Annotated in this window: 56 protein-coding genes (1 of these 56 only partly in view); 22 read left to right on the plus strand and 34 right to left on the minus strand. The window is 70.4% G+C overall.

Going from position 1 to position 55881, the window contains the following annotated elements:
- Positions 1–608: 608 nt before the first annotated feature.
- Complete coding sequence (locus ACIP6N_RS03880; protein ID WP_401812658.1) at positions 609–1250, minus strand: DNA-3-methyladenine glycosylase; 642 nt, start codon at positions 1248–1250, stop codon at positions 609–611.
- 74 nt (positions 1251–1324) lie between these two features.
- Between ACIP6N_RS03880 and ACIP6N_RS03885 the strand changes: the two genes are divergently transcribed.
- The 3 genes from ACIP6N_RS03885 (at position 1325) to ACIP6N_RS03895 (ending at position 3402) form a co-directional block, all read left to right on the plus strand.
- Positions 1325–2107: a sporulation protein gene (locus ACIP6N_RS03885; RefSeq protein ID WP_401812659.1), complete on the plus strand. Its 783-nt coding sequence runs from the start codon at positions 1325–1327 to the stop codon at positions 2105–2107.
- 90 nt (positions 2108–2197) lie between these two features.
- Positions 2198–2737: a YbhB/YbcL family Raf kinase inhibitor-like protein gene (locus ACIP6N_RS03890; RefSeq protein WP_401812660.1), complete on the plus strand. Its 540-nt coding sequence runs from the start codon at positions 2198–2200 to the stop codon at positions 2735–2737.
- Between the two features lie 152 nt (positions 2738–2889).
- Positions 2890–3402: an HNH endonuclease gene (locus ACIP6N_RS03895; RefSeq protein WP_401812662.1), complete on the plus strand. Its 513-nt coding sequence runs from the start codon at positions 2890–2892 to the stop codon at positions 3400–3402.
- Positions 3403–3468: 66 nt separating this feature from the next.
- Here the strand turns inward: ACIP6N_RS03895 and ACIP6N_RS03900 are convergent, their stop codons facing one another.
- The 4 genes from ACIP6N_RS03900 to ACIP6N_RS03915 all read right to left on the minus strand — a co-directional run bounded on the left by ACIP6N_RS03900 (position 3469) and on the right by ACIP6N_RS03915 (position 6663).
- Positions 3469–4236: a sulfite exporter TauE/SafE family protein gene (locus tag ACIP6N_RS03900; RefSeq protein ID WP_401812663.1), complete on the minus strand. Its 768-nt coding sequence runs from the start codon at positions 4234–4236 to the stop codon at positions 3469–3471.
- A 65-nt stretch (positions 4237–4301) separates the two neighbouring features.
- Positions 4302–5231, minus strand: coding sequence for an SPFH domain-containing protein (locus tag ACIP6N_RS03905; RefSeq protein ID WP_401812664.1), 930 nt, complete (start codon positions 5229–5231; stop codon positions 4302–4304).
- 91 nt (positions 5232–5322) lie between these two features.
- Positions 5323–5754 carry an NfeD family protein gene (locus ACIP6N_RS03910; protein WP_401812665.1) on the minus strand — a complete coding sequence of 144 codons (432 nt, stop codon included), beginning with the start codon at positions 5752–5754 and terminating at the stop codon, positions 5323–5325.
- A gap of 117 nt (positions 5755–5871) precedes the next feature.
- Complete coding sequence (locus ACIP6N_RS03915; RefSeq protein ID WP_401812667.1) at positions 5872–6663, minus strand: ABC transporter ATP-binding protein; 792 nt, start codon at positions 6661–6663, stop codon at positions 5872–5874.
- 125 nt (positions 6664–6788) lie between these two features.
- Between ACIP6N_RS03915 and ACIP6N_RS03920 the strand changes: the two genes are divergently transcribed.
- Positions 6789–7577 (plus strand): hypothetical protein, encoded by a 789-nt coding sequence (locus ACIP6N_RS03920; protein ID WP_401812668.1) that lies wholly within the window; start codon positions 6789–6791, stop codon positions 7575–7577.
- A gap of 478 nt (positions 7578–8055) precedes the next feature.
- Here the strand turns inward: ACIP6N_RS03920 and ACIP6N_RS03925 are convergent, their stop codons facing one another.
- From ACIP6N_RS03925 to ACIP6N_RS03935, 3 genes are all read right to left on the minus strand, one after another.
- Positions 8056–8307 carry a chaplin gene (locus tag ACIP6N_RS03925; RefSeq protein WP_401812670.1) on the minus strand — a complete coding sequence of 84 codons (252 nt, stop codon included), beginning with the start codon at positions 8305–8307 and terminating at the stop codon, positions 8056–8058.
- A 204-nt stretch (positions 8308–8511) separates the two neighbouring features.
- Entirely contained in the window at positions 8512–9156 is a 645-nt protein-coding gene (locus tag ACIP6N_RS03930; protein ID WP_401812672.1) for a response regulator, read from the minus strand.
- Positions 9149–10306 (minus strand): GAF domain-containing sensor histidine kinase, encoded by a 1158-nt coding sequence (locus ACIP6N_RS03935; protein ID WP_401812673.1) that lies wholly within the window; start codon positions 10304–10306, stop codon positions 9149–9151. The genes ACIP6N_RS03930 and ACIP6N_RS03935 overlap by 8 nt, the downstream gene beginning before the upstream one ends.
- 527 nt (positions 10307–10833) lie before the next feature.
- On the opposite strand from ACIP6N_RS03935, the gene ACIP6N_RS03940 reads away from it, so the two are divergent.
- Positions 10834–11649: a lytic transglycosylase gene (locus ACIP6N_RS03940; protein WP_401812674.1), complete on the plus strand. Its 816-nt coding sequence runs from the start codon at positions 10834–10836 to the stop codon at positions 11647–11649.
- Positions 11650–11724: 75 nt separating this feature from the next.
- Here ACIP6N_RS03940 and ACIP6N_RS03945 read toward each other — a convergent pair whose 3' ends face one another.
- A complete protein-coding gene (locus ACIP6N_RS03945; RefSeq protein WP_401812676.1) occupies positions 11725–14331 on the minus strand; it encodes an FHA domain-containing protein in 2607 nt (868 codons plus the stop codon).
- A gap of 221 nt (positions 14332–14552) precedes the next feature.
- Between ACIP6N_RS03945 and serB the strand changes: the two genes are divergently transcribed.
- Positions 14553–15815, plus strand: coding sequence for a phosphoserine phosphatase SerB (gene serB, locus ACIP6N_RS03950; RefSeq protein WP_401812678.1), 1263 nt, complete (start codon positions 14553–14555; stop codon positions 15813–15815).
- Positions 15816–15959: 144 nt separating this feature from the next.
- On the opposite strand, the gene ACIP6N_RS03955 is transcribed toward serB, so the two are convergent.
- The 4 genes from ACIP6N_RS03955 to ACIP6N_RS03970 form a co-directional block, all read right to left on the minus strand.
- Positions 15960–16478, minus strand: coding sequence for a SixA phosphatase family protein (locus ACIP6N_RS03955; protein WP_401812679.1), 519 nt, complete (start codon positions 16476–16478; stop codon positions 15960–15962).
- 112 nt (positions 16479–16590) lie between these two features.
- A complete protein-coding gene (locus ACIP6N_RS03960; RefSeq protein ID WP_401812680.1) occupies positions 16591–16797 on the minus strand; it encodes a hypothetical protein in 207 nt (68 codons plus the stop codon).
- Positions 16798–17098: 301 nt separating this feature from the next.
- Positions 17099–17215 carry an SGM_5486 family transporter-associated protein gene (locus ACIP6N_RS03965; protein ID WP_401812682.1) on the minus strand — a complete coding sequence of 39 codons (117 nt, stop codon included), beginning with the start codon at positions 17213–17215 and terminating at the stop codon, positions 17099–17101.
- 4 nt (positions 17216–17219) lie between these two features.
- Positions 17220–18518, minus strand: coding sequence for a CynX/NimT family MFS transporter (locus ACIP6N_RS03970; RefSeq protein ID WP_401812684.1), 1299 nt, complete (start codon positions 18516–18518; stop codon positions 17220–17222).
- 132 nt (positions 18519–18650) lie between these two features.
- Here ACIP6N_RS03970 and ACIP6N_RS03975 point away from each other — a divergent pair, with 132 nt between their 5' ends.
- A complete protein-coding gene (locus tag ACIP6N_RS03975; protein ID WP_401812685.1) occupies positions 18651–19325 on the plus strand; it encodes a FadR/GntR family transcriptional regulator in 675 nt (224 codons plus the stop codon).
- On the opposite strand, the gene ACIP6N_RS03980 is transcribed toward ACIP6N_RS03975, so the two are convergent.
- The 3 genes from ACIP6N_RS03980 to fabG all read right to left on the minus strand — a co-directional run bounded on the left by ACIP6N_RS03980 (position 19300) and on the right by fabG (position 21379).
- Positions 19300–19701 carry a hypothetical protein gene (locus ACIP6N_RS03980; protein WP_401812686.1) on the minus strand — a complete coding sequence of 134 codons (402 nt, stop codon included), beginning with the start codon at positions 19699–19701 and terminating at the stop codon, positions 19300–19302. The two genes, ACIP6N_RS03975 and ACIP6N_RS03980, sit on opposite strands and share 26 nt — an antisense overlap.
- 186 nt (positions 19702–19887) lie before the next feature.
- Complete coding sequence (gene fabI, locus ACIP6N_RS03985; protein ID WP_401812687.1) at positions 19888–20655, minus strand: enoyl-ACP reductase FabI; 768 nt, start codon at positions 20653–20655, stop codon at positions 19888–19890.
- A 4-nt stretch (positions 20656–20659) separates the two neighbouring features.
- Positions 20660–21379: a 3-oxoacyl-[acyl-carrier-protein] reductase gene (gene fabG / locus ACIP6N_RS03990; RefSeq protein ID WP_401812689.1), complete on the minus strand. Its 720-nt coding sequence runs from the start codon at positions 21377–21379 to the stop codon at positions 20660–20662.
- A 250-nt stretch (positions 21380–21629) separates the two neighbouring features.
- On the opposite strand from fabG, the gene ACIP6N_RS03995 reads away from it, so the two are divergent.
- From ACIP6N_RS03995 to tyrS, 3 genes are read left to right on the plus strand one after another with little or no spacing between them, the layout of a single operon-like run.
- Positions 21630–23153: a TldD/PmbA family protein gene (locus ACIP6N_RS03995; protein ID WP_401812691.1), complete on the plus strand. Its 1524-nt coding sequence runs from the start codon at positions 21630–21632 to the stop codon at positions 23151–23153.
- Complete coding sequence (locus tag ACIP6N_RS04000; RefSeq protein ID WP_401812693.1) at positions 23150–24556, plus strand: metallopeptidase TldD-related protein; 1407 nt, start codon at positions 23150–23152, stop codon at positions 24554–24556. The genes ACIP6N_RS03995 and ACIP6N_RS04000 overlap by 4 nt, the downstream gene beginning before the upstream one ends.
- Positions 24557–24609: 53 nt before the next feature.
- Positions 24610–25878 (plus strand): tyrosine--tRNA ligase, encoded by a 1269-nt coding sequence (tyrS, locus tag ACIP6N_RS04005; RefSeq protein WP_401812695.1) that lies wholly within the window; start codon positions 24610–24612, stop codon positions 25876–25878.
- Between the two features lie 185 nt (positions 25879–26063).
- On the opposite strand, the gene ACIP6N_RS04010 is transcribed toward tyrS, so the two are convergent.
- Positions 26064–26345 carry a GlsB/YeaQ/YmgE family stress response membrane protein gene (locus ACIP6N_RS04010; RefSeq protein ID WP_401812696.1) on the minus strand — a complete coding sequence of 94 codons (282 nt, stop codon included), beginning with the start codon at positions 26343–26345 and terminating at the stop codon, positions 26064–26066.
- 223 nt (positions 26346–26568) lie between these two features.
- Here ACIP6N_RS04010 and ACIP6N_RS04015 point away from each other — a divergent pair, with 223 nt between their 5' ends.
- A complete protein-coding gene (locus tag ACIP6N_RS04015; RefSeq protein WP_401812698.1) occupies positions 26569–26946 on the plus strand; it encodes a DUF3099 domain-containing protein in 378 nt (125 codons plus the stop codon).
- 373 nt (positions 26947–27319) lie between these two features.
- On the plus strand, positions 27320–27583 hold the full coding sequence (locus ACIP6N_RS04020; RefSeq protein ID WP_401812700.1) for a hypothetical protein: 264 nt from the start codon (positions 27320–27322) through the stop codon (positions 27581–27583).
- Here the strand turns inward: ACIP6N_RS04020 and moaA are convergent.
- From moaA to ACIP6N_RS04035, 3 genes are all read right to left on the minus strand, one after another.
- Entirely contained in the window at positions 27566–28555 is a 990-nt protein-coding gene (gene moaA, locus ACIP6N_RS04025; RefSeq protein WP_401812701.1) for a GTP 3',8-cyclase MoaA, read from the minus strand. The genes ACIP6N_RS04020 and moaA overlap by 18 nt on opposite strands.
- Before the next feature lie 216 nt (positions 28556–28771).
- Positions 28772–30412, minus strand: a complete 1641-nt coding sequence (locus tag ACIP6N_RS04030; protein WP_401812703.1) for a cation acetate symporter — start codon at positions 30410–30412, stop codon at positions 28772–28774.
- Complete coding sequence (locus ACIP6N_RS04035; protein ID WP_401812704.1) at positions 30409–30774, minus strand: DUF485 domain-containing protein; 366 nt, start codon at positions 30772–30774, stop codon at positions 30409–30411. Before ACIP6N_RS04035 ends, ACIP6N_RS04030 begins: the two co-directional genes overlap by 4 nt.
- A gap of 232 nt (positions 30775–31006) precedes the next feature.
- On the opposite strand from ACIP6N_RS04035, the gene ACIP6N_RS04040 reads away from it, so the two are divergent.
- Positions 31007–32542 (plus strand): S8 family serine peptidase, encoded by a 1536-nt coding sequence (locus ACIP6N_RS04040; RefSeq protein ID WP_401812705.1) that lies wholly within the window; start codon positions 31007–31009, stop codon positions 32540–32542.
- A gap of 86 nt (positions 32543–32628) precedes the next feature.
- On the opposite strand, the gene ACIP6N_RS04045 is transcribed toward ACIP6N_RS04040, so the two are convergent.
- From ACIP6N_RS04045 to ACIP6N_RS04055, 3 genes are all read right to left on the minus strand, one after another.
- The gene (locus ACIP6N_RS04045; protein WP_401812707.1) at positions 32629–33678 is read right to left on the minus strand and encodes a zinc-dependent alcohol dehydrogenase family protein; all 1050 of its coding nucleotides are present in this window, start codon (positions 33676–33678) and stop codon (positions 32629–32631) included.
- 136 nt (positions 33679–33814) lie between these two features.
- Entirely contained in the window at positions 33815–34648 is an 834-nt protein-coding gene (locus ACIP6N_RS04050; RefSeq protein ID WP_401812709.1) for a sterol desaturase family protein, read from the minus strand.
- 157 nt (positions 34649–34805) lie between these two features.
- Positions 34806–35528, minus strand: coding sequence for a VIT family protein (locus ACIP6N_RS04055; RefSeq protein WP_401812710.1), 723 nt, complete (start codon positions 35526–35528; stop codon positions 34806–34808).
- Between the two features lie 114 nt (positions 35529–35642).
- Between ACIP6N_RS04055 and ACIP6N_RS04060 the strand changes: the two genes are divergently transcribed.
- The 7 genes from ACIP6N_RS04060 to ACIP6N_RS04090 all read left to right on the plus strand — a co-directional run bounded on the left by ACIP6N_RS04060 (position 35643) and on the right by ACIP6N_RS04090 (position 44902).
- The gene (locus ACIP6N_RS04060) at positions 35643–36758 is read left to right on the plus strand and encodes a DEDDh family exonuclease (protein WP_401812711.1); all 1116 of its coding nucleotides are present in this window, start codon (positions 35643–35645) and stop codon (positions 36756–36758) included.
- Between the two features lie 223 nt (positions 36759–36981).
- Positions 36982–37782, plus strand: a complete 801-nt coding sequence (locus tag ACIP6N_RS04065; protein WP_401812712.1) for an SURF1 family protein — start codon at positions 36982–36984, stop codon at positions 37780–37782.
- Positions 37783–37812: 30 nt separating this feature from the next.
- Complete coding sequence (locus tag ACIP6N_RS04070; protein WP_401812713.1) at positions 37813–39651, plus strand: glycoside hydrolase family 15 protein; 1839 nt, start codon at positions 37813–37815, stop codon at positions 39649–39651.
- A gap of 47 nt (positions 39652–39698) precedes the next feature.
- Complete coding sequence (locus tag ACIP6N_RS04075) at positions 39699–40454, plus strand: SDR family oxidoreductase (RefSeq protein WP_401812714.1); 756 nt, start codon at positions 39699–39701, stop codon at positions 40452–40454.
- 580 nt (positions 40455–41034) lie between these two features.
- Positions 41035–41796 (plus strand): DeoR/GlpR family DNA-binding transcription regulator, encoded by a 762-nt coding sequence (locus ACIP6N_RS04080; RefSeq protein ID WP_401812716.1) that lies wholly within the window; start codon positions 41035–41037, stop codon positions 41794–41796.
- 42 nt (positions 41797–41838) lie between these two features.
- A complete protein-coding gene (gene pfkB / locus ACIP6N_RS04085; RefSeq protein ID WP_401812718.1) occupies positions 41839–42798 on the plus strand; it encodes a 1-phosphofructokinase in 960 nt (319 codons plus the stop codon).
- An 82-nt stretch (positions 42799–42880) separates the two neighbouring features.
- Positions 42881–44902, plus strand: coding sequence for a fructose-specific PTS transporter subunit EIIC (locus ACIP6N_RS04090; protein WP_401812719.1), 2022 nt, complete (start codon positions 42881–42883; stop codon positions 44900–44902).
- Positions 44903–45008: 106 nt separating this feature from the next.
- Here ACIP6N_RS04090 and amaP read toward each other — a convergent pair whose 3' ends face one another.
- The 5 genes from amaP to ACIP6N_RS04115 are packed head-to-tail and all read right to left on the minus strand — an operon-like array spanning position 45009 to position 47306.
- Positions 45009–45587 (minus strand): alkaline shock response membrane anchor protein AmaP, encoded by a 579-nt coding sequence (amaP, locus tag ACIP6N_RS04095; protein ID WP_401812720.1) that lies wholly within the window; start codon positions 45585–45587, stop codon positions 45009–45011.
- Positions 45588–45591: 4 nt separating this feature from the next.
- Complete coding sequence (locus ACIP6N_RS04100; protein ID WP_401812722.1) at positions 45592–46230, minus strand: DUF6286 domain-containing protein; 639 nt, start codon at positions 46228–46230, stop codon at positions 45592–45594.
- On the minus strand, positions 46227–46559 hold the full coding sequence (locus ACIP6N_RS04105) for a hypothetical protein (RefSeq protein WP_401812723.1): 333 nt from the start codon (positions 46557–46559) through the stop codon (positions 46227–46229). The genes ACIP6N_RS04100 and ACIP6N_RS04105 overlap by 4 nt, the downstream gene beginning before the upstream one ends.
- Positions 46560–46580: 21 nt before the next feature.
- Complete coding sequence (locus ACIP6N_RS04110; RefSeq protein ID WP_401812724.1) at positions 46581–46790, minus strand: hypothetical protein; 210 nt, start codon at positions 46788–46790, stop codon at positions 46581–46583.
- 27 nt (positions 46791–46817) lie between these two features.
- The gene (locus tag ACIP6N_RS04115; RefSeq protein ID WP_401812726.1) at positions 46818–47306 is read right to left on the minus strand and encodes an Asp23/Gls24 family envelope stress response protein; all 489 of its coding nucleotides are present in this window, start codon (positions 47304–47306) and stop codon (positions 46818–46820) included.
- Between the two features lie 91 nt (positions 47307–47397).
- On the opposite strand from ACIP6N_RS04115, the gene ACIP6N_RS04120 reads away from it, so the two are divergent.
- Positions 47398–48195: a hypothetical protein gene (locus ACIP6N_RS04120; protein WP_401812728.1), complete on the plus strand. Its 798-nt coding sequence runs from the start codon at positions 47398–47400 to the stop codon at positions 48193–48195.
- A 43-nt stretch (positions 48196–48238) separates the two neighbouring features.
- Here the strand turns inward: ACIP6N_RS04120 and ACIP6N_RS04125 are convergent, their stop codons facing one another.
- From ACIP6N_RS04125 to ACIP6N_RS04150, 6 genes are all read right to left on the minus strand, one after another.
- A complete protein-coding gene (locus ACIP6N_RS04125) occupies positions 48239–49054 on the minus strand; it encodes an enoyl-CoA hydratase/isomerase family protein (RefSeq protein ID WP_401812730.1) in 816 nt (271 codons plus the stop codon).
- A gap of 133 nt (positions 49055–49187) precedes the next feature.
- Entirely contained in the window at positions 49188–49409 is a 222-nt protein-coding gene (locus tag ACIP6N_RS04130; protein ID WP_043439149.1) for a helix-turn-helix domain-containing protein, read from the minus strand.
- Between the two features lie 517 nt (positions 49410–49926).
- Positions 49927–51525 carry an ABC-F family ATP-binding cassette domain-containing protein gene (locus ACIP6N_RS04135; RefSeq protein WP_401812731.1) on the minus strand — a complete coding sequence of 533 codons (1599 nt, stop codon included), beginning with the start codon at positions 51523–51525 and terminating at the stop codon, positions 49927–49929.
- Between the two features lie 377 nt (positions 51526–51902).
- Positions 51903–53300: a hypothetical protein gene (locus ACIP6N_RS04140; protein WP_401812733.1), complete on the minus strand. Its 1398-nt coding sequence runs from the start codon at positions 53298–53300 to the stop codon at positions 51903–51905.
- A gap of 143 nt (positions 53301–53443) precedes the next feature.
- Complete coding sequence (locus ACIP6N_RS04145; RefSeq protein WP_401812734.1) at positions 53444–54571, minus strand: alpha/beta hydrolase; 1128 nt, start codon at positions 54569–54571, stop codon at positions 53444–53446.
- A 67-nt stretch (positions 54572–54638) separates the two neighbouring features.
- The gene (locus tag ACIP6N_RS04150; protein WP_401812736.1) at positions 54639–55301 is read right to left on the minus strand and encodes a class II aldolase/adducin family protein; all 663 of its coding nucleotides are present in this window, start codon (positions 55299–55301) and stop codon (positions 54639–54641) included.
- A gap of 180 nt (positions 55302–55481) precedes the next feature.
- Between ACIP6N_RS04150 and ACIP6N_RS04155 the strand changes: the two genes are divergently transcribed.
- A protein-coding gene (locus ACIP6N_RS04155; RefSeq protein ID WP_401812737.1) for an anion permease crosses the window boundary here: on the plus strand, positions 55482–55881 show its 5' end (the start). 815 nt of this gene lie beyond the right edge of the window; only the first 400 of its 1215 coding nucleotides appear in the window; its start codon is at positions 55482–55484; the stop codon falls past the right edge of the window.

Consider the following 55881-nt stretch of genomic DNA (forward strand, 5'->3'; position numbering starts at 1 on the left):
CAGACACATCACAAGAGCGGAACCACCGATCGGAATAAGACCGGTGATTCACAGCGTCCTCGCTGTGTTTACTACAAAGGAACCTCAACCCACCCATGCGGGTAGGTCGGGGTATCAACATATCTGGCGTTGATTTTTGGCACGCTGTTGAGTTCTCAAGGAACGGACGCTTCCTTCGGTTCCCTCTCGGGCCCCTCCGGGCTTTCCCTTCGGTACTTCTTTGTGTTTTTCGCTGTGCTGTACTTCGTGTTCCCGACTCTATCAGATGCTTTCCGTATCCGATCCCCAGTCAGCGGGGCTTGCTTTCCAGGTCCTCGCTTTCGCGTTTCCCTTTCCGGCGTTTCCGACTCTATCAGATTCCGTTGGGCTGTTCTGCCCGGTGAAATCCGATGGCCTTTGGATTGGCCTTTCGCCTTTCGGCTGTTCACTACTTTAACCGATTTCCCACCCGGCTCATAATTGAGTCGTCGGGCTTATATTCCGGCATGCCGAAATACGCACCCGTTGGGGTTCGTCGTCAAGGTAGTGGATGGCCGCTTCGGAAGCTGCTGAACAGCAGGACCCGTGTCAAGCGGCTCGGGCTACGTTAGGCGGATGAACGGTATGAGTCAAGTTCGTCGACGCCGGGGAACGTGGGCACGGTAAGGACTCACCGACGGATCGCCGTCGATCCAGAACCGCCAGGGGTGCAGCGCGCCGTCGCCGCCCACTCCCGTACGCGGACCGCTGCGGATCCGGCCGGCCGGTACCGGCGTCCCCGTCAGTACGGACAGCGGTTCGCCGGGACCCGCGCACACATCCGCACCGTCCAGGGCCCGGTCGACGCCCAGGGCCGTCGCCAGCCGTGCCGGACCCCTGGCCAGTTCCCTGTCGTGGCGGGCCGAGTGCCGGCGCTTCCTGGCGTGTTCCACACCTGCCCCGATCTCGCCTCCCCGCAGCAGGACCCCGCTCGGACGGCCTTCCGGGCCGCACACCAGGTTCAAGCAGTGCCACATGCCATACGTGAAGTAGACGTAGGCGTGTCCGGGCGGACCGAACATCACACCGTTGCGGGCCGTGCGTCCGCGGAAGGCGTGGGAGGCGGGGTCGGTCTCGCCCGCGTACGCCTCGACTTCGGTGAGGCGCAGCTCGATCGGACCCTCGTCAGTGGTGCGTACCAGCGTGCGGCCCAGGAGATCCGGGGCGACGTCGAGGACGGGCCGGTCGAAGAACTCCCGGGGCAGCGGCACGTGGTCGGGGTTCTCGGTCATGGCGTCCGAGCGTAGCGGGGAACCGACTACGGTCGTGGCGCGTATGTAGAGGTCAGGACCTAGGAGGAGTGAACATGGGCTTCAAGAGACTGCTCGCGAGCATGGGCGCCGGTGGTGCGACTGTGGAGACCGAGCTGACCGAGTCGAATGTCGTACCGGGCGGGGTCGTTCAGGGCGAGGTGCGGATCCAGGGCGGATCCGTGAGCCAGCAGATCGAGGGGCTGACCGTCGGCCTCCAGGCCCGCGTCGAGGTCGAGACCACCGACCAGGAACTGAAGCAGACCATCAATTTCGGCCAGCAGCAGCTCGGCGGCGCCTTCGAGGTGCAGCCCGGCGCGGTGCATGTGGTGCCGTTCGGTCTGGAGATCCCGTGGGAGACGCCCGTCACGGCCATCGACGGGCAGCAACTGCGCGGGATGGACATCGGTCTGACGACGGAGCTGGGCATCGCGAGGGCGCTGGACTCCGGTGACCTGGACCCGGTCAACGTCCACCCGCTGCCGGCCCAGCAGGCGATCCTCGACGCGTTCATCCACCTGGGTTTCCGCTTCAAGTCCGCGGACATGGAGCGCGGGCACATCCGCGGGACGCGTCAGCAGCTGCCGTTCTACCAGGAGATCGAGTTCTTCGCGCCGCCGCAGTACCGCGGCCTCAACCAGGTCGAGCTGAGCTTCATCGCGGACGACCGCGAGATGGACGTCATCCTGGAGATGGACAAGAAGCCGGGCATCTTCAGCGAGGGCAGCGACTCCTTCAGGTCCTTCGCGGTGGGCCTCAACGACTTCCACGCCACGGACTGGCCCGGATTCCTCAACGAGTGGCTCGCCAAAGAAGGCGGCCGCCGCAACTGGTTCTAGCCCGAAGATCCATTCCACCCTCCCGCCAGTAGGCTCGGTCCGGCAAGCACGACAGCCGGACAGCAAGACAGCCGATCGGAAGGTTCAGACGTGACCGACGGAAAGAGGGCTCCGCTCCCTCATGACTTCCATCCGCAGGTGCCCTCGTTCACCGTGGTGAGCGAAGACGTCGCGCCGGGTGCGGTACTGAAGGACGCCCAGGTCTACGCCGCCGGGAACACCTCGCCGCAGCTGCGGTGGGAGGGTTTTCCCCCGGAGACCAAGAGCTTCGCCGTGACGTGCTTCGACCCCGACGCGCCCACCGGCAGCGGTTTCTGGCACTGGGTGCTCTTCGACATCCCGGCGTCGGTCACGGAGCTTCCCGTGGCCGCGGGCACCGGGGCGTTCGACGGACTGCCCACGGGCGCCGTTCAGGCACGTAACGACTACGGGACGAAGGACTTCGGCGGCGCCGCGCCGCCCGCCGGGGACCCCGCGCACCGCTACGTGTTCACCGTGTACGCGGTGGACACGGAACAGCTGGGCCCCGACAGCGAAGCGACGCCCGCTTTCGTCGGCTTCAACCTGCGGTTCCACACACTGGCGCGCGCACAGCTCATCGGGGAGTACGCGGCTCCCGCGGAGAGCTGAGCGTTCGCCGGTTGTTTGCCCTGCCCTGGTCTTGGAGAGATCAGAGCAGGGCATTTTTTATTGTGTTGTCCCTCTCGGCGCGCCCGGCCACAGTTGATCCAAGCCCAGAGCCCGCCGTGAGGACCTGGGCCGGCACACGGGAGGTGGGCGGGATGCGGGACACACTGGTGCTGAATGCGAGCTTCGAGCCGCTGTCGACGGTGACTCTCAACCGCGCGGTGGTGCTGGTGCTGCAGGCCAAGGCCGTCGTCGAGCAGGCTCATCCCGATCTCCGTGTCCGCGCGGCCGCGGTGGAGTTGCCGGTGCCCCGGGTGATCAGGCTCTGCCGGTTCGTCAGGGTTCCGTTCCGAAGACAAGCGCCGTGGTCGAGGCGGGGCGTTCTGATACGGGACCAGTACAGGTGCGCCTACTGCGGCAGGCGGGCGACGACGGTGGACCATGTGGTGCCCAGGTCGCGCGGAGGTGCCGACAGTTGGCTGAATACCGTCGCTTCCTGCGCGGAGGACAACCACCGCAAGGCGGACCGTACGCCGGAGCAGGCGGGAATGCCGCTGTTGAGCGAGCCGTACGTACCGTCCCCCGCGGACGCCATGCTGCTCGCGCTGCGGTCGGACGAGCGGTCGGATCTGCCTCCGTGGCTGGCGGGCGTGCAGCCGGCCGCGTGAGCGGACGTCCGCAGTAGGTCCGTGCGGTGACGTCCGTACCGCCGGCCGCCGCCGTCGGCGTGCGGCTCAGCGGAGCAGCAGCTGCACGATGGCAGCCGTGCCGACCACCACGATCAGGACGCGCAGCGCCTTCGGCGGGAGGCGGCGGCCGGCCCTGGCCCCGATCTGGCCGCCGAGCGCGGAGCCGACGGCGATGAGCAGGACGACGGTCCAGTCGAAGTCGGCGACGAAGAGGAAGAAGAGCGCCGCGATGCTGTTCACGATGGCGGCGAGGACGTTCTTGACGGCGTTGAGGCGCTGCATCGAGTCGTCGAGCAGCATGCCCATCAGGGAGAGGTAGATGATCCCCTGGGCCGCGGTGAAGTAGCCGCCGTAGACGCTGGCGAGCAGCAGTCCGGTGAACAGGAGCGGACCGCCGTCGGGGCGGCTCCGGGTGCCTTTCTTCTCGCGCCTGGCCTGGACGACCCTGGCGAGTCTCGGCTGCAGGATCACGAGGACGAGCGCGAGGCCGACCAGGATCGGGACGATCGTCTCGAACGCCGTCGAGGGCAGGGTGAGCAGCAGTACCGCTCCGCTGAGACCTCCGACGACGGCCGCACCGCCCAGGCGCAGGATGCGGCGGCGCTGACCCGCGAGTTCCGCGCGGTAGCCGATGGCTCCGCTGACGGCGCCCGGTATCAGGCCGAGCGCGTTGGAGACGGTGGCGGTGACGGGTGGGAGGCCCGTCGCCAGCAGCACCGGGAAGGTGATCAGCGTGCCGGAACCGACGATGGTGTTGATCGTGCCGGCGCTGACACCCGCCGCGAAGACGGCGAGCATCTCCCAGATGGTCACGGTGAGCCCTTCGTGCGTGGATCGGTGCCGTAGACGCCTCGATCATGCACGAAGGGCCCGGTGTGTCAGTCGAGCGGGGTGTCCTGGCGCTGTTCCTTGGCGGTGTTGAATCCCGGTACTCCGGTGCCGAGGTTGTCGAAGGCCCCGCTGAGACCCTTGAGGGCGTCGCCGATCTCGCTGGGCACGATCCAGAGCTTGTTGGCGTCGCCTTCGGCGATCTTGGGGAGCATCTGGAGGTACTGGTAGGCGAGGAGCTTCTGGTCCGGGTCGCCCGCGTGGATCGACTCGAAGACCGTACGGATCGCCTGGGCCTCGCCCTCCGCGCGCAGCGCCGCGGCCTTGGACTCACCTTCGGCGCGGAGGATCGCGGACTGCTTCTCGCCCTCCGCGGTGAGGATCTGTGACTGCCGGATGCCTTCCGCGGTGAGGATCGCGGCGCGCTTGTCACGGTCGGCGCGCATCTGCTTCTCCATCGAGTCCTGGATGGAGGTGGGCGGCTCGATGGCCTTCAGCTCGACGCGGTTGACGCGGATGCCCCACTTGCCGGTGGCCTCGTCGAGGACGCCGCGCAGGGCCGCGTTGATCTCCTCGCGGGAGGTGAGGGTCCGCTCCAGGTCCATGCCGCCGATGATGTTGCGCAGGGTGGTGACGGTCAGCTGCTCGATCGCCTGGATGTAGCTGGCGACCTCGTAGGTGGCCGCCCTGGCGTCGGTCACCTGGTAGTAGATGACGGTGTCGATGTTGACGACCAGGTTGTCCTGCGTGATCACCGGCTGGGGCGGGAACGGGACGACCTGTTCTCGCAGGTCGATGCGGTTGCGGATGGAGTCTATGAACGGGACCACGATGTTCAGGCCCGCGTTGAGCGTGCGGGTGTAGCGGCCGAACCGTTCGACGATGGCGGCACTTGCCTGCGGGATCACCTGGATCGTTTTGATCAGGGCGATGAATACAAGCACCACCAGAATGACCAGGACGATGATGATTGATGGCATCGCGTTCCTTCGGGCCCTTCGCTGCCGGATGTTGTGATGATCGAGTTTCCCAGAACTGAGGTGTGTTCGGGGGCCGTTCGCCGAGGTTGGCTCACATGACGACAGCCGTCGCGCCGTCGATCTCCACGACGTCGACCTCCTGGCCGGGCTCGAACGCCTGATCCGCGTCGTACGAGCGGGCGGACCAGATCTCTCCGGCCAGCTTGATCCGGCCGTCGCCGCTTCGGTCGACTCGCTCCAGGACGACGGCCTGGCGGCCTCTGAGCGCGTCAATTCCCGTGGTGGCACCGGGGGTTTTGCTTCTCTGCCGCGCCGCTATGGGACGCACGACGGCGATGAGTGCGACGGACACCACGGCGAAGACGAGGACTTGGGCCACGACTCCGCCGCCGAGCGCCGCGACGACGGCTCCCGCGACCGCCCCGACGGCGAACATCCCGAACTCGGGCATCGCCGTCACGACGAGCGGGATACCAAGACCGACCGCGCCGATCAGCCACCACACCCATGCGTCGATTTCCACACGGTCATGGTAGGTCCGGCGGTCCCGGTCGGGACAGGGGCGAGATCAGGACACTTGTGGTTCGGGGCACTTGGGGACGTGAGGGTTTGAACGGCGGGACACCGGTGAGGGATCAGCTCACTTGAGAGGCAGGCCCTGCGCGGTCCAGCGCTGGCCGGTGCGTTCGACGACGAGCGGGAGGCCGAAGCAGAGGGAGAGGTTGCGTGAGGTCAGTTCCGTCTCCATCGGTCCTGCGGCGAGCACCTTGCCCTGGCGGATCATCAGGACGTGGGTGAAGCCGGGAGCGATCTCCTCGACGTGGTGCGTGACCATGATCATGGACGGGGCGTACTCGTCACGGGCGAGACGGCCGAGGCGGCGTACGAGGTCCTCGCGGCCGCCGAGGTCGAGTCCCGCGGCGGGCTCGTCCAGGAGCAGCAGCTCGGGGTCGGTCATCATCGCGCGGGCGATCAGGGTGCGCTTGCGCTCACCCTCGGAGAGCGTGCCGAACTTGCGGTCGAGGAACTCGGTCATGCCGAGCCGGTCGAGGAACGCGCGGGCGCGCTGCTCGTCGACCTCGTCGTAGTCCTCGTTCCAGGTCGCGGTCATGCCGTACGCGGCCGTGAGCACGGTCTGGAAGACCGTCTGGCGCTTGGGCAGCTTCTCGGACATGGCGACGCCCGCCACGCCGATACGGGGGCGGAGGTCGAAGACGTCCACCTTGCCCAGCTGCTCGCCGAGGATGCTCACCTTGCCGGTGGTCGGGTAGAGGTAGCTGGACGCGAGATTGAGGAGAGTGGTCTTGCCGGCGCCGTTGGGGCCGAGGATCACCCAGCGTTCCCCCTCCTTGACCGACCAGGAGACATCGTCCACCAGAGCACGTCCGTCGCGGACCACGGATACGTCCACCAGCTCCAGTACATCGCTCATGAGCGCGTTGTCTCCCCATGCAATCGGCTTGAGTTTCGGGAGCGCCTGTAGGCGCGGGTCCCGGATAAAACCTACGCCACCGGCGGAGTGGTCCGGCCCTGAGGTCCGTTCCCTAGGCTGGTGCCATGCTTTCGCAACCACGTTCAGGACTGTTGGCCGCTTGGGGAAATGCCCTGTTGGCCGGGTTTGTATCGCCGGACGACGCCGTGATCGCCATAGTCGGTGACGACGCGGTGCACCGGGTGGAGGGGCTGCCGGGCGAGGCGGGGCCCGTGGGGCTCACGCTGGCGCTGGGGCGGCTGCGGACGCTCGGGGTGACCGGCTACCGGATCGCGCTGCCCGCACCCGGCCATCCGCTGGGCCTCAGCGGTCCTCCTGAGTTCAACGCCAGGGCGCTGGAGGCCGAGGAGGCCGTGGTCGCCGCGGGGGCGCCGTACGGCCTGGTCCCTGAGGTGTCGGAGGTGGGCCCGGACGGCGATCTGCACGTCGAGGTGGTCTGGCACTGCCTGCCGGTACGGGAGGCGCCGCCGGCCGACGTGCCGTCACTCGGGGAGGCCGAACGGGAACTCGCCGAGGCACTGCGGGACGCGACGGAAGTGCTGTCGAGGCTGGACGTCGCGGGTTCGGGCCCGGTGGCCGCGGCGGCGCTGGACGCGTACCGGGCGAGGTCGGAGCGCGGGCGCGAGGTGCTGGCGCCGGGCTATCCGCCCCGGGCGGTACGGGTGCTGGAACTGGCGCAGCGCGTGGGGCTGCTGATCTCACTGGCGTACGAGCACGGGCACGGCGGCGCGGTGAGCGCGTCGGAGATGGCGGCTCGGGGCGAGGCGCTGCGGCCGGTGGAGCGCGTGGCACGGCGTGCGCAGGTGGCGTCGTACAACGCGTACGTGGAGGAACGCGAGCGCGGGCTCCGGTAGGGCGGGTCCGACGTGGCGCACCTCACGCCCCCGGCGAATGAGCCGTGGCGCGTGAGGTGGCACACCGGCCGGCGGCTGCGTGTCGTACAACACGTAGCCGCCGGCCGGGGCTCCGCCAGAACCGGCCCCGCCTCACACTCCTCGGCGAGTGAGCCGACGGGCGTGAGGCGGCGCGGCAGGTGCGGGCCGGAGCGCACAACGCGTACGTGGAGGGACGCGAGCGCGGTCACCGACAGAGTCCTCCGGAGCGCCCCGGACGACTCGACGCGGGCCGCCCCACGCCCCCGGCGAGTGAACCGAAGGGGCGCGTCGGCGCCGAAAAGGAGAGCGCGCGGAGGCCGCGAGGAACGAGCGGCCGAGCACGGTCGGCTGTCGGCGCCGACACAAAGCGCTCCGGAGACGAACCGAGCCCCAAGAAAAGGGGCGGCTGTGGCGCCGGCCACAAAGCACCCCGGAGGCGAACCGAGCCTCTAAAAAATCAGTGGTTCACGGAGTGGTTGCCGAAGGCCGGGTTCAGCAGGCCGATCACGTTCACCGTGTTGCCGGTCACGTTGACCGGGACGTGGACCGGGGCCTGGATCGTGTTGCCGGAGACGATGCCCGGGGAGTGGACGGCCTGGCCCTCGGCCAGGGCGCTCGGGCCGGTGGTGGCGGACGCGGCGCCGGCTCCGGCGGCGACGATGCCACCGGCGATCATCGTGAGGGCAGCGGCCTTCTTAAGGTTGTTCATTTCTCATCCTCTTCACAAGGGCCTTGGCGGTGCGCCGCAGCTCGCCCTGAAGAACGCCCGGGCAGCGTTCAGGATGCGCCGTGTGGGTGACATACACCCGACGGTATGAATCTCAGACCGGAAGACGACGTTCCGTTTCCACCTGCCCAGTCGGGCGCCTTCCGTCGGGTCCGGCCGGTTCGGGCAGGTCAGCCGGTCAGCAGGTCAGTCCGCGATCCCGTGCCGTACGGCCCACAGCGCGGCCTGCGTGCGGTCCGCGAGGTCCAGTTTCATCAGGATGTTCGAGACGTGTGTCTTGACCGTCTTCTCGGAGAGGACCAGGGCCCGGGCGATCTCCCGGTTGGAGCGCCCGTCGGCGATCAGGCTGAGCACTTCCCGCTCCCGCTCGGTGAGCGACGTACCGCCGCTCCTGCCGGAGGTGGGGACGTCCTGGGCCAGCAGGGCGCCCGCGACCTCCGGCTGGAGGAGAACGTGCCCGGCGTGGACGGAGCGGATGGCACCGGCCAGCGCCTCGGGGTCGATGTCCTTGTATACGTATCCGGACGCGCCGGCGCGCAGCGCGGGCACCACTGTGCGCTGTTCCGTGAAGCTGGTCACGATCAGCACCTTCGCCGGGTTGGCGAGTTCACGGAGCCTGCGCAGCGCCTCGATGCCGTCGGTGCCCGGCATCTTGATGTCCATCAGGACGACGTCGGGGCGCAGCTCCTCGGCGCGGGCCACGCCCTCTTCCCCGTCGGACGCCTCTCCCACGACCTCGATGTCGCCCTGGACCTCCAGGAACGTCCGCAGGCCGCGCCTCACCACCTGGTGATCGTCCACCAACAGCACACGGATGGTCTTGTCAGCCACCGGGCACCTCCATCTCGATCGTGGTGCCCGCTCCGGGCGCCGAGGTGACGTCGAGGCTGCCGCCGACGCCGTTCGCGCGGTCGCGCATGGAGACCAGGCCGAGGTGGCGGCCGGCGCGGCGGACCGTGCGGGGTTCGAAGCCCTTGCCGTTGTCAGTGACGCTGAGGACCGCGCCCTGGCCGCGGCGGGCGAGTGTGACGTCGACGCGGTCGCCGCCGGAGTGGCGGAGCGCGTTGTGCAGCGCCTCCTGGGCCACGCGCAGCAGCGCTTCCTCCTGGGCGGCGGGGAGGGCCCGTATCCCGCAGCTGTCGAAGGTGACGCGCGCGGTGTGCGCGCGGTCGAGGACCTGGAGGTGGGTGCGGAGCGTGTTGACGAGGCCGTCCTCGTCGAGGGCGGCGGGGCGCAGCTCCACCACCGCGGCGCGCAGCTCGTCCGCGGCCTCGGCCGCCAGCTCGGCGACCTGCTGGAGTTCGTCCTTGGCGCGGACCGGGTCGCGGTCGACGAGGGCGGCCGCCGCCTGGGCCGTCAGCCGCAGGGAGAAGAGCTTCTGGCTGACGGAGTCGTGCAGCTCATGGGCGAGGCGTGAGCGTTCCTCGGCGATGGTGAGTTCCCGGCTGCGTTCGTACAGCCGGGCGTTGGTGAGGGCGATCGCGGCGTGCTGGGCGAGGATCGAGAGGAGTTCTTCGTCCTCCTCACTGAAGCCGCAGCCGGCTCCGCGCGCGGACGGCGGCCCGGGGCAGCGTTTGTTCGCGAGGAAGAGCGTGGCGATGGTCTCGTCGCCGTCTCGGACGGGCACGCCCAGGAAGTCGGACATCTCGGGGTGGGCGGACGGCCAGCCCCCGAAGCGCGGGTCCTCGCGTACGTCCGCGAGGCGCTGGGGCTTCTCGTCGTGGAGCATCGCGGCGAGGATGCCGTGCTGGCGGGGCAGCGGACCGATGGCCTTCCACTGTTCGTCGCTGACGCCGTCCACGACGAACTGGGCGAAGCCGCCGTGGTCGTCCGGGACGCCGAGCGCCGCGTACTCGGCGTCGAGCAGCTCGCGGGCCGAGGCGACGATCGTCTTGAGGACGTCGCGCACCTCCAGTCGCCTGCTCATCGCGAGCAGCGCGGTGCTCACGGCCGCGAGGCCGGAACTCGGTCGGTGGCTCATGAGCGCCACCGTACCGGCGGGCGCGGTGCGCGGTATCGGCCCAGGGATGGCCACGACCAGGACCGATGGGCCTAGGCCCAAGGCGTCGTACGGCGTCCACCCTCACGCGCCCGGCGGCGATCCCCGAGCCACGCGGCGGTTCGGAACCTCGCGTCCGTCGGCAGGTGCGCTGACCTGCGACAACAGGTTCAGATCAACCTAAACCACCCATCAGCCATCAAACGCAATAATTCGGTCACCCTATGCATTGCACAAGCAACACATGGTGAGTCTGTTACCTCCCCGATGTGAGCCCGGGCATAGGACCTTCGTCATCTACGAAGGCGCCTAGTCGATCGGACACAACGGTGTGATCACCGCATAAGGGGGTGGCAAAGTGCCCATATCGCTCCCCGCGCCACTACCTGAGGTCGTACGTCACACCTTTGCCTCAGGATTTTGCGAGAGCTAAGAATTGCGATGTCGCCGCCGAGAGGCACCCGCCACCCGGCACTCGCGACTCCCGCTATTCGAAGAGGTACGTCTCTATGTTCGCGTCACGCACCCCTGGTTTCCGTCTGAACAAGACTCACAAGGTTTCGATCATCGGCGCCACCGCCGCAGTCGCCACCGCGTCCCTCGCGTTCTCCCTGACTCCGGGCAGCAGCGCGTCCGCCGAAGCAAAGCCGCACACCACCGCCGCGACCGCCCCGGTTGCTTTCACCACCGCCGCGGGCAGCCCGGCGCAGGCCGCTCACAAGAGCGTCGCCAAGCAGTTCACCACCGCTGAGGTCTCCTCCAAGGCGCACTCCGCCGCCGTCGCGAAGGCCGCCAAGGCCAGCGTCGCCGCGAAGGCCGCCAAGAAGGCCGAGACGGCCGCCGAGGCCAAGGCCAAGGCCGCCTCCGCCGCCACCGCGCAGGCCAAGGCGAAGGCCGCCGAGAAGGCCCAGGCCGTCGCGAAGGCCAAGGCCGCCGCTGCCGCGAAGGAGCGCGCGAAGGCCAAGGCCACCGTGAGCCGCGCCGCCCACCGCGCGCCGGTATACGCGAACAACCTCGACGGCTGGATCCGCGAGTCCCTCAGCATCATGAAGAAGCACGGCATCCCGGGTTCCTACGAGGGCCTGCACCGCAACATCATCCGCGAGTCCTCCGGCAACCCGAACGCCATCAACAACTGGGACATCAACGCCAAGAACGGCATCCCGTCGAAGGGCCTGCTCCAGGTCATACCGCCGACGTTCGCCACGTACCACGTTGCCGGAACGTCGCACAACATCTACGACCCGGTCGCCAACATCGTCGCCGCGTGCAACTACGCCGCCGACAAGTACGGCTCCATGGACAACGTCAACAGCGCCTACTGAGCCGGCACGTCCGAACGCCGGAGGGCGGCACCCCACTCGGGGTGCCGCCCTCCGGCGTTCGCGCCTGTCGTGCCGTTACTTGCGCATGACCTCGGGCTCGTGGCGGCGCAGCAGCCGGGCCACGACGAAGCCGCAGAGCACGCCGATCACGATCAGTACGAGCATGTCCACGCCCCACTGGCCCGCGGTGTGCGTCCAGAGCGGGTCGAGCGTGTCCGGCTTCTCCTGGTCCCACGGCGGCATGAGGTGCGCCAGGTCGAGTGTCGCGCCCGTCGCGCCGAGGGCCCAGCGGGACGGCATCAGCCAGGCGAACTGCTCAAGGCCGGGCTTGCCGAAGACCTGGAAGAGCGTGCCGGTGAACACCAGCTGGATGATCGCGAACATCACGAGGAGCGGCATGGTCTTCTCGGCGGTCCTGACCAGCGAGGAGATGATCAGGCCGAACATCATCGCCGTGAAGCCCATGGCGATGACCGCCAGGCACAGCTCGACGGCCGGCTGGGTGATCAGCCCCTCTTCCGGCAGCTCGCGGACGGAGAAGGCGATGGCGCAGATGATGACCGACTGGAAGGCCGTGATCACGGCGAGCACGATCACCTTGGACATCAGGTACGCGGTGCGGGAGAGGCCGGTGGCCCGTTCCCGTTCGTAGATCACCCGCTCCTTGATCAGCTCACGTACGGAGTTGGCCGAGCCGGCGAAGCAGATGCCGACCACCAGGACCATCATGATCATTCCGGCGCTGCTGTTGAAGCGGTTGGGCGGGTCCGGCTCGACGAGTCCGAACTTCGCCGGGATGACCGCGCTGACACCGCCGAGGATCGCGGGCAGCAGCAGCATGAGGCCGAGGAAACCCTTGTCGGAGGCGATCACCGAGACGTAGCGGCGGATCAGCGTCAGCAGCTGGTTGCCCCAGCTCTGCGGCTTCGTCCGCATCTGCCGGGGGGTCGGCATCGTGACGGACTGCGGCGCGACGGAGTCGATGTCCGCGGCGTACATCTGGTAGTGCTGCGAGCCGCGCCAGCGGCCCGCCCAGTCGTAGTCGCGGTAGTTCTCGAAGGCCGAGAAGACATCCGCCCAGCTGGTGTAGCCGAAGAAGTTCAGCGCCTCCCCCGGCGGGCCGAAGTACGCCACGGAGCCGCCGGGGGCCATCACGAGCAGCTTGTCGCAGATCGCCAGCTCCGCCACGGAGTGGGTGACGACCAGGACGGTGCGTCCGTCGTCGGCCAGGACGCGCAGCAGCTGCATGACATCGCGGTCCATCCCGGGGTCGAGGCCGGAGGTCGGCTCGTCCAGGAAGATCAGCGACGGCTTGGTCAGCAGCTCCAGGGCCACGGAGACGCGTTTGCGCTGGCCGCCGGAGAGGGAGGAGACCTTCTTGTCCTTGTGGACGTCGAGCTTCAGCTCGCGCAGCACCTCGTCGATCCGTGACTCGCGCTCGGTCTCCGCGGTGTCGCCGGGGAAGCGGAGTTTGGCCGCGTACCTGAGCGCTTTCCTGACGGTCAGCTCCTTGTGCAGGATGTCGTCCTGCGGAACCAGACCGATGCGCTGGCGCAGCTCGGCGAACTGCTTGTACAGATTCCTGTTGTCGTAGAGGACATCGCCCTGGTCGGCGGGACGGTATCCGGTGAGCGCCTTGAGCAGCGTCGACTTCCCGGATCCCGACGGGCCGATGACACCTATCAGCGACTTCTCCGGGACGCCGAAGGAGACGTCCTTGAGGATCTGCTTGCCGCCGTCGACCGTCACCGTGAGGTGGCGGGCGGAGAACGTGACCTCGCCGGTGTCGACGAACTCTTCGAGCCGGTCGCCGACGAGGCGGAAGGTCGAGTGGCCGACGCCGACGATGTCGCCGGGGCCGATGAGCGCGGTGCCCGACTTGGCGATCGCCTGGCCGTTGACGTACGTGCCGTTGTGGGATCCGAGGTCCCGGATCTCGAAGCGGCCGTCGGGCGTGGCCGTGAACTCGGCGTGGTTGCGCGAGACCTGGAGATCGGAGACCACCAGCTCGTTCTCGAGCGCGCGGCCGATGCGCATCATGCGGCCGAGGGACATCTGATGGAACGTGGTAGGACTGCGGTCGCTGTACACGGACGGAGCACCGGCAGCCCCCGCGCCGCCCGCGCCCGGACCACCCGCACCCGCACCGCCCGCGCCCTGGTCGACGAAGCCGGGACCCGCCTGCTGGTGAGGTACGTACGGCTGCTGGTGCGGCTCCTGTACGTACGGCCGGTGCGGCTCCTGTACCTGCTGCGGCCAGTCCTGCCGTGGAGGGGCGGACGCCTGCCGGTCCTGGGCGGCCGCCTGGTACGAGGCGGCCTGCTGCTGGACAGTGCCCTGCTGCGGCCCGGCGCCCTGCGCGCTGTACGCGCCGGTGCTCGCGCCCGAGAAGCTCAAACGGGGACCGTCGGTCGCGTTGCCCAGATACACCGCGGTGCCGGCGGCGATGTCCGTCCGCTGGACCCGCTGGCCCCGCACATAGGTGCCGTTGGTGCTGCCGTGGTCCTCGATGATCCAACTACCGCCGCTCCAGGTGACGGTGGCGTGACGCCACGACACCCGGGCGTCGTCGATCACCAGATCGCCCTGCGGATCGCGTCCCAGGCTGTACGACCTGGACGGATCGAGCGCCCAGGTTCTTCCGTTCAATTCCAGTACGAATTCCGGCACTTCGCGCCCCACTAGTTTTCCCCCGAGGTACCCCCGGCGAAGGGAGTCTAGGGATGGCGAACATCGGGGGGCACTATTTCAGGCCCGCCCCCTCCACGGAAAATCGAACCCGGCTCCGATAACGGCCGAAGCGGGACACGGCCGACAGGGCCGGCTGAGGACACCGGACGACGCGTCCGGTACGCGGTACGGGCGACCTGTCGACGGGCGCCGCCCGATACGGTGGAATCACCATGAGCGCATCGCAGCCCCCTCAGCCCCCTGAGTCCCCTCAGAGCGCGGCCGTCCCCACTCTCCTCGTCAAGATCTTCGGTAAGGACCGTCCCGGGATCACCGCCGGGCTCTTCGACACTCTCGCCGCCTACTCCGTCGATGTGATCGACATCGAGCAGGTCGTCACCCGTGGCCGTATTGTCCTGTGCGTGCTCGTGACCGCGCCGACCGCGGACGGTGCCGGCGAGGGCGCGCTGCGGGCGACCGTGCACAGCTGGACCGAATCGCTCAAGCTCCAGGCCGAGATCATCTCGGGCACGGGCGACAACCGGCCGCGCGGCAGCGGGCGTTCGCATGTCACCGTGCTGGGAAACCCGCTGACGGCGGAGTCGACGGCGACCATAGCGGCGAGCATCACCTCGACCGGCGGGAACATCGACCGGATCTTCCGGCTCGCGAAGTACCCCGTCACGGCGGTGGAGTTCGCGGTGTCCGGCGTGGAGACCGAACCGCTGCGCACCGCGCTGGCGACCACCGCCGCCGAGATCGCGGTGGACGTGGCGGTCGTCTCCGCCGGGCTCCAGCGCAGGGCCAGGCGGCTGGTCGTCATGGACGTCGACTCGACGCTGATCCAGGACGAGGTCATCGAACTCTTCGCGGCCCACGCGGGCTGTGAGGCGGAGGTCGCCGAGGTGACGTCCCGGGCGATGCGCGGCGAGCTGGACTTCGAGCAGTCGCTGCACGCGCGGGTGGCGCTGCTCGCCGGACTCGACGCGTCCGTTGTGGACAAGGTGCGCGCGGACGTACGGCTCACTCCCGGCGCCCGCACGCTGATCCGTACGCTCAAGCGGCTCGGCTATCAAGTGGGCGTCGTCTCCGGCGGGTTCACTCAGGTCACCGATGCCCTGCGGGAGCAGCTGGGGCTCGACTTCGCCGCCGCCAACACCCTGGAGGTCGTGGACGGCAAGCTCACCGGGCGGGTGGTGGGCGAGATCGTGGACCGCGCGGGCAAGGCCAGGCTGCTGCGCAGGTTCGCCGCGGAGGCCGGGGTGCCGCTGGCGCAGACCGTCGCGATCGGCGACGGCGCGAACGACCTCGACATGCTGAACGCGGCGGGCCTCGGCGTGGCCTTCAACGCCAAGCCGGTCGTGCGCGAGGCCGCGCACACGGCGGTGAACGTGCCGTTCCTCGACACCGTTCTCTATCTGCTGGGCATCACGCGCGACGAGGTCGAGGCGGCGGACACCGAGGACGACGGTTACGAGGAGTCCGACGACCACTGACCGGGCCGACGGCGATCGGTTCGGAGATCGCTCGGGGGATCGCTCGGAGATCGCTGGGCGTGACGCGAGCCGATCCCGGCACACGAAGAGGTCCCGGCACAACACGGTGCCGGGACCTTCCTCATGTCTCATGAACGTTGCGGGTCAGTCGTGCGGCGCCCAGTAGTCGACGAGCCTGCCCACCTTGTGCTCCACCGACTTCCAGCCGCCTTCGAAGCCGACGATCGCGAACGCGGCGGTGGGGAATCCGCCCTGCGTCATGCGGGCCAGCGCGTCACCTTCCGCCGCACCGGAGAGGGCGTCGGCGAGCGTGTGCATACCGGGGTTGTGGCCGATGAGGAGAAGATCGTTCACCTCGTCGGGCGTCTCGTTGATCAGCGCGAGAAGGTCGCCGAGGGAGGCGTCGTAAAGCCGCTCCTCGTAGACGGTCCTGGGGCGGGTCGGCAGCTCGTGCACGGCCAGTTTCCAGGTTTCGCGGGTTCTGGCCGAGGTGGAGCAGAGAGCCAGGTCAAAGGCGATACCGGTCTCGGCGAGCCGGCGGCCGGCCACGGGGGCATCCATACGGCCTCGATCGGCGAGCGGCCGCTCGTGGTCGGACACCTCGGGCCAGTCGGCCTTCGCATGCCGGAGTAGGGCGATCCTGCGGGGTGTATCGACGCTCATACGTTCCAGCTTCGCATGAAACGCGGCATCGGGCGCAGGGGGTTGGCGGTCTTCTCCGACGTCCGGCCCCGGCAAAGCCGCCGGTCGCGGCGCTGGTCCGGAAGGAGGGCCCTCACCTGGCCAGAGTCCGCTGAACCTGCTCGGCTATCCGGCCGACGCCGGGGCCTCCCGTCGCGGCGTGAGCGCGGGAAGGATGTACGACGAGCAGGAGCAGCGCGGCGAAGGCGAGTGAGGGCAGCACGACGGCCCACCACGGCAACCGGACCTCGGCACGGCCGCTGGACTGCGGGTGGAACCGGGTACGCGCTGGGGCCGCCATGGCCGCCTCCGTGGGTCTGAGGTTCGGTGTGCCTCAAACTTAGTGATCTCCGTTCGCCGTTCCCATCCGGTAACCCACCCACGTAACCCTGAGGTGAACCCCCTAAGGGCAGGGACGGACCGTCCCCACAATCACGCGTGAGTCACCGCCCTCCACCTCCGCACCCCCCGGCGAGTGAGCCGAAGGGGCGCGTCGGCGCCGAAAAGGAGAGCGCGCGGAGGCCGTGAGGAACGAGCGGCCGAGCACGGTCGGCTGTCGGCGCCGGCACGAAGCGCCCCGGAGGCGAACCGAGCCCCAAGAATTACGGACTGGCGAGGGAGGCGATGATGCTGATGATCACCAGGATGCCGATGATCGTGCCGAACACGATGAGCAGCTTCTGCTGGCCGTTCTGGGGATTCGGTTCAAGGACTGGCATGCGCTCAGTTTCGCATCTCCGGCGCGTCCTCGATCGTCCGGTCCCGTCCCGCGATGATGCCCGCGACCGTCTGCGGCACCAGCAGCGCGGCCATGAACGCGAGCGGCAGTCCCCAGCCGCCGCTGTGCTGGTAGAGCACGCCGACCAGCAGGGGTCCCGGGATCGAGATCAGGTAGCCGGTGCTCTGGGCGAAGGCGGAGAGGCGTGCGACGCCCGCGCCGGTGCTCGACCGCAGGCTGATCATGGTGAGGGCCAGCGGGAACGCGCAGTTGGAGATGCCGAGCAGGACGGCCCAGATCCAGGCGCCGCCGGCGGGTGCGGCGTACAGGCCGCCGATGGCGACCAGTCCGCACAGCGCGAGCACGAGGGCGATCGGCCCCTGCGTCTTCATGCGGGTGGCGACCCGCGGGATGACGAAGGCCAGCGGTACGCCCATCACCATGGTCACGGCGAGCAGCAGTCCCGCGGTGCCGGCGGAGATCCCCGCGTCACGGAACCTCTGGGGCATCCAGCCCATGGTGATGTAGGCGCCGGTGGCCTGGAGGCCGAAGAAACAGGCGAGTGCCCAGGCGGTGCCGTTGCGGATGAGACCACGCGCGGGGGCCGCGGAGACGGCCGGGGCCGCGGTGACGGCGGACGTCTGCGGCGTCCGTTCGTCCGCTCCGCTGCGGTCGCGTACGAGTCCGAGCCACGGAAGTACGGCGACGGCGGCGAGCACCGCCCAGACGCCGAGGCCCGTCCGCCAACTGCCGCCCAGCGCCTCGGTCATGGGGACGGTCACCGCGGCCGCGGCGGCGGTGCCGAGGGCCAGAGCCATGGAGTAGAGGCCGGTCATGGTGCCGACGCGGTCGGGGAAGTAACGCTTGACGATCACCGGCATCAGTACGTTGCTGACGGCGATGCCCGCGAGCGCGAGCGCGCTCGCGGCCAGGAAGCCGACGGTGCCGTTCATGAAGGGCCGGATCAGCAGCCCGGCCGTGATGGCGAGCATGCCCGCGAAGACGATGGCGCCGGGGCCGAAGCGCCGGGCCAGCCGGGGCGCCGCGTAGCCGAAGAGGGCGAAGCAGAACGGCGGGACGGAGGTGAGGACCCCGGCGACGCTGCCGCTCATGTGGAGGCCGCCGCGTACCTCTTCGAGCAGGGCGCCGAGGCTGGTGATGGCGGGGCGGAGGTTGAGGGCGGCGAGGACGAGCCCCGCGACGAGGAACCGGGTGAGCCACACCGAGCGGCGCGGCGCCGGAGAATCGGCGGGTATCGGCTCGGTGTCGGCGGCCTGGCTCAGGATCTGGGTCTCGTCGGACATAGCATCATCATAGAATCATGGGATGATTGGTTGTCCAATCGTCGTCGGTTCTTTCCGTTCCACACCCTCTTCCGCCCCGCTCTTCTCTGTTCTCGCCCTCCCTCGCCCCTTTCTGTTCTTCCAGGAGCCATCATGGCGCTGTCCTCACCCCGGCGTTCCGCGCTCTCCGATCAGGTGATCACCGAGCTGCGGAACCAGATCACGTCCGGCGAATGGGCGGTCGGTTCGCGTATCCCCACGGAACCCGAGCTGGTCGAGCAGCTGGGCGTGGCCCGGAACACCGTGCGCGAGGCGGTGCGCGCGCTCGCACACAACGGGCTGCTGGACATCCGGCAGGGATCGGGCACGTACGTCGTCGCGACGAGCGAGCTGGCCGGCGTGATGCACCGCAGGTTCGCGGGCGCCGCCGACCGGGACATCGCGGAGGTGCGCTCCACGCTGGAGTCCTCGGCGGCCAGGATGGCGGCGGAGCGCCGTACGGAGCGGGATCTGCGGCAGCTGGAAGCGCTGCTCGCGCGGCGTGAGGAGGCGTGGGCCACCGGCAGCGCGGACCTGTTCGTCGCGGCGGACGCGGCCCTGCATCTCGCGGTGGTGTCGGCCTCGCACAACGACGTCCTGACCGCGCTCTACGCGGACCTCGGCGGTCTGCTGATCGACAGGCTCCGCGACGACGTCGGCCATGAGCTGCGGCCCGAGGACCACATGGACCACGCGAGGCTGGTGGCGGCGATCCGGGAGGGCGACGCCGGAACCGCGGGGGCCGAGGCCGCGGGCCATGCCCTCAATTGCCTGGTCGAACGGGCCTGAGCGGATCGTGGCCGACCCACGCGGAGTGGATCTCCATCCAGCACCGGTCGGTGAGTTCGACGTATCCGGCGGGCGGGACCTCGACGGGCGCGGTGTCGGCGTCGACGTCCCACCAGCGCGCGCACTCGATGTGCAGCGCGACCCGGTCGGTCACGGGATACGGGTTGTGGCAGAAGGCGGTGGCGTGCGAGCGCTTGATCTTCACGCGGCAGGAGGCCAGGAAGCGGCGGTCGGTGTGATCGCTGTTGTCGTCGCCCACCGCGCGCCCCGACGCGGACGCCGGAGTGGTGGACCGTACCTCCCAGGTGGCCGCGAGGCTCGTCGTGATCAGCGCGGTCGCCAGGAGCGCTGCCGCACGGCGGCGCAGCGTGCGCATACCCACACCTCCTCCCCCGTGGTGACCGGAATGCTCCGGTGAGTTCAGTGTGCGGGGGATCGCCGCGCTTTTCGACTCGGACGAACACGTACGGTGACGTCGCCGGGCACGGTGACGTCCGCGGGAACGAAAAAGCCGCGCCATCGTCCAGGAGACGATGACGCGGCTTCTCCGCGTACGCGGGGTTCAGGCGCCCATCATGTGCACGCCGCCGTCGACGTGCACGATCTCGCCGGTGGTCTTCGGGAAGAAGTCCGAGAGAAGCGCGACGACACCGAGGCCGGCCGGCTCCGGGTCGGCCATGTCCCACTCCAGCGGGGAGCGGTTGTCCCACACCTGGGCCAGGTCCGAGAAGCCGGGGATGGACTTGGCGGCCATCGAGCCGATCGGTCCTGCCGAGATCAGGTTGCAGCGGATGTTCTGCTTGCCCAGGTCACGGGCGAGGTAGCGGGACGTGGCCTCCAGCGCGGCCTTGGCCGGGCCCATCCAGTCGTACTGCGGCCAGGCGAACTGCGCGTCGAAGGTGAGGCCGACGACCGAGCCGCCCTCGCTCATCAGCGGCAGGCAGGCCATGGTGAGCGACTTCAGCGAGAACGCCGACACGTGCATCGCCGTGGCGACCGACTCGAACGGGGTGTTGAGGAAGTTCCCGCCGAGCGCGTCCTGCGGCGCGAAGCCGATGGAGTGGACGACGCCGTCGAGGCTGCCCAGCTCCTCACGTACCAGTTCTTCGAGCCGGTTCAGGTGCTCGGTGCTGGTCACGTCCAGCTCGATGACCTTGGCGGGCTTGGGCAGCTTCTTGGCGATGCGCTCGGTCAGCGTGGGGCGGGGGAAGGCGGTCAGGATGACTTCGGCACCCTGCTCCTGGGCCACCTTGGCGGCCTGGAACGCGATGGAGGACTCCATCAGCACACCCGTGATGAGGATGCGCTTGCCCTCGAGAATTCCGCTCATGTGATCAGTGACCCATGCCCAATCCGCCGTCAACGGGAATGACGGCTCCAGTGATGTATGAGGCGTCCTCGGAGGCGAGGAACCGCACCGTCGCGGCGATCTCCTCCGGCTTCGCGTAGCGGCCGAGCGGCACCTGCGAGACGATCCCCGCGCGCTGCTCGTCGCTGAGCACCTTGGTCATGTCGGTGTCGACAAAGCCGGGTGCGACAACGTTGAAGGTGAGGTTGCGTGAACCCAGCTCACGGGCGAGGGAGCGCGCGAACCCGACGAGTCCGGCCTTCGACGCGGCGTAGTTCGCCTGCCCCGCGGAGCCGAGCAGCCCGACGACGGACGAGATGAGGACGACGCGGCCCTTCCTGGCGCGCAGCATGCCGCGGTTGGCACGCTTGACCACACGGAAGGTGCCGGTGAGGTTGGTGTCGAGGACGGACGTGAAGTCCTCTTCCGACATCCGCATCAGCAACTGGTCCTTGGTGACGCCGGCGTTGGCCACCAGCACCTCCACGGGACCGTGCTTCTCCTCGATCTCCTTGTAGGCCTGCTCCACCTGTTCGCTGTCGGTGATGTCGCAGCGGACCGCCAGGCAGCCCAGCTTGGCGAGTTCCTCCGGCGGCTCCCCCGAGCGGTAGGTGACGGCGACCTTGTCGCCGTCCTCGGCGAACGCGCGGGCGATGGCGAGGCCGATGCCCCGGTTTCCTCCGGTGACGAGAACCGAGCGGCTCAACGGATCACCCTTTCCTCAGCGGTCTGGCACCTCTGGATACCTCCGGAGGCCTCTGAAAACCTATAGGTACGGCCGCGTTCGTGGGGAATCGGCCTCTGACAGCGCCTCGGTACGGTCCCTGTCGGGTCCCTACAGAACCGTTCGGGGCGTCGACGGTAAATCATGACGCCCCCGGGGCGTCCACCGCGCATGATTCACTGCGATCGCATGTGCAGGCAGGGTGAACAGGGTGTGAGAAGGGGAGGCCGACGTGCCCCATGAGGTGGATCAGTCATTTCTGGCACTGCCGCTGCGGGCGCTCGCCGACGCGGCGCTCGCCAGGGCCCGCGCGCTCGGCGCCGACCACGCCGACTTCCGGCTGGAGCGGGTGCGCGACGCGTCCCTGCGGCTGCGGGACGCCAAGCCCGCGGGCTCTTCGGACAGTACGGATCTCGGGTACGCGGTCCGGGTCGTGCACGGCGGGTCGTGGGGGTTCGCGTCCGGTGTCGATCTGACGATGGACGCGGCGGCGCGGGTGGCGGGCCAGGCGGTGGCCATGGCCAGGCTGTCCGCGAAGGTCATCGCGGCGGCCGGGTCCGACGAGCGGGTGGAGCTGGCGGCGGAGCCGGTGCACGCGGAGAAGACCTGGGTGTCGGCGTACGAGATCGACCCGTTCACGGTGCCCGACGAGGAGAAGAGCGGGCTGCTCGCCGACTGGAGCGCGCGGCTGCTGCGCGCGGACGGGGTGGCGCACGCGGACGCCTCGCTGCACACCGTTCACGAGAACAAGTTCTACGCGGACACCGCGGGCACCGTCACCACTCAGCAGCGGGTCAGGCTGCATCCGCAGCTGACCGCTGTCGCCGTGGACGCGGCGTCCGGCGAGTTCGACTCGATGCGCACGCTCGCGCCGCCGGCCGGGCGTGGCTGGGAGTACCTGACGGGCACCGGCTGGGACTGGGACTCCGAGCTGGAGCGCATCCCCGGCCTGCTCGCGGAGAAGATGCGCGCGCCGGGCGTCGAGGCGGGAACGTACGACCTGGTGGTCGACCCGTCCAACCTCTGGCTGACGATCCACGAGTCGATCGGCCACGCCACCGAGCTGGACCGCGCTCTGGGGTACGAGGCGGCGTACGCGGGCACGTCGTTCGCGACCTTCGACCAGCTGGGGAAGCTGGCGTACGGCTCGTCGGTGATGAACGTGACGGGTGACAGGACGGCGGAGCACGGCCTCGCCACGATCGGGTACGACGACGAGGGCGTCGAGGCCCAGTCGTGGGACCTCGTCAGGGACGGCACGCTCGTCGGCTACCAGCTGGACCGCAGGATCGCGAAGCTGACCGGCCTCGGCCGCTCCAACGGCTGCGCCTACGCGGACTCGCCGGGCCGTGTGCCCGTGCAGCGGATGGCGAACGTGTCACTGCGGCCCGATCCCGGCGGGCTCACGACGGACGATCTGATCGGCGGAGTGGAGCGCGGGATCTATGTGGTCGGCGACCGGTCGTGGTCGATCGACATGCAGCGCTACAACTTCCAGTTCACCGGCCAGCGGTTCTTCCGGATCGAGAACGGCAGGCTGGCGGGTCAGCTGCGCGATGTCGCGTACCAGGCGACGACCACCGACTTCTGGGGCTCCATGGAGGCGGTCGGCGGTCCTCAGACGTATGTGCTCGGCGGCGCCTTCAACTGTGGCAAGGCGCAGCCCGGCCAGATCGCGGCGGTCTCCCACGGCTGCCCGTCCGCGCTGTTCCGCGGAGTGAACATCCTCAACACGACGCAGGAGGCCGGACGATGACGAGGATCACGGGCGGACGCACCGCCAGGCCGCACGAGATCGTCGAGCGCGCGCTGGAACTGTCCACCGCCGACGGCTGTGTGGTCATCGCCGACGAGCACTCCTCCGCCAATCTGCGCTGGGCCGGTAACGCGCTCACCACCAACGGTGTGACGCGCGGCCGGACGCTCACCGTCATCGCGACGGTAGACGGCGCGCAGGGCACGGCCTCCGGGGTCATGTCGCGCTCGGCCGTCACGCCCGGCGATCTGGAGCCGCTGGTACGGGAGGCCGAGGCGGCCGCGCGGGGCGCGGGTCCGGCCGAGGACGCGCAGCCGCTGGTGGCGGCCGGGCACGCGTCCGGCGACTTCACGGACGCGCCGCTGGAGACCGGTTCCGCCGTGTTCGGTGACTTCGCGCCGGCCCTGGGCGAGTCCTTCGCGCGCGCCCGGGCCGGCGGCCGTGAGCTGTACGGTTTCGCCCACCACGAGATGACCTCGACGTATCTCGGCACGTCGACGGGCGTACGGCTGCGCCACGACCAGCCGAACGGCACACTGGAGCTGAACGCCAAGTCCCCGGACCGCACCCGCTCCGCGTGGTACGGGCAGGCCACGCGCGACTTCAAGGACGTGGACCCGGCGGCTCTCGACGCGGAGCTGGCGCGGCGGCTCGCGTGGGCCGAGCGCAGGATCGAGCTGCCGGCCGGCCGGTACGAGACGCTGCTGCCGCCGACGGCCGTGGCCGACCTGCTGATCTACCAGTTGTGGTCCTCGGCGGCCCGGGACGCGGCGGAGGGCCGTACGGTCTTCTCCCGCCCCGGTGGCGGCACGCGCGTCGGCGAGAAGCTGGCGCGGCTGCCGCTGACGCTGCGCAGCGATCCGGCGGAACCGGGCCTGGAGTCGGCGCCGTTCGTGATCGCGCGCTCCTCGGGCGACGACGCGTCCGTCTTCGACAACGGCCTGCCGCTGGCGAGGACGGAGTGGCTGCGGGACGGCACGCTGGAGCGGCTGGTCACCACCCGGCACAGCGCGGCGCTGACCGGTCTGCCGGTCGCGCCCGGCATCGGCAATCTGGTGCTGGACGGCGGGGGCTCCCGTTCGCTGGAGGAGATGGTGGCGGCCACCGAGCGCGGTCTGCTGCTGACGTCGCTCTGGTACATCCGCGAGGTAGATCCGGCGTCGCTGCTGCTGACGGGGCTGACCAGGGACGGCGTCTATCTCGTGGAGAACGGCGAGGTGGTCGGTGAGGTGAACAACTTCCGCTTCAACGAGTCGCCCGTCGGTCTGCTGTCGCGGGCCTCGGAGGCGGGCCGTACGGAGCAGACCCTGCCGCGCGAGTGGGGCGACTACTTCACCCGGGCCGCGATGCCCGTCCTGCGGATCCCCGACTACCACATGAGCTCGGTCAGCCAGGGCGTATGACCCCCATAGACTGACGGAAAGCATCCACACACCGACCGAGGAGAGACCCGGACGTGACGGACATCGTCGACGAGCTGAAGTGGCGAGGGCTGTTCGCCCAGTCCACTGACGAGGACGCTTTGCGCAAGGCGCTCGCGGACGGTCCCGTCACGTTCTATTGCGGCTTCGACCCGACCGCCGCCAGCCTGCACGTGGGTCACCTCGTGCAGGTGCTGACCGTACGCCGGCTCCAGCAGGCCGGGCACCGGCCGCTGGCGCTGGTGGGCGGGGCCACCGGGCAGATCGGTGACCCGCGGCCCACGGCGGAGCGCACGCTCAACGACCCGGAGACGGTCGGGGCGTGGGTGACGCGGCTGCGGTCCCAGATCGAGCCGTTCCTGTCCTTCGAGGGCGCCAACGCGGCGACGATGGTGAACAACCTCGACTGGACGGCGGGTCTGTCCGCGATCGAGTTCCTGCGGGACATCGGCAAGCACTTCCGGGTCAACAAGATGCTCGCGAAGGAGTCGATCTCCCGGCGGCTGGAGTCCGACGAGGGCATCAGCTACACCGAGTTCAGCTACCAGCTGCTCCAGAGCATGGACTTCCTCGAGCTGTACCGGCGCTACGGCTGTGTCCTCCAGCAGGGCGGCAGCGACCAGTGGGGCAACCTCACCGCCGGGCTGGACCTGATCCACCGCCTGGAGCCGGGCGCCACCGTGCACGCGCTGGCCACGCCGCTGATGACGAAGGCGGACGGGACGAAGTTCGGCAAGACCGAGGGCGGCGCGGTCTGGCTGGACCCGGAGATGACGACGCCGTACGCGTTCTACCAGTTCTGGCTGAACGTGGACGACCGGGACATCTCCGCGTACAGCCGCATCCTCAGCTTCAGGAGCCGTACGGAGCTGGAGGAGCTGGAGCAGGCCACCGCGGAGCGACCGCAGGCCCGCGCGGCCCAGCGCGCGCTGGCGGAGGAGCTGACGACGCTGGTCCACGGCGCCGCGCAGTGCGAGGCGGTCGTCGCGGCCTCACGGGCGCTGTTCGGCCAGGGCGAGCTGACGGGTCTTGACGAGGCGACGCTGAGCGCGGCGCTCTCCGAGGTGCCGCGCGCCGAAGTCGGTGAGCTGCGTTCCGTGGTGGACCTCTTCACGGAGGCGGGCCTGGCGCCGAGCAAGTCGGCGGCGCGCAGGAACGTCAACGAGGGCGGGGCGTACGTGAACAACGTCAAGGTCACCGACCCGGAGACCGTGCCCGGCCGTACGGAGCTGCTGCACGGCCGCTGGCTGGTGCTGCGCAGGGGCAAGAAGAACCTGGCCGCGATCGAGGTCACGGCGGGCTGATCCGCCGCCGCGCCGGGAGACGCCCGGACGGATCCGCTCAGGCGGGTGCGTCCGGGCGTTTCCGCGCGGGGGCCTTCGTACGGGTGCTCCCGCGGGGCATCCGTACGCGTGCTGCCGCGGGGCTGCGGCGTGGGGGCGGGCGGCTGCGGGGGCTTCCGCGTGGGGGCGGCTGCGGGGCGGCTGTGTCAGATCCGGTGTCTTCTCCTGCGGCCGCGGACCGCACTCCAGATCATGTCGCCGACGAAGACCACGAGAATGGCGCCGAGCAGCTGAAGAACATGGCGGGTCCAGTCGATGCCCCGGGTATGGGCCACGCCGAACCAGCCGGCGACCGCGTTGCCGAGAACGCTGCCCACGATGCCCAGCACGACCGTCAGCCACAGGGGAATCCGCTGCCTGCCCGGGATGATCGCCCTGGCCAGCGTTCCCAGCACCAGACCCACGATGATTACCCACAGCCAGTTCAAGGTCGCCTCCTCATGGGCACGGCACGCGCACGTCGGCCCCAGTCTGTGGCGACCTTCCGTACGCCGCATGCCGGACGGCTCCGTACGGGGCGGGACGAGACATATACGTCCGGATTGGGTGTGCCCCGCTCTCGTGGCGGGCCGAGGCCCGGCGTACCGTAAGGCCCGTCAGGTCGTGGGTCCTGTCCGGTGGGTCCGGTGCGGTCGTTCGGGGTGGTGAGGCGTGAAGCGGAAGCGGAACGACGCCGAGGTCTTCCGTATCACGGGGGCCAGGCAGGGGCTCACGGACGATGTGCGCGGCCGGCAGCGGCGCTATGTGATCTCGATGCTGATCCGGACGGTGTCGGTTCTCCTGACCGTCATCCTCTGGAACATCGAGCGGATCGTGGCGATCGGGACACTGGCCCTGGGGCTGCTCCTGCCGTACGTGGCCGTCGTGATCGCCAACGCGGGCCGGGAGAACGCGCCTTCGCTGCCGTCGACGTTCGTCCCCGCGCCGAGCCGCCCCGCGCTCGCGCCGCCGTCGGGAGCCGTCGTAACGGAACCCGGGACGGACGCGCCGGACGATGAACGGCCGGGGCCCTCGCGCGAGCGGCCCTGACGGGCGGTTCCCCGTGAACCGGCCGGAGCCGCCGCACACCTTCGTCGCGACCCGGTCCGGACCAACTTCCCAGTGGTCCGCAAAGCTCATGGAAAGCTCAGATCAATCGTGAAGTTCCGGTGCCGGACACCCGGTCCCCCGTGACATACTTCGTAGGCGCTCCGCATCCCCCGTCGGAGCGACAGACCGACGCCGGGCAGCTCCCCCCGTGGCTGCCCGGCGTCGTCCTTGTCCCAGGACTTTCCGCGGCTTTCTCCGACGATTTTCCGGCGGCTTCGTGAGGATTTTCCGGAGCTTTCCGGGGGCCTTCCGGGGGTTTTCCGGGAGCGACGGCGCCGCAAGGGCAGTCCGGTCGGCGCACTAGGGTTGACGGGTGAACTTCCCCCACGATCCCGATTCCGCCCGCCCCGCTTCGCCGGACGCGGCACCCGTCTGCTCCGCGAAGGGCTGCCGCACCGCCGCCGTGTGGGTCATCGCCTGGAACAACCCCAGGCTGCACACCCCTGAGCGCCGCAAGACCTGGCTCGCCTGTGACGAGCACCGCGAGCACCTGTCCTCGTTCCTCGGCGTGCGCGGCTTTCTCAAGGACGTCGTCACGCTGAAGGAATGGCAGCGCGACTCAGCCGCCGATCGCTGACATCGGCCGCTCGGGCTGGAGAAAAGCGGGGTCGTCGAGGCCGGACCCCGCCTTCTTGCCCCACATCGCCCGGCGCCAGATGCGGCCGATCTCTTCGTCGGGCGCGCCGGACCGCAAAGCCGCCCGCAGGTCCGTCTCCTCGGTGGCGAAGAGGCAGGAGCGTATCTGCCCGTCGGCGGTCAGCCGGGTGCGGTCGCAGGCGGCGCAGAACGGGCGGGTGACGGAGGCGATGACACCGACGCGGTGCGGGCCGCCGTCCACGATCCAGCGCTCGGCGGGGGCCGCGCCGCGCGCCTCCCGGCCTTCGGGCGTGAGCGTGAAACGCGTACGCAGCGAGTCCAGGATGTCACCGGCCGCGATCATCCCGTCGCGCTTCCAGCCGTGCTGGGCGTCGAGCGGCATCTGCTCGATGAACCGCAGCTCGTAGTCGTTCTCCACCGCCCAGGCGAGCAGGTCGGGCGCCTCGTCCCCGTTGAGCCCCGGCATCAGGACGGCGTTGACCTTGACCGGGGTCAGCCCCGACGCACGGGCCGCGGCCAGACCGGCCAGTACGTCCGCGTGCCGGCCCCGGCGGGTGAGCGTCTTGAAGACCTCGGGACGCAGGGTGTCGAGCGAGACATTGACGCGGTCGAGTCCAGCCGCCTTGAGCGCGGCGGCCGTGCGCCCGAGTCCTATGCCGTTGGTCGTCAGCGACATCCGGGGGCGCGGTTCGAGCGCCGCGCACCGCTCGACGATCCCGGTGAGTCCGGGCCGCAGCAGCGGCTCCCCGCCGGTGAAGCGGATGTCGGTGACGCCGAGGCCGGTCACGGCGATACGGATCAGCCGGACGATCTCGTCGTCGCTCAGCAGCGCGGACTTGCCGAGCCATTCCAGGCCCTCTTCCGGCATGCAGTACGTACAGCGCAGATTGCAGCGGTCGGTGAGTGAGACGCGCAGGTCGGTGGCGATCCGGCCATAGGTGTCGATCAGCATTCCGGGCCCCCTCCCTGGTCGCCGACGTGTCAGCGGATCTTGCGTCGCCGGCTCTCCGAGCGTACGTCACCCCACCGGCGCCGGCCCCGCCGCTGACACCGGCAGCGGCGGGATCGCCCGCAGGACGGCAGTGGCACGCACGGCGGCCGCGCCCCAGTCCGCACTGCGGCGCGGCCGTCTTGTACCGCTCAGGGCGGCCGTCCTGCACCGCTCAGGTCAGTGCGCCCCTGTGCCGGTGAGGGACTTGACCTCCAGTTCGGCGTACTTGCCCTTGTCCGGCTCCTCCTTGGAGAAGAGCGTGCCGAGCCAGCCGAGCAGGAAGCCCAGCGGGATCGAGATCAGCCCCGGGTTCTCCAGCGGGAAGAAGTGGAAGTCGACACCGGGGAACATCGACGTCGGCTTGCCCGAGACGACCGGCGAGAACAGCACCAGCAGGACGGACGAGGCCAGGCCTCCGTAGATCGACCACAGGGCGCCCTGCGTGGTGAACCTCTTCCAGAACAGGCTGTAGAGGAGCGTCGGCAGGTTCGCCGAGGCCGCGACGGCGAAGGCGAGCGCGACGAGTCCCGCCACGTTCAGGTCGCGGGCGAACGCGCCGAGCCCGATGGAGACGATGCCGATGGCGACGGTCGCCCAGCGCGCCGCGCGGATCTCCTCCTTCTCGGTGGCGCCGCCCTTGCGGATGACGTTGGCGTAGATGTCGTGCGCGAACGACGACGAGGACGCCAGGGTCAGGCCCGCGACCACCGCGAGGATCGTGGCGAAGGCCACGGCCGAGATCACCGAGAGCAGGATCGCGCCGCCGGTCGAGTCGCCTCCGCCACCGATCTCCAGGGCGGCGAGCGGGGCCGCCGTGTTGCCGGCCGGGTTGGAGGCGATGATCTCCCCGGGCTTGAGCAGGGCCGCGGCGCCGAAGCCGAGCACGATGGTCATCAGGTAGAAGGCGCCGATGATGCCGATGGCCCAGATGACCGACTTACGGGCGGCCTTGGCGGTCGGCACCGTGTAGAAGCGGATCAGGATGTGCGGAAGTCCGGCCGTGCCGAGGACCAGCGCGATACCGAGCGAGAGGAAGTCCAGCTTCGAGGTCCCGGTAGCGCCGTACTTGAGCCCCGGTTCCAGGAACGCGGATCCCTTGCCGCTGTTCTCGGACGCGGATCCGAGCAGGTCGGAGACGTTGAAATGGAACTTCCACAGGATCAGGAAGGTGATGAGGATGGTGCCCGCGATGAGCAGGACCGCCTTGACCATCTGGACCCAGGTGGTGCCCTTCATTCCGCCGATGGTGACGTACACGATCATCAGGATGCCGACCAGCGCGACGATGGCGATCTTCCCGCCGTCGCTGGTGATGCCGAGCAGCAGGGAGACCAGTACGCCGGCGCCCGCCATCTGCGCGAGCAGGTAGAAGATCGAGACGACGATGGTCGAGACGCCCGCGGCGGTACGGACGGGGCGCTGCCGCATCCGGTACGCGAGGACGTCGCCCATCGTGTACCGGCCCGAGTTGCGCAGCGGCTCCGCGACGAGCAGCAGCGCGACCAGCCAGGCGACGAGGAAGCCGATGGAGTAGAGGAAGCCGTCGTAGCCGAAGAGGGCGATGGCGCCCGCGATGCCGAGGAAGGACGCGGCCGACATGTAGTCACCGGAGACCGCGAGGCCGTTCTGGAAGCCGGAGAACTGGCGGCCGCCCGCGTAGAAGTCGGCGGCGCTGCGGGTCTGGCGGCCCGCCCATACCGTGATGACGAGGGTCGCGAGCACGAAGATCGCGAAGAGCGTGATGATCAGCGGCCGGTGTGCGCCGGCGTCGGAGGAAGCCGCGAGAGGCAGCTGTCCCAGCTGGGCTGCGGTGCTCACAGGTCGGCCTCCATACGGGACTTGATGACGGCTGCCTTCGGGTCGAGCGTGCGGGTGGCGCGCCGCGAGTAGAGCCAGGCGATGAGGAAGGTGCTGAGGAACTGGGCGAGGCCGAAGGCCAGGGCGATGTTGATGTTTCCGACGACCTTGGTGCCCATGAAGCCGCCCGCGTAGTTGGACAGCAGGACGTACAGCAGGTACCAGGCGACGAAGCCGATGGTCAGGGGGAAGGCGAAGGAGCGGTGCGCGCGGCGCAGTTCGCCGAATTCAGCGCTCTCCTGCGTCTGGACGAACTGGTCGGTCGTGGGCTGGGTGGGGCTGGTGTGCGTGCCGACTTCGGGCGGCGCTGCATCGGTAGCCACGGAATCTCCTCGTGACGCGGGCGTGGTGGGGACGGGCGGGCGCTTCTCGTACGGGGTGACGTTGCTCACCCTCTGACAACGGCACGGAAGGAGAGGCGAAGCGGTTCAACGCAGGTGACTTTCTTCCGGAAATGATTGATCCGCAGGTGTGTTCGGGGATAACTTCGCTCGTCATGTACCCGTCCACGCGCGCCCGCGCTGGAGCGGCCCACCCGGATGATGTGGAGAACCCATGGCTCATCTGCGATCCAGACGGCGGCGCGTCCTGGCGCTGCCCGTAGGTCTGGCGCTCACCGTCTCGCTCGGTTTCCTGCCGTCCGGGACGGCCGCGGCCGCTCCGGGTGGTGGTACCGCTCCCGCCGCGGTCCCGGCGGACGGCCCGGCGCTGTCGTACGTCGTCAACACGAAGGTGGGCCACCCGGCGCCCGCTTCGGTGCGCAAGGCGATCGCCGACGCCGGCGGCACGGTGGTGACCGCGTACGACCAGATAGGCGTCACCGTCGTCTCGTCGAGGAATCCCGCCTTCGGCACGACGGTCCGTAAGGTCAGGGGCGTCGACTCGGCGGGCGCGACGCGTACCGCGCCGCTCCCCACCCAGTCCACGGCCGACGAGGGGAAGCCGAAGGCGCTCACCGCCGGAGAGCTGGCGGCGGCGGCGAAGAAGCAGGCCGACGGCCAGGATCCGCTGGAACCCCTGCAGTGGGACCTGCCCGCCATCAAGGCGGACAAGGCGCACAAGAAGTCGCTCGGCAGCCGCGATGTGACAGTGGCCGTCATCGACACGGGTGTGGACGACACCCACCCGGACATCGCGCCGAACTTCGACCGCGCCGCCTCCGTCAACTGCGTGAGCGGCAAGCCCGACACGACGGACGGCGCGTGGCGTCCGACCTCCGAGGAAAGCCCGCACGGCACGCATGTCGCGGGCGAGATCGCGGGGGCGAAGAACGGGGTCGGCATCACCGGCGTGGCGCCGGGCGTGAAGGTGTCCGGCATCAAGGTCGGTACGACGGACGGGTTCTTCTACACCGAAGCGGTCGTCTGCGGATTCGTGTGGGCGGCCGAGCACGGCGTCGACGTGACCAACAACAGCTATTACACCGACCCCTGGTACTTCAACTGCACGGACGACCCGGACCAGAAGGCGCTGGTCGACGCGGTCACCCGGGCGACCGGGTACGCGGAGAAGAAGGGCACCGTCAACGTGGCGGCGGCCGGCAACGAGGGCTACGACCTCGCGGCGCGCTCACTCACCGACACGTCGAGCCCCAACGACACCACTCCGGCGGGACGTGACATCGACACGTCCAAGTGCTTCGACATTCCGACCGAGTTGCCCGGTGTGGTCACCGTCGCGGCCACCGGTGCCAGGGGGTTGAAGTCCTCGTTCTCCAACTACGGTCTCGGTGTGATCGATGTGGCGGCCCCGGGCGGCGACAGCACCGCGTACCAGGCCCCGCAGGCCCCCGCGAACAACGGACAGATCCTCGGCCCGCTGCCGGGCGGTTCCTGGGGCTACATGGCGGGTACGTCGATGGCTTCCCCGCATGTCGCGGGTGTCGCGGCACTGATCAAGTCGAGGCATCCGCACGCCTCGCCGCTGATCGTCAAGGCGCTGCTCGCGGCCGAGGCGGACGGGACGGCCTGCGGCAACCCGTACGACATCGACAGTGACGGCGCGGTGGACGCGGTGTGCAAGGGCGCCAAGCTCTACAACGGCTTCTACGGCGCCGGTCTGGTCGACGCGCTGGACGCGGTGAGCAAGTAACGGTGAGCACGTAACACCACGAGCGCGCGGTGGGCCGCCCCCTTCGGACTTCGGGGGCGGCCCACCGTGCGTTCACCGGGCCAGGATCACGGCTTGATGAGCACCTTCAGCGCGGCGCGGTCGTTCATCGCCTTGTAACCACCGGGTACTTCGTCGAGGCCGACCGTCAGGTCGAAGACCGGCGAGGGGTCGATCGTGCCGTCCAGCACGTCGGGAAGCAGCTCCGGTATGTAGGCGCGGACCGGCGCGACCCCGCCGCGCAGAGCGATGTTCGCGTCGAACATGGTGCGCAGGTTCACCCCGTCACCACTGCCGTGCGGCGCTCCCACGTAGCCGATCGCGCCACCGGCGCGGGCGATGCCGAGGGCCGTGGTCATCGACTGTTCGGTGCCGACCGCCTCGATCACCGCGTGCGCGCCCTGCCCGCCCGTCAGTTCCCGTACGGCCGCGACGGCCGCGTCACCGCGTTCGGCGACGATGTCGGTGGCACCGAAGGACGTGGCGATGTCGGTGCGGGCCCGGTGCCGGCCGAGCATGATGATCCGCTCTGCGCCGAGCCTGCGGGCGGCCAGCACACCGCAGAGCCCGACCGCGCCGTCGCCGACGACGGCGACCGTGCTGCCGGGCCGCACACCGGCGCCGACCGCCGCGTGGTGGCCGGTGCCCATGACGTCGGAGAGGGACAGCAGCGCGGTCAACAGCCGGTCGTCCGAGGCCGCTTCGGCCGGGAGCTTGACGAGCGTGCCGTCCGCGAAGGGCACCCGTACGGCCTCGCCCTGCCCGCCGTCCACCTCGGGACTGCCCCAGCCGCCACCGCGCACACAGGACGTCTGCAGGCCCTCCTGGCAGAAGTCGCAGACACCGTCGGACCACAGGAAGGGCGCGACGACGAGATCCCCGGCCGCGAAGCCGGTCACCTCGGAGCCCGCGTCCGTGACCACACCGAGGAACTCGTGCCCGATGCGGGCACCGGGCTCCGGCTTCCTGGCGACCTCACCCCGGTAGGGCCAGAGATCACTGCCGCAGATGCAGGAGCGCAACACCCGCACGAGTACATCGGTGGGCTGCCGGATGATCGGGTCCGGTACCTCTTCCACTCGGATGTCGTACGGGGCGTGGATGACGGTGGCGCGCATACTTCATGTCCTCGCTGGTCAGCCGGTAGTTCAGCAGTTCCGGTCTCGCACTGGTCTCGTACCTGTCAACGCTACGCCCGGAGTCCGCGTCCCCGCGACCGTTCACCACCCGGTGCGGCCGGTGCGGGACGGTGGGTCACCGCGGCTGCCATCCGGGCCCGCCCAGCACGCGTCCCGCGCGTTCCCGCCAGGTGTGCGCGGCCCGCAGGTCGCGGGCGATCGCGGCGTACTCGTGGGTGGCGACCCGCAGGGGGTTGTAGGTTCCGATGTTCTTGGTGAGGCCGTAGACGGGGCGGTCGGTCTCGGGCACCCAGGAGCCGAACAGGCGGTCCCAGACGATCAGGATCCCGCCGAAGTTCCTGTCCAGGTAGCCGCCTTGGGAGGCGTGGTGGACGCGGTGGTGCGAGGGCGTGTTGAAGAGATACTCAACCGGCCCCGGCAGCTTGCCTATGCGCTCGGTGTGCACCCAGAACTGATACACGAGGTTGGCCGACGAGCAGAACGCGAGAGCGGCGGGATGCACACCGCACACGATGAGCGGGACGTAGAAAGGCCAGACGGTGAGCGAGGTCCAGGGCTGGCGGAGCGCGGTCGTGAAGTTGAACCTGCGGCTGGAGTGGTGGACCACATGACAGGCCCAGAGGATCCGTACGACGTGATGGCCGCGGTGGGACCAGTAGTAGAAGAAGTCCTGCGCGAGCAGCATCAGCGGAACCGTCCACCAGAGCACGGGCACCCGCAGCGGGGTCAGGGCGTGAACAGCGGTGTAAATGGCGAGGATCGGCAGCTTCCAGAAGAAGTCGAAGACCAGACTGCCGAGGCCCATGGTGACGCTGGTGGCGGCGTCCCTGGAGTCGTAGCCGGACGCGTCGTCGTCGGGATGGAACCGGTAACTCACCAGCTCGACCACGGTGAGCAGGACGAAGGCGGGTATCGACCACAGCACGACATCGGGCAGATTCGGCTCCATGCGAGCACGGTAGGGGCCGGTTCGCGGGTGCGGCCAGGGGTTGTTACCGACAAGCATGAGTGCCGGTTCACCGGCGTATTCACCGGCCGGGGTCACCGGACGCGGCGACGAAGTGTCCGTTCCCAGCCGTATCGTGCGGGTACAGCCAGGAACGTCGTCACACCCCCGCCGCCCCCAGGAGAGCCCCCGCTCCGTACGTCACCGCCATCGCGATCGCTCCCCCGCCGACATTGCGTGCCAATGCCCGCCCCACCGGCGCCGCTCCGAGCCTGGCGCTCCACCAGCCCGTCACCGACAGGGTCGCCAGGACGGCGAGGACCGTCACCCACAGCCGCAGGGACAGCGGCGGCAGCACGATCGCCAGGAGGGGCAGCAGCGCGCCCGCCGTGAAGGCCAGGAAGCTCGCGGCCGCCGCGTGCCAGGGGTTGGTGAGTGCGTCGGGGTCGATGCCCAGTTCCTCGCTCGCGTGGGCGCGCAGGGCGTCGCGGGCCGTGAGCTGTTCCGCCGCTTCGCGGGCCACGTCCGGTGAGAGGCCGCGCTCCGCCAGGAGGTTGGTGAGTTCGGCGAGTTCGGCCTGCGGCTGCTCGCGCAGTTCGCGGCGCTCCAGGGCCAGTGCCGCTTTCTGCGAGTCCCGTTGGGTGGAGACCGACACGTACTCGCCCGCCGCCATGGACATCGAGCCGGCCAGCAGTCCCGCGAGGCCCGCCGTGATCAGGGCCGCGCGGGAGTCCGTGGCGCCCGCGACGCCGACGACGAGGCCGGCCGTGGAGACGATGCCGTCGTTGGCGCCGAGGACCGCGGCGCGCAGCCAGTTGAGGCGGGGGCCGAGGGAGGGGCCGTGCGGCTCCTCGTGGGCGGGGACGCCGGTGGTGTCAGTCACCGGGGCAGCGTCTCACCGGCGCCGCCACCGTGCCCACAGCGACCCGCAATTGACGTGGCGCCCGCTCCGGATGACACCGGGCGGCGCCGTTGTCAGTCGTGGCCCGTATTCTCTGTGACCATGCTCGACGACCATACGACTGCAGTGACGTGGCCGACCGCGTACCCCGGGGGGTACGCGGTGGTCGACGTCGAGACCACCGGACTCGCCCGCGACGACCGGATAGTGTCCGCTGCCGTTTACCGCCTGGACTCCAGAGGCAATGTCGAGGACCACTGGTACACGCTGGTCAACCCGGAGCGCGATCCGGGCCCCGTGTGGATCCATGGGCTGACGACCGATGTCCTGGAGGGCGCCCCGCTGTTCACGGAGATCGCCGGCGAACTGGCGGAGCGGCTCGAGGGCCGGGTGCTCGTCGCGCACAACGCGATCTTCGACTGGCAGATGATCGCCCGCGAGTACGCGCGCGCCGAGCGCACCGCGCCGACCCGGCAGCGGCTGTGCACGATCGCGCTCTCGAAGGAGTTGGGCCTGCCGCTGCCCAACCACAAGCTGGAGTCGCTGGCCGCGCATTTCGGTGTCGTACAGCAGCGCGCGCACCACGCGCTCGATGACGCGCGCGTGCTCGCCGAGGCCTTCCGGCCGAGTCTGCACGCCGCCGCCCGGGACGGCGTACGGCTGCCGCTGCTCGAATGCCGGCCGCTCACCGAATGGTCCGACGCCCCCGCGCGGCCCCGGACCGGCTATCAGCCGTCGCACCGGCAGCAGGGCAGTTGGCGGCCCTCGCGCAAGCGGCCGGCCTGCCCGTATCCGAACCCGGGGCGGTACGTTCCGGGCGGGCAGCTGACGCAGGGGATGCGGGTGGCGTTCTCGGGGGACACCTCCGTCGACCGCGAGCTGCTGGAGGACCGGGTCGCGGAGGCGGGGCTGCATGTGGCGACCAGCGTGTCGCGGCTGACGAGTCTGCTGGTGACCAACGATCCGGGGTCCTCGACGTCCAAGACCGTCAAGGCCGCGTCGTTCGGCACGCCTGTGATCGACGAGGCGGCGTTCACCCAGCTGTTGCGGGACGTGGCCCCGGCCCCGGCCTCCGCCTCGGCTTCGAAGACTCCGAAGGCTGCCGTCCCGGCACAGGCGGCCCCGCAGGAACCCACACCGCCGCCTCCCCCGGTGCCCGCGCCGGGCCCCTCACCCGTGCAGATCTCCGCCCCCACCCTCGACGAAGCCTGAGACAGCGAGACCTGAGACAGCGGGGCCTGAGACAGCGGGGCCTGAGACAGCGGGGCCTCAGACGACAAGGCCTGAAACAGCGGGGCCCGAGACGCGGGCGCGGTCCCCGGGACCACCCAGGACACCCCGGGGACAAAGCCCGCGACAAGATGACAAGGCGGAAATGGCCGCGCCGGGCCACCCGGCGTCCGGCTGCCGTTCCCCGCCGAGTAACGTCGATGGCGTGTACCGCTTCCTGTTGTCCCGGCAGTGGGTGATCCTCACCCTTCTCGCCCTCCTGCTCATCCCCACGATGATCAAGCTGGGTTTCTGGCAGCTCCACCGCCACCAGGCCAAGGTCGCCCAGAACACGCTGATCGCGGACAACCTCAAGGCGAAGCCGGTCCCGGTCACCGAGCTGACCGCGCCTGGCCACACCGTCCCGAAGGCGGACTACTGGCGCCAGGTCACCGCCACCGGCCGGTTCGACACCGCGCACGAGGTCGTCGTACGCCGCAGGACGTCCAACGACGGCAAGGTCGGCTACCACGTCCTCATCCCGCTCGTCCTGAAGGACGGCACCGCGGTCATCGTCAACCGCGGCTGGATCCCCGCCGACGGCGACCAGCACGCCTTCCCGCCGATCCCGGCGGCCCCGCGCGGCGACGTCACCGTCACCGGCCTCCTCCAGGCGGACGAGACGACGGCCGCCAGCGGTATCAAGGACGTGAGCGGGCTCCCGCCGCGCCAGGTCATGCTGATCAGCGGCGAACAGCAGGCGAAGTCCCTCGGCCGCGCGGTCCTCGGCGGCTACATCGCCCAGACCGGGCCCGTACCGGCCGGCGGCAGTCCCGAGCAGATCCAGGATCCCGAGCACAGCTCGATCGGCCCGCACATGGCGTACGCCGTCCAGTGGTGGCTGTTCGTGGGCGGGGTACCCGTCGGCTGGGTGATTCTCGTACGCCGTGAGAAGCGCGACCGTCTGGCCGCCGCCGGGCAGGACACGCCCGCGCACGAGCCCGTCACAGCTCAACCGGCTGCTTAACCGCCCCGTACTGCGGGAACAGGCTCAGGCGTGACACAACGCATTGAGGACTACGCACTCATCGGCGATCTCCAGACCGCTGCCCTGGTCGGCATAAACGGCTCCATCGACTGGCTGTGCCTTCCTCGTTTCGACTCTGCGGCCTGCTTCGCCGCGCTGCTCGGCGACGAGGACAACGGCCACTGGCGCATCGCTCCCAAGGGCGCGGGCAACTGCACGAGCCGCAGCTACGTGGGTGAGTCCCTGGTGCTCGAATCCGTCTGGGAGACCCGCACCGGCACCGTCAGAGTCACCGACTTCATGCCGCAGCGCGATGTGGCCCCCGACATCGTGCGGATCGTGGAGTGCGTCAGCGGTTCCGTGGAGATGAGCGCCACGCTGCGGCTGCGCTTCGACTTCGGTTCGATCGTGCCCTGGATGCGGCGTTCCGACGGCCACCGGGTGGCGGTCGCGGGGCCGGACTCCGTCTGGCTGCGCAGCGAGCCGAAGGTCAAGACGTGGGGGCAGCAGTACAGCACCATCTCGTCGTTCACCGTCAGCGAGGGCGAGAAGGTCGCGTTCGTTCTCACGTGGCACCCCTCGCACGAGCCGCGCCCGCCGCTGGTCGACCCGTACGAGGAGCTGGCGAACAGCCTGGAGGACTGGGAGAAGTGGGCCGTGCACTGCCGGTACCAGGGCCCCCACCGCGCGGCCGTCATGCGCTCCCTCATCACGCTCAAGGCGCTCACCTACGCCCCGACGGGCGGTATCGTCGCCGCGCCCACGACCTCGCTGCCCGAGGAGCTGGGCGGCGTGCGCAACTGGGACTACCGCTACTGCTGGCTGCGTGACTCCACTCTGGCGCTGGGCGCGCTGGTTTCGGCCGGCTATCTCCAGGAGGCGGCGGCGTGGCGCGACTGGCTGCTGCGGGCCGTGGCGGGCGACCCCGCGGATCTTCAGATCATGTACGGGCTCGGCGGCGAGCGGCGGCTGCCCGAGTACGAGCTTCCCTGGCTGAAGGGTTACGCGAATTCCGCCCCTGTCCGCATCGGCAACGACGCGGTCAGTCAGCTCCAGCTCGATGTGTACGGGGAGGTCATCGACTCGCTGCATGTGGCGATGAACGCGGGACTCGCGTCCAAGCCGCACGCCTGGAACCTCCAGCTCACTCTGCTCGGCTTCCTGGAGTCGAAGTGGCGCGAGCCGGACGAGGGGCTGTGGGAAGTGCGCGGCCCGCGCAGGCACTTCGTGCACTCCAAGGTCATGGCGTGGGTCGCCGCCGACCGTGCCGTTCGGACGCTGGAGGCGCATCCGTCGCTGAACGGGGACGTGTCGCGGTGGCGTGCCATGCGCGACGAAGTCCACAAGGAGGTGTGCGAGAAGGGCTACGACCCGGTGCGCAACACCTTCACTCAGTCGTACGGCTCCCAGGAGCTGGACGCGGCGACGCTGCTGATCCCCCGGGTGGGGTTCCTGCCGCCGGACGATCCGCGGGTGGTGGGCACGGTCGACGCGGTGCGTGCGGAGCTGGGCCACGAGGGGCTTCTGAACCGCTACAGCACGCAGGGCAAGAAGACGGACGGCCTCCCGGGCAACGAAGGGACGTTCCTGGCCTGTTCCTTCTGGCTGGCCGACGCGCTGCACGCGACGGGCCGTACGGACGAGGCCAGGGAACTGTTCGAACAGCTGCTGGAACTGCGCAACGACGTCGGGCTGCTCTCGGAGGAGTACGACCCGGCGGCGAAGCGCCAACTCGGCAACTTCCCGCAGGCGTTCAGCCACATCGGCCTGGTCGTCACGGCGCTCGGCCTGTACGGGGAGAACCTGGCGGAGCCGACGGAGTCGGCGGAGACGATGGACTCGTCCGACACCCTGGACACGACGGGGTAGGCCCCCGGCTTCCGCCTGCCCCTGGCCCCACCTGCGAAAATCGGCGCATGGATCTTGGACTGAAGGACCGCGTGTACGTGGTCACGGGTGGCACCCGGGGCCTTGGACTGGCCACGGCGGATGCGCTGGCGGGCGACGGCGCGAAGGTGGTCGTCTCGGGGCGCGACGAGAAGGGCGTGCGGGACGCCGCCGCGTCGCTGGGGCCGGGAGCTGTCGGGGTCGCGGCGGACAACGCCGATCCGGCGGTGGCGGACCGTCTGATCGGCGTCGCCCGCGAGCGGTTCGGCCGCTTCGACGGCGTACTGATCAGCGTCGGCGGGCCCGCCCCGGGGCAGGCGGCGCACTCCACGGACGAGCAGTGGCAGACGGCGTTCGAGACGGTGTTCCTCGGTGCGGTACGGCTGGCCCGCGCGGCGGCGGCGGAGCTGGGCGAGGGCGGGGTCATCGGCTTCGTCCTGTCCGGCTCGGTCCATGAGCCGATCCCGGGCCTCAGCCTCTCCAACGGACTGCGCCCGGGGCTCGCGGGCTTCGCGAAGTCCCTGGCGAACGAACTGGGCCCGCGCGGGATACGGGTGTTCGGCCTGCTGCCGTCGCGTATCGACACGGACCGGGTGCGCGAGCTGGACGCGCTGTCGGGCGACGCGGAGGCCGAGCGGGCGGCGCAGGAGGCACGGATTCCGCTGCGCAGGTACGGGACGCCGGAGGAGTTCGGGAGGACTGCCGCGTTCCTGCTGTCGCCGGCGGCGTCGTATCTGACGGGAGTGATGGTGCCGGTGGACGGCGGAGCGCGGCACGGTTTCTGAGCCGCGGCCAGGCTGTCGGGCCGCCCCCGGCTGTCAGGCGCGGCCCGACGGCCGGGCTCGGCCCGGGCACCAGGCACGGCCCGGGATTCCAGGCTCGGCCAGACAGACCGGCACCGCCGCCCGGCCGAGGCCCAGACAACCCGGCTCAGCCAGGATGCCGGGCGCGGCCCTGATGCCAGGTACCGCCCGGCCGAGGCCCAGACAACCCAGCTCGGCCAAGATGCCGGGCGCGGCCCGAACACTGAGCACCGCCCGGCCGACGCCCAGACAGCCCGGCTCAGCCCGAACGCCCGGCTCAAGCCCGACAGCCCGGCACTCCCGGCCGCCGCCCAGACAACCAGGCTCGGCCCGGATGCCGGGCCCGGCCCGACAGCCCGGCGTGACCGCGCGGCCCGGCACATGCCCGAACCTGTCCGGGTCCGCCGCCCGTTCCCGCCCCACGCCCCGCTGATGCGCGAGCCAAGCACCCGTTCCTGTCCGATCACGCCCGTTCACAGTCCGAGTCTGTTTACTTCCTGGAAATCTCCAGGTAGCCTTCAGCGAAACCACAGGTTCGGGCATGAAATGGACGTAAACACAGATGTACGCACCGGAGCGTCAGCAGGAGATCCTGCGGCTGGCCCGTGAGGGCGGCCGGGTCGACGTGCTGTCGCTCGCCGAGGAGTTCCAGGTCACTCCCGAGACCGTGCGGCGCGACCTCAAGGCCCTCGACCGGGCCGGGCTGGTGCGCCGGGTGCACGGCGGGGCCATACCGGCGGGGCGGCTCGACTTCGAGCCGGACCTCGCCGAGCGTGAGTCCACCGCCGCCGACGAGAAGGACCGCATCGCGCAGGCCGCCCTCGCCGAGCTGCCGCCGGACGGGAGCGTGATCCTCGACGCGGGATCGACCGTCGCCCGGCTCGCGGGCGCCCTTCCGCTGGACTGCGAGCTGACCGTGGTCACCCACGCGCTGCCCGCGGCCGCCCGGCTCGCCGACCACCCTGGGATAGACCTGCATCTGGTCGGCGGCCGGGTCAGGCACCGTACGCGCGCCGCCGTCGACGCCTGGGCGCTGCGGGCGTACGGCGAGATCCGCGCCGATGTCGTCTTCCTCGGCACCAACGGCTTCTCGCCCGACGCCGGCCTCACCACCCCCGACCTCGCCGAGGCCGCCGTCAAGCGTGCCGTCGTCGGCGCGGCCCGGCGCGTGGTGCTGCTCGCCGACTCCGCCAAGTACGGGCAGGAGCACTTCGCCTGCTTCGGCACGCTCGCCGACATCGATCTGGTCATCACCGACAACGGGCTCAGCCCTTCGGACAGAGCCGCGGTCGAGGCCGCGGGCGCCGAAGTGCTGTGTGTTTAGGAGAAGCGCCATGCGCACAGGAAAGCCGTCGGGGATACGCTCATGATCCTCACCGTCACCCCCAATCCCAGCCTCGACCGCACGTACGAGGTCCCGTCCCTCGATCGCGGCGATGTGCTGCGCGCCACCGCCGAACGTGTGGATCCCGGCGGCAAGGGTGTCAACGTCTCGCGCGCGGTCGCCGCGGCCGGGCGGAGCACCGTCGCCGTACTGCCGCTCGGAGGAGCGGCGGGGGCCCTCGTCGCCGCGCTCCTCGCGGAACAGGGCATCGAGGTCGCCCGCGTGGCGCTCTCCGGCACGACCCGTTCCAACATCGCGCTCGCCGAACCCGACGGCACGCTGACGAAGATCAACTCGCCGGGTCCCGAACTGACGGCCGCCGAGTCCGAGTCGCTGCTGACGACGATCCGCGCGCAGTTCAGTGCCCACCCGGGCGGCGAGGGCTGGATCGCCTGCTGCGGCAGCCTGCCGCGCGGGCTCGCGCCCGAGTGGTACGCCGAACTGGTCGCCCACGCCCACCGCGCCGGAGCCAGGATCGCACTGGACACCTCGGGGCCCTCGCTGCTCGCCGGGCTCCGGGAGCGGCCGGACGTCGTGAAGCCGAACGCCGAAGAACTCGCCCAGGCCGTCGGCCGCCCTCTGCTGACGGTCGGTGACGCGGTCAAGGCGGCGGAGGAGCTGCGGACGTACGGCGCCAGGTCGGTGCTCGCCAGCCTCGGCGCGGACGGCCAGCTGCTCGTCTCGGACGCCGGGACCTACTTCGGCTCCGCCGTGGTCGCCGACGTCCGCAGCAACGTCGGGGCGGGCGACGCCTCGCTCGCCGGGTTCCTGGCGGCGGGCGGCGAAGGTCCGAAGGCACTGGCGGCCGCGGTCGCGCACGGCGCGGCGGCCGTAGGGCTGCCGGGCAGCGTGATGCCGTCGCCGGCGGACCTGGACCCGTCGGCCGTCACGGTGACGTCCGACGTACCGCTGGACCGTTCCCTCACGGAGCCCGCCCGATGAACCTTCCGACCCCGATCCACGGACCGGCACCGGTCCGCACCCACATCCCCACCCGCGCGATATCCGAGCAAGGGAGCCCGCGATGAGCGACATGATCACCGCGGACCTGGTCGACCTCGACCTGGCCGCCGAGACGAAAGAGGCAGCGGCCCGGTCGCTGGCCGAACGGATGGTGGCCCTCGGCCGCGTCACCGACCTGGACGGTTTCCTGGCCGACGTGGCCGCGCGCGAGGCGCAGATGCCGACCGGCCTCGACGGCGGCATCGGCATTCCGCACTGCCGCAGCGCCCATGTCACGGAGCCGACGCTGGCCTTCGGCCGCTCGGCGCGGGGCATCGACTTCGGCGCCCCGGACGGCCCGGCCGACCTGATCTTCCTGATCGCGGCGCCGGCCGGCGCGGACGACGCGCACCTGTCGATCCTGTCGGCCCTGGCCCGTCGGCTGATGGACGACAACTTCACCTCCGCGCTCCGTTCGGTGGCGACGCCCGCGGCGGCCGCGTCCCTGGTCAGCGGCGAAGAGAGCGCTCCGGCGCCCGCGCAGGAGAGCCCGGCGCCCGTCGCCGAAGCGCCCGCCGCGGACCGGGACGGCGGAAAGAAGGACGGCGCGAAGAAGGAGGACGGCCTCTTCCGGATCGTCGCCGTCACCTCCTGCCCCACCGGCATCGCGCACACGTACATGGCGGCCGAGTCCCTGGAGCAGGCCGGCCGGGACGCGGGCGTCGAGATCGTCGTCGAGCCGCAGGGCTCCTCCGGGTTCACCCGGATCGACGCCTCCGTCATCGCCGCCGCCGACGCGGTGATCTTCGCGCACGACGTGCCCGTACGGGAGAAGGAGCGGTTCGCCGGGAAGCCCACCGTCGATGTCGGCGTGAAGGCGGGCATCAACCGGCCGGCCGAGCTGATCGCCGAGGCGCGCGGCAAGGCCGAGCGCGGCGAGACCACCGGCTCCTCGGCCGCCACGCCCGTCGACAACGCGGGCGACCCCGGGGACGGCTACGGCACCAAGCTGCGCAAGTGGCTGATGTCCGGCGTGAGTTACATGGTCCCGTTCGTCGCGGCCGGCGGTCTGCTGATCGCGCTCGGCTTCGCCATCGGCGGCTACACGATCGACAAGGCCCCATCGGTCACCGAGCACTTCGTCTGGCTGGACTCCACGAGCTGGGCCGCGCTGCTGTTCCAGGTCGGCGGCCTCGCGTTCAGCTTCCTCGTGCCGGTCCTCGCGGGCTACATCGCGTACGGCATGGCCGACCGCCCGGGTCTGGTACCCGGCTTCGTCGGCGGCGCGATCGCGCTCAGCGTCAACGCCGGCTTCCTCGGCGGTCTGGTGGCCGGTCTGATAGCCGGTGGCACCGTCATGGCCATCCAACGGGTGAAGGTGCATCCCACCTTGCGCGGCATCATGCCGGTGGTGGTGATCCCGCTGATTTCCTCGGCGGTGGTCGGCTTCCTGATGTTCCTGATCGTCGGCAAGCCGATCGCCTCCCTCCAGACGGCCCTGACCGACTGGCTGTCCGGGCTCTCCGGGAGCAACGCGATCATCCTCGGCATCGTCCTCGGCCTGATGATGTGCTTCGACCTCGGCGGCCCGCTGAACAAGGTGGCCTACGCCTTCGCGGTCGGCGGCCTCGCCACCCCCAACGAGGGCAGCCTGAAGGTCATGGCCGCCGTGATGGCCGCGGGCATGGTCCCGCCGCTGGCGATGGCGCTCGCCACGACCGTACGGGGCAGGCTGTTCACCCGTACGGAACGGGAGAACGGCAAGGCCGCCTGGGTGCTCGGCGCGTCCTTCATCACCGAGGGCGCGATCCCCTTCGCCGCGGCGGACCCGCTGCGGGTGATCCCCTCGGCGATGGCGGGAGGCGCGGTCACCGGCGCGCTGTCGATGGCCTTCGGCTCCACCCTCCGGGCCCCGCACGGCGGCATCTTCGTGGTCCCGCTGATCGGCGCTCCGCTGCTCTACCTGGTCGCCATCGCGGCGGGTACGGCCGTCACCGCCGGACTGGTCATCCTCCTCAAGGGGACCCGCCGGACGAACGGTCCCGAGCGGGAGGCAGCGGGCCAGGGCTCCGGAGTGGAGAGCAAGGTGCCGAGCGCCGTCTGAGCCGTAGCTCTCCCCCGGCCCCACGCGACCGCGCGCGAAGCTTCCCGGCTTCGCGCGCGGTCGCGTGCCGGGCTTTCCGCGAGACCGGACAACGGGCGGGCGTCCGCTACGTCACCCGCTCCGCCGAGTGCTTCGCCGCCCGCAGCCTGACCTCCGCCGGCAGCGAGGCGAGGCCCGCCGAGTCGCGCGCGTGCGCCAGTGCCTCGCCGGTGAGGTGGTGCAGGGCGTCTTCCGGCGACACATGCGGTTCCAGGAGCAGGCGTACGCGTGCCGCCGGGGCGTTCCTGCGGCCGGTCAGGTCCGCCTGGGCGCGGGACACGCCCTTCTGGGACTCCGCCTCGCTCTCCAGGACGCTTTCCAGCGCTCGCCCCCGCAACAGCGCGTATTCGCCGTCCCCGCTGTCCACCAGCACCTCCGACAGCCGGGCGCGGCGGAACTGGGCCAGCAGCCACCACACGGTCAGGACGAACAGCACCGCCAGGGCCGCGATGACCACCGGCCACCACCAGCCGTCCTTCCGGAAGTGCTGACGGTTCGCGCGGGTCAGCAGGACGTCGTGCGGGCCGCTGTACGGCCACCAGGACGGCACGGACCAGTGCAGCCCCTGCGCCAGCACCATGCCGCCCGCGCACAGCAACACCAGACCGATGAGGCCGAGCAGCAGGCGGTTGACCAACCGGATCATCCGGTCATCCCTTCTTCTTGGGCCTGCGTACGCGCACGGAGAGCCCCGGTGACCGCGCCAGGCCCAGTTCCGTGATCCCGGTGGAGAGCGCGCCGTCCAGGTCCCGGCGTACGTCGTCGAGGTCCCGGAAGTGCGACTGGGCGTGCACGCGGACCTTCCCGCGGCGCATCCGTACCTTCACGGACCGCACCCCCGACACCTCCATCGCCCGGTCGCGCAGGGTCAGTTTCGCCGCCTTGCGGTCGAGTCCGGCCCGTACGTGCGAGAAGTCCCGCCGCATCGGCAGCAGCGCCCGCAGTCCGGGCGTGAGGACCAGCAGGATCAGCCACACGCCGAGGGCCATCGCGACGCCCGCCGCCACCAGCACCCAGGTCTCGTTCAGCGGCTGGCTGGCCATCTGATCGGCGAGTTGGCGGCGCCAGGACATCGCGGGACGGCCTGCCCGTACGGCCGCGATGTCGTAGAGCATCAGCCCGGCCGCGCCCAGCGCGATCGCGGCCACCAGCGCCGCGGGGACCCGGCGCGCGCTCCAGAAGCGCCCCGCTCTGCCGCCGCTTCCCTCACGGGACGCCGGACTCGCGCCGGGCTCGTACTGCGCGGCGGAGGCCGACTGGTCCAGTTCGGCCACGCGGTCGTCACTCATCGGATCCTCCCCTGGGACGCGTCACGGGAATGGGCGGAGTGGAGCTTTTCGACCCGCACCTCCACCTCGGGCACCTCCATCCCCGCCAACGCCTTTACCCGCCGGGCGACCTGACCACGCACGGCGCCGCACTGGGCGCCGATGTCGGAGGGGTAGTCCAGTTCGAGACCGACCCGCACCCGCGCGCTGTCGTGGTGCACCGTGACCATGGCATGCGGTGCCTCACCGTCCTCCGGTACGTGGCCGAGGGCTTCACGCGCCGCCTGCGCGGCGATCTTGGCGACGACGCGGTCGGCGATGCTGGTCGACCCCCGTCCGGCAGCCGCCACCCGCTCTCCGGCCACCCGGGATCACCGCCGCCAGTCGTCGCGGTCGCGGCGGTCACGGCGGTCGCGGCCGCGGAAGAAGTCGCCGGGTTCCAGGTCGCCGTCGGCGAACCGCCCGACGATGAAACCGATCGCTCCCAACGCGGCCACCAGGACAAATGCTCCGAACCCGCCGAAATATCCGGCGAATCCGAGCGCCATACCGGCCAGCAGGCCGATCACGGCCATGTTCATCGTGCGCTCCTCTGTAGGATGCCGCCGTTACTGGAGCCGTGACTCCGAGTCGTCGTCGTCTTCCTCGTCGGGCAGCTTCACGTCGCTGACCGCGATATTGACCTCGACGACCTCAAGACCCGTCATCCGCTCGACCGCCGCGATGACGTTCTCGCGTACGTCGCGCGCGACATCGGCGATCGCCACGCCGTAGTCGACGACGATCTCCAGGTCGATGGCGGTCTGCACCTCTCCGACCTCTGCCTTCACACCCCGGCTGACGGACTTGTTGCCGCCGGGCACCCGGTCGCGCATGGCGCCGAAGGTGCGGGACACGCCGCTGCCCATGGTGTGCACGCCGAAAACGTCGCGGGCCGCGAGGCCGGCGATCTTCTCGACCACTCCGTCGGCGATGGTGGTACGTCCGCGGGAGGCGGGTTCGCCGCCGCCCCGCTTCGTGAGGTGGCTCCGGGCGTCGTCGTCCGACGGCCGGCCACCGGGAGACTCGGACTGATTGCGCGCTGCGGGTTCGGTCATCGCCATTCGTCCCTTTCCGGGCGGTTGACTGCTTTGATCACTTTAGGTGCGCTTGCAGTGACTCGCGCCACGGATACGGCAGGCTGGGGTCATGACGACTGCGCGGGGCACCGACGGATGGACGGCTTCGGTACGGCAGCGGATCGGCCTCGGACGGCTGCTGCCGCTGGGCGAAGCGGCCGACGGCGCCTGGCTCGCCGAACAGGCGGCCGCGGTGGAACTGCGGCGCGCCATGGCTGACGTCGCCGGTGGTACGGGGGTGCGGGGCGCCGTGCTCGGCCGGCTGCGGATCGGGCCCGGCGGCCCGCACACGCCTGAGGAGCCCGCCGTGCCGTCCCCGCCCAGCGCGCTGCCGCCCGGCCTGCTCCATATCGAGGCGGAATTCGCCGCGGTGTCCGGCGAGCCGCTGCCGGTGGTGGCCGACCGGCTGCGCACGGCGCTGTACGTGCATGCGGAGGCCGTGCTCGGGCTGCGGGTGGCGCAGGTGGATCTGCGGGTGACGGCCTTGCTGGCCGGCGCGCCGGAAGCGGCGCGGGAATCGTCGGAGCCCATTGAGCCGTACGAGGGGCATGTGGGCTCTGCGGACGCGGCCTCTCCGCACGCGGCCTCTCCGCACGCGGCCTCTCCGCACGCGGCCTCTCCGGAGGGCCCGGGGGCGCGCGCGGTGGTGGGCGTACCGGGCGTGGCGCATCTGACGGACACGCTGGGCGAGCCGGTGCACACCACCACGCCGGGCCATGTCCGGGTGGAGCTGGCGACGGCGCCGGGGCACCGCCCGCTGGATGTGGCGCGGGCGGTGCGGGCCGCGGTCGCCGTCACGATGCCCGGCACGCCGTCGGTGGCCGTCGTGATCACGGCGGTGGAGGCGGCGGCGCCGGACGGACTGTAGGTGCGGCGGAAGCTCTGGAATTCGGGGCGGGGCCGGACCTTGGTCAGTCGCCGATGCCCGCCAGGTCCCGGAACCTGCGGGCCTGGGCCGCGCGCTCGGCCGCGCGCTGTTCGTCGAAGGTGCGGTCCGCCGCGCCCCGGAGCAGGGCCTTCGTCTCGATCACCGCGTCCCGCGGGGCGGCGAGCAGGGCAGCCGCCAGGTCGCCGACGGCCGCGTCCAGGTCTTCCGCGGGCACGACGAGGTTGGCGAGTCCGGTGCGCTCCGCCTCCTCGGCCCCCACGAAACGGCCCGTGGCGCAGATCTCCAGGGCCCGCGCGTAGCCGACGAGGCCGACCAGCGGGTGGCTGCCCGCGAGATCGGGCACGATGCCGAGGCCGGTCTCGCGCATGGCGAACTGCACGTCCGGGGTGACGACCCGGAGGTCGCAGGCCAGAGCGAGCTGGAATCCGGCGCCGATCGCGTGGCCCTGGACGGCCGCGACCGACACGATGTCGCTGCGGCGCAGCCAGATGAAGCCGTCCTGGTACCCGGCGATGGCCGCGTCCAGGTCCGCGTCGGAGCTTCGCGCGAGGTCGGAGAACGACGGCTCGCCCTCGAAGCCCTCCGGCGTGAACGCCTGCCGGTCGAGCCCGGCGGAGAAGGACTTGCCCTCGCCGCGGACCACGACGATCCGTACGGTGCCGGGCAGGGCACTGCCCGCTTCGGCCAGGGCCCGCCACAGGGCGGGAGACTGGGCGTTGCGTTTGGCCGGATTGGTCAGGGTGATCGTGGCGATCGCGTCCTCGACGGTGAGCCGGACGCCGTCCTTGTCGAGTACGGGGCCGGCTGCCGGGTCGAGCACGGAATCAGGCGACGTCATGGGGAGCCTCCGGTTCGGGCAGTTGCAGAGCTGCGAAGCTAAGTGACTGCACAGTAACCACCCGGGCGATCTCGCGACCGACCGGGTGGCCACCATCCGAACCGGCGGCCGGCAACGGCGTCACGCTCGGCCGTCAGGCTGAAGGAGCCTTCTTGCCTCGCGTGGCCCCGCCGCGTCCCCGCAGCGTTACTCCGGACTCGCTGAGCATCCGGTGGACGAATCCGTAGGAGCGGCCGGTCTCTTCGGCCAGCGCCCGGATGCTCGCGCCGGAGTCGTATTTCTTCTTCAGGTCTGCCGCGAGCTTGTCGCGCGCGGCGCCGGTTACCCGGCTGCCCTTCTTCAGAGTCTCGGCCACCCGTGCCTCCTCGTGGGAAGTGCGCTCTGGTTTCCCGCTATGGGTTCCCTCTATGGAATTCCCATGATCACCCCTAAGCGACCTCCTGGCCACCCATTCAGCGAGGTCCGTGCGACGAGGTTTGCCGCACGGCAACTTTCCGACCGGGCCCGCGGCCCGGATCCCAGAGCCCGGCACAACGCCCCTTGATCCAGAATTCGGGCAAAGCGCCAGGTCAGCGACGTGCGGCCGCGCGGCGGTCCGGGCCGTGCGCGGAAACCGGGATCGGCGGACCGCCACGCCGGGGTACGAGACGCACTCACGCAGATGAAGGATCACCGCTGAGCCGAATGATCCATGGGGAGTGGATCACCGCGCTCGCCGGGTCCGTACCGACCCACGCGGCCCCCTGCGGGCAGGCGCGGGTCCGTATCCCGGGCACGCTCAGGTCTGTACGGGCCTGTACGGGCGTCGCTCGGCACCGTACAGATGTCGCTCAGGTCCGTACGGGTGTGGCTCAGGTCCGTACAGACGTCGCTCAGGCCAGCGAGACGAGGTCGCGGTAGTCCGCGCCCCACAGGTCCTCGACGCCGTCGGGCAGCAGGATGATGCGCTCCGGCTCCAGCGCCTCGACCGCGCCCTCGTCGTGCGTGACGAGAATGACCGCGCCCTTGTACGTGCGCAGCGCGCCGAGGATCTCGGCGCGGCTCGCCGGGTCGAGGTTGTTCGTCGGTTCGTCGAGGAGCAGCACGTTGGCGGCCGAGACCACCAGGGTGGCGAGGGCCAGACGGGTCTTCTCGCCGCCGGAGAGCACGCCGGCCGGCTTGTCGACGTCGTCGCCGGAGAACAGGAAGGAGCCGAGCGTCTTGCGGACCTCGACCAGGTCGAGGTCGGGCGCCGAGGAGCGCATGTTCTCCAGGACGGAGCGCTCCGGGTCCAGGGTCTCGTGCTCCTGGGCGTAGTAGCCGAGCTTGAGCCCGTGGCCGGGGGTCACCTCTCCGGTGTCCGGCTTCTCCACCCCGGCGAGCAGGCGCAGCAGGGTGGTCTTGCCGGCGCCGTTGAGGCCGAGGATGACGACACGCGAGCCCTTGTCGATCGCGAGGTCCACGTCGGTGAAGATCTCCAGCGAGCCGTACGACTTCGACAGGCCCTCGGCGGTGAGCGGGGTCTTGCCGCAGGGCGCGGGCTCGGGGAAGCGCAGCTTGGCGACCTTGTCGGCCTGGCGCACCTGCTCCAGGCCCGACAGCAGCCGCTCGGCGCGGCGGGCCATGTTCTGGGCGGCGACGGTCTTGGTCGCCTTGGCGCGCATCTTGTCGGCCTGCGAGTTCAGGGTCGCGGCCTTCTTCTCCGCGTTGGCCCGCTCGCGCTTGCGGCGCTTCTCGTCGGATTCCCGCTGCTGCTGGTAGAGCTTCCAGCCCATGTTGTAGACGTCGATCTGCGCGCGGTTGGCGTCCAGGTAGAAGACCTTGTTGACGACCGTCTCGACCAGTTCGACATCGTGGGAGATGACGATGAAGCCGCCGCGGTAGGTCTTGAGGTAGTCGCGCAGCCAGGCGATCGAGTCCGCGTCGAGGTGGTTCGTGGGCTCGTCGAGAAGCAGGGTGTCGGCGTCGGAGAAGAGGATGCGGGCCAGCTCGATCCGGCGGCGCTGACCACCGGAGAGAGTGTGGAGGGGCTGGCCGAGCACCCGGTCGGGCAGACCGAGCGCGGCGGCGATGGTGGCGGCCTCCGCCTCGGCGGCGTATCCGCCCTTGGTGAGGAATTCCGTCTCCAGGCGCTCGTACTTGCGCATCGCCTTCTCGCGGGTGGCGCCCTGGCCGTTCGACATCCGCTCCTCGTTCTCCCGCATCTTCCTGAGCACGGAGTCGAGGTCGCGGGCGGACAGGATGCGGTCGCGTGCGAGGACGTCGAGGTCGCCGGTGCGGGGGTCCTGCGGCAGATAACCGACCTCACCCGAGTGGGTGATCGTGCCGGCGGCGGGGATGCCTTCACCCGCGAGGCACTTGGTGAGCGTGGTCTTGCCGGCTCCGTTACGGCCGACGAGACCGATGCGGTCGCCCTTGGCGATACGGAACGAGGCGGACTCGATGAGGACACGGGCGCCGGCGCGCAGCTCGACGCCGGATGCGGTGATCACGGAAAGACTCCAGGGCGGTATGGACGGCGGAAGGGCAGGCGGAGGAGTTCTTCGACGCCGGCTAATGCACAAGGAGAAATGCCATGCGGGTGAGTCTACCGGGGCCCCGCTCCTGCCTTTCGCCGGGCGCGGCCCGGCCGGGGGCGCTCCCGGGGCCGCACGGCGGGCGGCCGGTGCCCGGCGTTGCGCGAGGCGGTTACCGGTGGCCGGTGCGCGACCGGCCCGACGGAGACGGACGTCACATCGGAAACCGTCGCGAGCACCGGGCGGGCGTCGACGTGGCGCCGGAGCCCTGCCCCCTGCGGCCCCCGGCGGTCCGGCCGGGACGCGGCGCGCGGTCCCGGTAAGGGGCCGGGGGCAAGGGGCAGGGCCTGGCGTCAGGATGCTCCGGTGTGCACCTGGAACGCGGCCCGGCGCACGGCCTTGGCGACGGCCGGGTCCGGGTGGGCGGCCGCGAGGGCCACCAGGACCTGGACGGTACGCGGGTGACCGACGGCTCTGACCTCCCGGAGCAGGGTGGGCACATTGCCCTGCACCGCGGAGTCCAGGTGACGTACCAGCAGGTCGCTCTCGCCGTGGTCGGCGACGGCGGCTGCGGTGTCCATCCAGAGCCAGGTCGACTCCTCGCGGGTCAGCACCTCATGCGCGTCCTCGGGGTCCGCGCCCTCGTACTCCGCGAGCCAGAGCAGCGCGTAGGGGCGCAGTGAGCCGTCCTCGGCCACCGCCCGTACGGACGACTCGGCGGGCGCTCCGACGACGCGCAGCGCCTCGAAGGCGAGCCCGCGCAGCAGCGCGTCCTCGCCGCGTGCGACGGACAGCAGTTCACTGATGGCGCTGCCGACGGTACGGGGGGCGAGCCAGGCGCGGTATTCGGCGCGGGCCGGTCCCGGGGTGAGCCGGGCGCAGCCGCGCAGCATCTGCTCGGCGGACTGCTCGATGTTGCCGGCAGGGCTCTGCGCGGCGACGCAGATCTGCTCCAGCTTGACCCACACCGCCCAGTTGCCGAGCGGGGTGAGGGTGGCCTGTCCCTCGCCCAGGGTCAGCGCGCCGACGGCGGCCAGGCCCTCCAGGGCCCAGTCGAGGAGCGGCGGAAGCGGGACGACGGGTGCGGCGGGCTTCGGCTCCGCCGCCTCGGTGCCGGTCGCGTCGGGGTCGAGCGGGACCTCGCAGCGCTCCTCGTGGAGTTCGGCGACGCGCTGCTGCAAGAGGTCGAGCAGGGCCGGCGCGGTCACCGGTCCGGCCGAGAGCTGGAGGAGGACGAGCACCTGGGGCACGGCCTCGACGACCTCGGCGACGGCGGCCGGTTCGACGTCCTCGGGGGCGGGGTGCACGAGCGACCAGGCGTCGAAGAGCGCGACCCAGCCGCGCAGGACCGCGCTGTCGTCGCGGTCCCAGGCCTGGAGCCGCCAGCCGGGTCGCACGGCGCCGTCGTGGAGCTCGACCAGACCGGCCAGCCTGGCCCGGTCCCAGCTGGCGTGGACCTGGTCGTGGGCGAGGTTCAGGGCGGCCGCGGCGCGCTCCTGGGCCTGGCCGGTGAGCGGACCGGCTCCGGGGTCGCGGTCGACGGCCGCCCAGCGGGCGATCCGTACGGCGTCGGCGAGTACCGCCCTCGCCTGACGGGCCAGCTCCGCCGGGGGCGGAGTCCCTTCGGGCGGCCGGGGAGCCGGCCTGGTGCGCGCGGCCACGGCGCCGCGCGCCGCGGTCAATGGCCGCGAGCGGACCAGTCGGAGTCTGGAGTTGCGCGCCAATTGCTCATCAGGCTTTCGGGACGTCACGGGGGCAGTCTCCCCGTTGACCGGCCGAAAGCCCAAACGGAACCCGTTTTTTTGGTATGGGAGCGGCGGCGGACACCTGCACCGCGGGGCCGCGCGCGGGGTGTTGCGGGGACCGGCAGCAGGGAAAAGCGCTGTCCAGGCCGCTACATCAGGGGGGTGAGGAAACGGCGCAGCTCTTCCTCGTAGCGGGCGGGTCCGGCATTCCACATCGCGGCGTGCGGGGCGAGCGGAACGGTGTGCAGCGTGACCAGTTCCGGCCGGAGCGCGGCGAGTTCGCGGGACGGGCCCCACGGCGCGATCCGGTCGTCGGGCCCGTGCGCGATCAGGGTCGGGACACGGAGGTCGCGCGGGTTCGCGGCCCGGAGCAGCCGGTGGCCGCCCAGTCCCGTTCTGCCCTGGGCCGCCCTGACGGCGAGCGGCAGCAGGGCGGCGGGGGTGCGGCGGGCGGTGGCGAGGGCGCGCAGGGTGGTTTCCCAGTCGAGTACGGGCGAGTCGAGGACGATTCCGCAGATCCGTTCGCGCAGGGTGGAGTCCGCGGCGGCGTGCAGCGCCATGGAGGCGCCGGTGGACCAGCCGTACAGGACGACGCGTTCGGCGCCGTGGCGTACGGCGTAGCCGATCGCGGCGTCCAGGTCGCGCCATTCGGCGTCCCCGAGGTGGCTGATGCCGTCCCGGGGCCTGGGGGCGCCCTGGTCGCCCCGGTAGGCGAGGTCGAGTACGGGCAGTCCGTAGCCGGCCAGGAACCTCATGACGTTCATGGGGTGCTCGCGGGTCGTGCCGAGCCCGTGCGCGGTGAGGACCCAGGTCCGCCGCGAGCCGGGGAGGAACCAGGCGGGCAGGGCGCCCTGTTCGCCCGGGATCTCGACGTCGCGGTGGTCGAGGCCGAGGGCGGTGAACGGGTCGCCGCTGTGGACCTGCGGGGTGAGCCGTACGCGGGTGCCGGGGGCGAGGGTGCCGTGGCTGACGCGTTCCAGCCTGCGTACGACGGTGTGCGCGGTGCGCGCCTCTCCTTCCAGCACGCCTCCGACGACGGCGTGCACACCGTGGCCCGTCAGCCCGTACGTGCCGGGGCGCAGGGACGCGAGCGTGCGGGTGAGGGTGACGCGGCCCGCCGCCGTCGCGTGCACGGTGAGCCGTGGGTCGCCCGGCAGGGCCTGGCCCGGCGCCGGCCTGAGCGCGGCGTCGCTGGCGTACCGGCCGGCCGCGACAGCTGCCGCACCGAGACCGATCATCGTGGTGACGGCTGCTGCCGTCGCGTTAGCCGGGCGCACTGTCCCAGTGTCAGCACGCCGTACGGGGAGGGCCAGTGGGGATGGCCAGTCGGATGACGCGGACGGCTCAGGGTCGCTGCCCGTAGCCGGTGAGCTTGCGGGCCACCTCGTCCACCTGCGCCGTCGAGAGCAGCGTCGGTTCGCGGCCGGGTACGGAGCTGGCGGTGAGCCAGAGGCGGCACATCCATTCCAGTTGCGCCGTGCGGTCGCAGGCCTGGTCCAGGCTGTTTCCGTAGGTGACCGTGCCGTGGTTGCGGAGGAGGCATCCTGTGCGGTCGCACAGGGCTTCCCACATGTTCGCGGCGAGTTCCGGCGTGCCGTACGTCGCGTACTCGGCCACCCTGACCGGTCCGCCGAACATCGCCGACATGTAGTGGATCAGGGGGAGTTCGGGCACGAGCGTGGAGACGGCGGTGGCGTGGACCGCATGCGTGTGGACCACGGCTGCCGCGTCTGTGCGGCGATAGATTTCCAGATGCAACGGCAGTTCGCTGGTGGGGACGAGGTCGCCGAGCACCTGGCGTCCATTCAGGTCGACCGCGACCGGCTCCTCCTCGGCGAGCCGGTCGTACGGCACTCCGCTCGGCGTGACGAGAACGAGGTCGCCGGAGCGCACCGACACATTGCCCGACGTGCCGACGACCAGGCCGTCGGCCGCCGTTCTGCATGCGGTGGCCACCAGCTCCCGCCAGGCCCGTTCGATCGCTTCTTGCCGCCCCGGATCAGTCATGCCGCGCATCCTGCCAGGTGGACGGCGTGCCGTGCCGGGACTGCCCTTGATCCGCGGGCGGACACCCCAGCAACAGCCCCCCCACGCGATCCACTGCGGCGACCCACGCTGTTCATCTTGCGTTCACCGGCCCTTCTTACGGTCGAACAGGCCCCCGACATCGAGCGATTGACTGGGTAAATGGAACACCTCACGCTGCTGCTCGCGATCGTGATCGTCACAGCTCTCGCGTTTGACTTCACCAATGGTTTCCACGACACCGCCAACGCCATGGCAACGACCATCTCCACCGGCGCTCTCCGTCCCAAGATCGCGGTGGCCATGTCCGCGGTCCTCAATCTCGTCGGGGCGTTCCTGTCCGTGGAGGTGGCCAAGACCATCTCCGGCGGGCTCATCAACGAAGAGGGCATCCGCACAGAAGTGATCTTCGCGGCGCTGGTCGGCGCGATCCTGTGGAATCTCGGCACCTGGCTGCTCGGTCTGCCGTCAAGTTCGTCCCACGCGCTCTTCGGCGGCCTCATCGGCGCCACCCTGATGTCGGTCGGCTCCTCGGGTGTCAACGGTGAGGTGGTCGTCACGA

Origin of the sequence: Streptomyces sp. NPDC088725, assembly GCF_044751305.1 — a bacterium.
Taxonomy (GTDB): Bacteria; Actinomycetota; Actinomycetes; order Streptomycetales; family Streptomycetaceae; genus Streptomyces.

Bases quoted from the DNA above. Each gene is read 5' to 3' on its own strand.
- ACIP6N_RS04150 (WP_401812736.1), bottom strand. From the start codon at position 55,301: ATGACTGATCCGGGGCGGCAAGAAGCGATCGAACGGGCCTGGCGGGAG.
- ACIP6N_RS04110 (WP_401812724.1), bottom strand. From the start codon at position 46,790: ATGAACATGGCCGTGATCGGCCTGCTGGCCGGTATGGCGCTCGGATTC.
- ACIP6N_RS03925 (WP_401812670.1), bottom strand. From the start codon at position 8,307: ATGAACAACCTTAAGAAGGCCGCTGCCCTCACGATGATCGCCGGTGGC.
- ACIP6N_RS03880 (WP_401812658.1), bottom strand. From the start codon at position 1,250: ATGACCGAGAACCCCGACCACGTGCCGCTGCCCCGGGAGTTCTTCGAC.
- ACIP6N_RS03915 (WP_401812667.1), bottom strand. From the start codon at position 6,663: ATGAGCGATGTACTGGAGCTGGTGGACGTATCCGTGGTCCGCGACGGA.
- ACIP6N_RS03885 (WP_401812659.1), top strand. From the start codon at position 1,325: ATGGGCTTCAAGAGACTGCTCGCGAGCATGGGCGCCGGTGGTGCGACT.
- ACIP6N_RS04040 (WP_401812705.1), top strand. From the start codon at position 31,007: ATGGCTCATCTGCGATCCAGACGGCGGCGCGTCCTGGCGCTGCCCGTA.
- ACIP6N_RS03965 (WP_401812682.1), bottom strand. From the start codon at position 17,215: ATGCCAGTCCTTGAACCGAATCCCCAGAACGGCCAGCAGAAGCTGCTC.
- ACIP6N_RS03970 (WP_401812684.1), bottom strand. From the start codon at position 18,518: ATGTCCGACGAGACCCAGATCCTGAGCCAGGCCGCCGACACCGAGCCG.
- ACIP6N_RS03940 (WP_401812674.1), top strand. From the start codon at position 10,834: ATGTTCGCGTCACGCACCCCTGGTTTCCGTCTGAACAAGACTCACAAG.
- ACIP6N_RS03960 (WP_401812680.1), bottom strand. From the start codon at position 16,797: ATGGCGGCCCCAGCGCGTACCCGGTTCCACCCGCAGTCCAGCGGCCGT.
- ACIP6N_RS03955 (WP_401812679.1), bottom strand. From the start codon at position 16,478: ATGAGCGTCGATACACCCCGCAGGATCGCCCTACTCCGGCATGCGAAG.
- ACIP6N_RS04100 (WP_401812722.1), bottom strand. From the start codon at position 46,230: ATGAGTGACGACCGCGTGGCCGAACTGGACCAGTCGGCCTCCGCCGCG.
- ACIP6N_RS03895 (WP_401812662.1), top strand. From the start codon at position 2,890: ATGCGGGACACACTGGTGCTGAATGCGAGCTTCGAGCCGCTGTCGACG.
- ACIP6N_RS04090 (WP_401812719.1), top strand. From the start codon at position 42,881: ATGAGCGACATGATCACCGCGGACCTGGTCGACCTCGACCTGGCCGCC.
- ACIP6N_RS04045 (WP_401812707.1), bottom strand. From the start codon at position 33,678: ATGCGCGCCACCGTCATCCACGCCCCGTACGACATCCGAGTGGAAGAG.
- ACIP6N_RS04000 (WP_401812693.1), top strand. From the start codon at position 23,150: ATGACGAGGATCACGGGCGGACGCACCGCCAGGCCGCACGAGATCGTC.
- serB (WP_401812678.1), top strand. From the start codon at position 14,553: ATGAGCGCATCGCAGCCCCCTCAGCCCCCTGAGTCCCCTCAGAGCGCG.
- ACIP6N_RS03920 (WP_401812668.1), top strand. From the start codon at position 6,789: ATGCTTTCGCAACCACGTTCAGGACTGTTGGCCGCTTGGGGAAATGCC.
- ACIP6N_RS03935 (WP_401812673.1), bottom strand. From the start codon at position 10,306: ATGAGCCACCGACCGAGTTCCGGCCTCGCGGCCGTGAGCACCGCGCTG.
- ACIP6N_RS03980 (WP_401812686.1), bottom strand. From the start codon at position 19,701: ATGCGCACGCTGCGCCGCCGTGCGGCAGCGCTCCTGGCGACCGCGCTG.
- moaA (WP_401812701.1), bottom strand. From the start codon at position 28,555: ATGCTGATCGACACCTATGGCCGGATCGCCACCGACCTGCGCGTCTCA.
- ACIP6N_RS03975 (WP_401812685.1), top strand. From the start codon at position 18,651: ATGGCGCTGTCCTCACCCCGGCGTTCCGCGCTCTCCGATCAGGTGATC.
- fabI (WP_401812687.1), bottom strand. From the start codon at position 20,655: ATGAGCGGAATTCTCGAGGGCAAGCGCATCCTCATCACGGGTGTGCTG.
- ACIP6N_RS04050 (WP_401812709.1), bottom strand. From the start codon at position 34,648: ATGGAGCCGAATCTGCCCGATGTCGTGCTGTGGTCGATACCCGCCTTC.
- pfkB (WP_401812718.1), top strand. From the start codon at position 41,839: ATGATCCTCACCGTCACCCCCAATCCCAGCCTCGACCGCACGTACGAG.
- ACIP6N_RS04125 (WP_401812730.1), bottom strand. From the start codon at position 49,054: ATGACGTCGCCTGATTCCGTGCTCGACCCGGCAGCCGGCCCCGTACTC.
- ACIP6N_RS04120 (WP_401812728.1), top strand. From the start codon at position 47,398: ATGACGACTGCGCGGGGCACCGACGGATGGACGGCTTCGGTACGGCAG.
- ACIP6N_RS04115 (WP_401812726.1), bottom strand. From the start codon at position 47,306: ATGACCGAACCCGCAGCGCGCAATCAGTCCGAGTCTCCCGGTGGCCGG.
- amaP (WP_401812720.1), bottom strand. From the start codon at position 45,587: ATGATCCGGTTGGTCAACCGCCTGCTGCTCGGCCTCATCGGTCTGGTG.
- ACIP6N_RS04080 (WP_401812716.1), top strand. From the start codon at position 41,035: ATGTACGCACCGGAGCGTCAGCAGGAGATCCTGCGGCTGGCCCGTGAG.
- ACIP6N_RS03905 (WP_401812664.1), bottom strand. From the start codon at position 5,231: ATGCCATCAATCATCATCGTCCTGGTCATTCTGGTGGTGCTTGTATTC.
- ACIP6N_RS04075 (WP_401812714.1), top strand. From the start codon at position 39,699: ATGGATCTTGGACTGAAGGACCGCGTGTACGTGGTCACGGGTGGCACC.